At 67.1% G+C, this 44,263-nt stretch carries 43 protein-coding genes; 33 read left to right on the forward strand and 10 right to left on the reverse strand.

All coding sequences use genetic code 11. From position 1 onward, the window contains the following. Positions 1–31: 31 nt before the first annotated feature. Positions 32–796 carry a hypothetical protein gene (locus ABZW74_RS02280; RefSeq protein ID WP_355273472.1) on the reverse strand — a complete coding sequence of 255 codons (765 nt, stop codon included), beginning with the start codon at positions 794–796 and terminating at the stop codon, positions 32–34. 306 nt (positions 797–1,102) lie between these two features. On the opposite strand from ABZW74_RS02280, the gene ABZW74_RS02285 reads away from it, so the two are divergent. From ABZW74_RS02285 to rlmB, 5 genes are read left to right on the forward strand one after another with little or no spacing between them, the layout of a single operon-like run. Next, entirely contained in the window at positions 1,103–1,591 is a 489-nt protein-coding gene (locus ABZW74_RS02285; protein WP_240862766.1) for a CarD family transcriptional regulator, read from the forward strand. Between the two features lie 4 nt (positions 1,592–1,595). Beyond that, positions 1,596–2,285 carry a 2-C-methyl-D-erythritol 4-phosphate cytidylyltransferase gene (gene ispD, locus ABZW74_RS02290; protein ID WP_240862767.1) on the forward strand — a complete coding sequence of 230 codons (690 nt, stop codon included), beginning with the start codon at positions 1,596–1,598 and terminating at the stop codon, positions 2,283–2,285. After that, positions 2,282–2,740, forward strand: a complete 459-nt coding sequence (gene ispF / locus ABZW74_RS02295) for a 2-C-methyl-D-erythritol 2,4-cyclodiphosphate synthase (protein WP_240862769.1) — start codon at positions 2,282–2,284, stop codon at positions 2,738–2,740. The genes ispD and ispF overlap by 4 nt, the downstream gene beginning before the upstream one ends. A 22-nt stretch (positions 2,741–2,762) precedes the next feature. Beyond that, entirely contained in the window at positions 2,763–4,154 is a 1,392-nt protein-coding gene (cysS, locus tag ABZW74_RS02300) for a cysteine--tRNA ligase (RefSeq protein WP_240862771.1), read from the forward strand. Then, the gene (gene rlmB, locus ABZW74_RS02305; RefSeq protein WP_240862773.1) at positions 4,154–5,113 is read left to right on the forward strand and encodes a 23S rRNA (guanosine(2251)-2'-O)-methyltransferase RlmB; all 960 of its coding nucleotides are present in this window, start codon (positions 4,154–4,156) and stop codon (positions 5,111–5,113) included. The genes cysS and rlmB overlap by 1 nt, the downstream gene beginning before the upstream one ends. A 6-nt stretch (positions 5,114–5,119) precedes the next feature. Here rlmB and ABZW74_RS02310 read toward each other — a convergent pair whose 3' ends face one another. Then, a complete protein-coding gene (locus ABZW74_RS02310; RefSeq protein ID WP_355273477.1) occupies positions 5,120–5,881 on the reverse strand; it encodes a 5-oxoprolinase subunit PxpA in 762 nt (253 codons plus the stop codon). A gap of 130 nt (positions 5,882–6,011) precedes the next feature. Here ABZW74_RS02310 and ABZW74_RS02315 point away from each other — a divergent pair, with 130 nt between their 5' ends. Beyond that, the gene (locus tag ABZW74_RS02315; RefSeq protein WP_355273480.1) at positions 6,012–7,589 is read left to right on the forward strand and encodes a carboxylesterase/lipase family protein; all 1,578 of its coding nucleotides are present in this window, start codon (positions 6,012–6,014) and stop codon (positions 7,587–7,589) included. Between the two features lie 6 nt (positions 7,590–7,595). Here ABZW74_RS02315 and ABZW74_RS02320 read toward each other — a convergent pair whose 3' ends face one another. After that, entirely contained in the window at positions 7,596–8,396 is an 801-nt protein-coding gene (locus ABZW74_RS02320) for an alpha/beta hydrolase (protein WP_355273483.1), read from the reverse strand. Positions 8,397–8,689: 293 nt separating this feature from the next. Here ABZW74_RS02320 and ABZW74_RS02325 point away from each other — a divergent pair, with 293 nt between their 5' ends. Genes ABZW74_RS02325 through ABZW74_RS02340 form a run of 4 tightly spaced genes read left to right on the forward strand, consistent with a single transcriptional unit; the run spans position 8,690 to position 15,300 of the window. Next, positions 8,690–10,582: a hypothetical protein gene (locus ABZW74_RS02325; RefSeq protein WP_355273553.1), complete on the forward strand. Its 1,893-nt coding sequence runs from the start codon at positions 8,690–8,692 to the stop codon at positions 10,580–10,582. Positions 10,583–10,607: 25 nt separating this feature from the next. Further along, positions 10,608–12,128, forward strand: a complete 1,521-nt coding sequence (locus ABZW74_RS02330) for a hypothetical protein (protein WP_355273486.1) — start codon at positions 10,608–10,610, stop codon at positions 12,126–12,128. After that, complete coding sequence (locus ABZW74_RS02335) at positions 12,125–13,627, forward strand: glycosyltransferase (RefSeq protein ID WP_355273488.1); 1,503 nt, start codon at positions 12,125–12,127, stop codon at positions 13,625–13,627. Before ABZW74_RS02330 ends, ABZW74_RS02335 begins: the two co-directional genes overlap by 4 nt. Next, complete coding sequence (locus ABZW74_RS02340; protein WP_355273491.1) at positions 13,624–15,300, forward strand: glycosyltransferase family 39 protein; 1,677 nt, start codon at positions 13,624–13,626, stop codon at positions 15,298–15,300. Before ABZW74_RS02335 ends, ABZW74_RS02340 begins: the two co-directional genes overlap by 4 nt. A 19-nt stretch (positions 15,301–15,319) precedes the next feature. Here ABZW74_RS02340 and ABZW74_RS02345 read toward each other — a convergent pair whose 3' ends face one another. Continuing rightward, positions 15,320–16,453 carry a beta-mannosidase gene (locus ABZW74_RS02345; protein ID WP_355273493.1) on the reverse strand — a complete coding sequence of 378 codons (1,134 nt, stop codon included), beginning with the start codon at positions 16,451–16,453 and terminating at the stop codon, positions 15,320–15,322. Positions 16,454–16,486: 33 nt separating this feature from the next. On the opposite strand from ABZW74_RS02345, the gene ABZW74_RS02350 reads away from it, so the two are divergent. After that, positions 16,487–16,981 carry a DUF2599 domain-containing protein gene (locus tag ABZW74_RS02350; RefSeq protein WP_355273496.1) on the forward strand — a complete coding sequence of 165 codons (495 nt, stop codon included), beginning with the start codon at positions 16,487–16,489 and terminating at the stop codon, positions 16,979–16,981. A 56-nt stretch (positions 16,982–17,037) separates the two neighbouring features. Here the strand turns inward: ABZW74_RS02350 and ABZW74_RS02355 are convergent, their stop codons facing one another. Continuing rightward, a complete protein-coding gene (locus ABZW74_RS02355) occupies positions 17,038–17,592 on the reverse strand; it encodes a TetR/AcrR family transcriptional regulator (protein WP_355273499.1) in 555 nt (184 codons plus the stop codon). Next, entirely contained in the window at positions 17,589–18,821 is a 1,233-nt protein-coding gene (locus tag ABZW74_RS02360) for a cytochrome P450 (protein ID WP_355273502.1), read from the reverse strand. The genes ABZW74_RS02355 and ABZW74_RS02360 overlap by 4 nt, the downstream gene beginning before the upstream one ends. A gap of 52 nt (positions 18,822–18,873) precedes the next feature. Between ABZW74_RS02360 and mshA the strand changes: the two genes are divergently transcribed. The 4 genes from mshA (at position 18,874) to ABZW74_RS02380 (ending at position 23,363) form a co-directional block, all read left to right on the forward strand. Further along, positions 18,874–20,223, forward strand: a complete 1,350-nt coding sequence (mshA, locus tag ABZW74_RS02365) for a D-inositol-3-phosphate glycosyltransferase (protein WP_240859504.1) — start codon at positions 18,874–18,876, stop codon at positions 20,221–20,223. Between the two features lie 4 nt (positions 20,224–20,227). Beyond that, positions 20,228–20,818: a YbjN domain-containing protein gene (locus ABZW74_RS02370; protein ID WP_240859506.1), complete on the forward strand. Its 591-nt coding sequence runs from the start codon at positions 20,228–20,230 to the stop codon at positions 20,816–20,818. Between the two features lie 118 nt (positions 20,819–20,936). Beyond that, positions 20,937–22,544 (forward strand): 4-coumarate--CoA ligase family protein, encoded by a 1,608-nt coding sequence (locus tag ABZW74_RS02375; protein WP_355273506.1) that lies wholly within the window; start codon positions 20,937–20,939, stop codon positions 22,542–22,544. Positions 22,545–22,850: 306 nt separating this feature from the next. Beyond that, entirely contained in the window at positions 22,851–23,363 is a 513-nt protein-coding gene (locus tag ABZW74_RS02380; RefSeq protein WP_355273508.1) for a hypothetical protein, read from the forward strand. A gap of 6 nt (positions 23,364–23,369) precedes the next feature. On the opposite strand, the gene ABZW74_RS02385 is transcribed toward ABZW74_RS02380, so the two are convergent. After that, positions 23,370–24,791, reverse strand: coding sequence for an APC family permease (locus ABZW74_RS02385; protein ID WP_355273510.1), 1,422 nt, complete (start codon positions 24,789–24,791; stop codon positions 23,370–23,372). Between the two features lie 71 nt (positions 24,792–24,862). Between ABZW74_RS02385 and ABZW74_RS02390 the strand changes: the two genes are divergently transcribed. The 5 genes from ABZW74_RS02390 to ABZW74_RS02410 all read left to right on the forward strand — a co-directional run bounded on the left by ABZW74_RS02390 (position 24,863) and on the right by ABZW74_RS02410 (position 28,971). Then, the gene (locus tag ABZW74_RS02390) at positions 24,863–25,507 is read left to right on the forward strand and encodes a DUF1361 domain-containing protein (RefSeq protein ID WP_240859511.1); all 645 of its coding nucleotides are present in this window, start codon (positions 24,863–24,865) and stop codon (positions 25,505–25,507) included. Positions 25,508–25,575: 68 nt separating this feature from the next. Then, a complete protein-coding gene (locus ABZW74_RS02395) occupies positions 25,576–26,325 on the forward strand; it encodes a phosphoglyceromutase (RefSeq protein ID WP_355273513.1) in 750 nt (249 codons plus the stop codon). Positions 26,326–26,410: 85 nt separating this feature from the next. Then, complete coding sequence (locus ABZW74_RS02400; RefSeq protein WP_240859513.1) at positions 26,411–26,740, forward strand: GNAT family N-acetyltransferase; 330 nt, start codon at positions 26,411–26,413, stop codon at positions 26,738–26,740. 107 nt (positions 26,741–26,847) lie between these two features. Next, a complete protein-coding gene (locus ABZW74_RS02405) occupies positions 26,848–28,284 on the forward strand; it encodes an ATP-binding protein (protein ID WP_355273517.1) in 1,437 nt (478 codons plus the stop codon). Then, on the forward strand, positions 28,285–28,971 hold the full coding sequence (locus tag ABZW74_RS02410; RefSeq protein ID WP_240859515.1) for a response regulator transcription factor: 687 nt from the start codon (positions 28,285–28,287) through the stop codon (positions 28,969–28,971). It abuts the gene before it with no gap. Positions 28,972–29,006: 35 nt separating this feature from the next. Here ABZW74_RS02410 and ABZW74_RS02415 read toward each other — a convergent pair whose 3' ends face one another. Together ABZW74_RS02415 and ABZW74_RS02420 are read right to left on the reverse strand one after the other, a co-directional pair. Further along, entirely contained in the window at positions 29,007–30,086 is a 1,080-nt protein-coding gene (locus ABZW74_RS02415; RefSeq protein ID WP_355273519.1) for a hypothetical protein, read from the reverse strand. Next, positions 30,083–30,922, reverse strand: a complete 840-nt coding sequence (locus tag ABZW74_RS02420) for a hypothetical protein (RefSeq protein ID WP_355273556.1) — start codon at positions 30,920–30,922, stop codon at positions 30,083–30,085. The genes ABZW74_RS02415 and ABZW74_RS02420 overlap by 4 nt, the downstream gene beginning before the upstream one ends. 154 nt (positions 30,923–31,076) lie before the next feature. On the opposite strand from ABZW74_RS02420, the gene ABZW74_RS02425 reads away from it, so the two are divergent. The 10 genes from ABZW74_RS02425 to ABZW74_RS02470 all read left to right on the forward strand — a co-directional run bounded on the left by ABZW74_RS02425 (position 31,077) and on the right by ABZW74_RS02470 (position 41,324). Further along, positions 31,077–32,033, forward strand: a complete 957-nt coding sequence (locus ABZW74_RS02425; RefSeq protein ID WP_355273522.1) for a Ppx/GppA phosphatase family protein — start codon at positions 31,077–31,079, stop codon at positions 32,031–32,033. 62 nt (positions 32,034–32,095) lie between these two features. Further along, the gene (locus tag ABZW74_RS02430) at positions 32,096–33,874 is read left to right on the forward strand and encodes a hypothetical protein (protein ID WP_355273524.1); all 1,779 of its coding nucleotides are present in this window, start codon (positions 32,096–32,098) and stop codon (positions 33,872–33,874) included. A gap of 88 nt (positions 33,875–33,962) precedes the next feature. Next, the gene (locus ABZW74_RS02435) at positions 33,963–34,850 is read left to right on the forward strand and encodes a sugar phosphate isomerase/epimerase (RefSeq protein WP_355273527.1); all 888 of its coding nucleotides are present in this window, start codon (positions 33,963–33,965) and stop codon (positions 34,848–34,850) included. Between the two features lie 63 nt (positions 34,851–34,913). Continuing rightward, a complete protein-coding gene (locus tag ABZW74_RS02440) occupies positions 34,914–35,768 on the forward strand; it encodes a thioesterase family protein (protein ID WP_355273529.1) in 855 nt (284 codons plus the stop codon). A 32-nt stretch (positions 35,769–35,800) separates the two neighbouring features. Further along, positions 35,801–36,649, forward strand: a complete 849-nt coding sequence (proC, locus tag ABZW74_RS02445) for a pyrroline-5-carboxylate reductase (protein ID WP_355273531.1) — start codon at positions 35,801–35,803, stop codon at positions 36,647–36,649. Positions 36,650–36,859: 210 nt separating this feature from the next. Next, complete coding sequence (locus ABZW74_RS02450; RefSeq protein WP_240859530.1) at positions 36,860–37,108, forward strand: helix-turn-helix domain-containing protein; 249 nt, start codon at positions 36,860–36,862, stop codon at positions 37,106–37,108. A gap of 191 nt (positions 37,109–37,299) precedes the next feature. After that, positions 37,300–37,401 (forward strand): AURKAIP1/COX24 domain-containing protein, encoded by a 102-nt coding sequence (locus ABZW74_RS02455; protein WP_003402602.1) that lies wholly within the window; start codon positions 37,300–37,302, stop codon positions 37,399–37,401. A 192-nt stretch (positions 37,402–37,593) separates the two neighbouring features. Next, positions 37,594–38,646 (forward strand): NAD-dependent epimerase/dehydratase family protein, encoded by a 1,053-nt coding sequence (locus tag ABZW74_RS02460; RefSeq protein WP_240859532.1) that lies wholly within the window; start codon positions 37,594–37,596, stop codon positions 38,644–38,646. A 264-nt stretch (positions 38,647–38,910) separates the two neighbouring features. Beyond that, positions 38,911–40,083, forward strand: a complete 1,173-nt coding sequence (locus ABZW74_RS02465) for a lysophospholipid acyltransferase family protein (protein ID WP_355273539.1) — start codon at positions 38,911–38,913, stop codon at positions 40,081–40,083. Between the two features lie 77 nt (positions 40,084–40,160). Further along, positions 40,161–41,324 carry a zinc-binding dehydrogenase gene (locus ABZW74_RS02470; RefSeq protein WP_240859536.1) on the forward strand — a complete coding sequence of 388 codons (1,164 nt, stop codon included), beginning with the start codon at positions 40,161–40,163 and terminating at the stop codon, positions 41,322–41,324. Here ABZW74_RS02470 and ABZW74_RS02475 read toward each other — a convergent pair whose 3' ends face one another. Continuing rightward, positions 41,325–42,383 (reverse strand): HAD-IB family hydrolase, encoded by a 1,059-nt coding sequence (locus tag ABZW74_RS02475; protein WP_240859703.1) that lies wholly within the window; start codon positions 42,381–42,383, stop codon positions 41,325–41,327. A 209-nt stretch (positions 42,384–42,592) separates the two neighbouring features. On the opposite strand from ABZW74_RS02475, the gene ABZW74_RS02480 reads away from it, so the two are divergent. The 3 genes from ABZW74_RS02480 to hemA form a co-directional block, all read left to right on the forward strand. After that, positions 42,593–42,856, forward strand: a complete 264-nt coding sequence (locus ABZW74_RS02480; protein WP_240859538.1) for a glutaredoxin family protein — start codon at positions 42,593–42,595, stop codon at positions 42,854–42,856. Positions 42,857–42,943: 87 nt separating this feature from the next. Continuing rightward, positions 42,944–43,675: a redox-sensing transcriptional repressor Rex gene (locus ABZW74_RS02485; protein WP_355273543.1), complete on the forward strand. Its 732-nt coding sequence runs from the start codon at positions 42,944–42,946 to the stop codon at positions 43,673–43,675. Continuing rightward, on the forward strand, positions 43,672–44,263 hold a 592-nt coding region (gene hemA, locus ABZW74_RS02490; RefSeq protein ID WP_355273546.1), incomplete at its 3' end, for a glutamyl-tRNA reductase. The genes ABZW74_RS02485 and hemA, both read left to right, overlap by 4 nt.

The following is a 44,263-nucleotide window of genomic DNA, read 5'->3' on the forward strand; positions in this document are numbered from 1 at the left end:
CGACAGTCGGCCGACGCCACGGCCGGGAAGGTCAGTGACCGCCCTCGGGGTGAGCGCCCTCGGTGCTGCTGGGGGAACCGGTCTCATGGCCGCCCTCGTGGTGCTCACCCTCGGCGGCATGCTCGTCGCCGTGGACGTTGTGTTCTTCGGCAGGGACCTCGGCGGAGTACGCCGCACCCTTACGCGCGTACCCGGGGTCGGTGTCGACCGGTGTGAGGACTTCCTTGCTGCCGGCATCAACCCAGGCGCCGTCGGCGTTCTTGATCTCGAAGACGAAAGTGAGATTGGTGGTCAGGCCGGCCGCGACCGACTTACCGGCGCCATTGAGCGTCGCCTTGATCCGGCTCTCCTTGGTCGCACGTTCGGCGACGTCCTCGGTCAGTCCCACGGGACTGCCGGCGCGCAGAGCGATCTCGGGCGTGATCTCGAGCTGCGGCCCGGCGGCGGGCGACAGCGTGACGGTGCCGCCCTGCGGAGCCTTGATCTCCTTGAGCCGGTAGTACTCGGTCGGATTGTTGCTGCTGATGACGAAGGACAGCTCGAACGGCCCACCCGCGGCGAAGACCTCGTCGGCCTTGTCGTTGGGGTAGATGATCTGGACGTTGCGCAGCGTCAGCGACAGGTGATTCGCATTGGCGCCGTTGACGGCCGGAAGTTGATTGGCGGTCTGCGAGGTCTGGCCCGCGCCACACCCGGTGACACCGAGGGCGACGGCGGCGCCGAGCGCTGCGATCGCTGCCGCGAGGCGAGTCCGCGTACGTACCGACCGACGTGCGGATTGTGGAAGCACTGACACCCGTTCCTCCCAGGTCAACGAAGCCAACTGCGCGGGTTGCGAACCCTGCACTACGCAGCGTAGTGGGCGCGGGTCGGAAAAGTCCGCCGGGGTGCCGTTTTGGTCCCGGGAAAGCACTCCGCAAAGCTGTCGTCCACACCGCGAAATGGTGGGTGTTGCGTTGTGGGTCACGGCCTGCTAAGGACAGGCTCACTACCTCGCAAAACGCCGTGGACACCATGCGTTCAGGGCGTTGACCTGCACCGTTGTCTACTGCCCCTCGAACGCCCGTGCTAGACTGGCGATACTCGAAAGGGGCAAGGAACATTGAATTTCAAAGTTGGCGACACCGTCGTTTACCCCCATCACGGTGCTGCCCGGGTCGAAGACATCGTGACCCGGACCATCAAGGGTGAGCAGATCGAATACCTTGTTCTCAAGGTTGCCGACGGTGACATGACCGTTCAGATTCCCTCCACCAAGCTCGAATACGTCGGTGTTCGCGACGTCGTCGGCGCAGAGGGTCTCGACGAGGTTTTCCAGGTGCTCCGCGCTCCGCACACCGAAGAACCCACCAACTGGGCACGCCGATTCAAGGCGAACCAGGAGAAGCTGATCTCGGGCGACATCATCAAGGTCGCCGAGATCGTTCGCGACCTGTGGCGTCGCGAGCAGGACCGCGGCCTGTCCGCGGGTGAGAAGCGCATGCTGACGCGCGCCCGCCGGGTGCTCGTCGACGAGTTGTCGCTGGCACAGAACACCGACGACGAGAAGGCGACCAGCATTCTCGACGAGGTTCTCGCCGCCGCATCCTGACGCGTTGCCGATCAACGTTGGTGTGATCGTCCCGGCGGCCGGATCGGGGACGCGGCTCGGTGAGCCGGTCCCCAAGGCGTTCGTCGACCTCGGCGGTGCGTCGATCTTGGAGACGTGTGTGTCTGGGGTCGTGGCTGCCGATGTGGCCGAGCGGATCGTCGTGGTGGTCCCGTCGGAGTTGGTCGACGAGGCGCGCGATCTGGTGCCCGAGGCGATCGTCGTCGCGGGTGGCGCGCACCGGTCGGACTCGGTCCGGGCGGGACTCGCCGCCGTCGACTCCGACATCGTCCTGGTGCACGACGCGGCTCGTCCGCTCACCCCACCCGCGGTGTTCAACCGTGTCGTGGCGGCGGTGCTCGCCGGTCATCCCGCCGTCGTGCCCGGGCTTCCGGTGGCCGACACGCTCAAGCAGATCGACGTCTCGCCGCCAACCGAGCCGGGCGTCGAACGCGTCGCCCACACCGTCGACCGTGAGCTTCTGCGTGCGATCCAGACACCACAGGGGTTCACCCGTGACGCGCTGGTGCGTGCGCATGCCGACGACTCCGGCCTGGCCACCGACGACGCCGGACTGGCCGAGCGGTGCGGGATCGACGTGCACGTGGTCCCCGGGGACCCGCTCGCCATGAAGATCACCACTGGCTGGGATCTGCGCATCGCGCGGGACATCATCGCCGAGGGAGGACGCTTGTGAGGGTCGGGATCGGGTCGGACGCACACCGCGTCGACGAAGACGCCGACTGCTGGATGGTCGGTCTGCACTTCCCCGACACGCCCGGCTGCGAGGGGCATTCCGACGGTGACGTCGGCGCGCACGCGCTGTGCGACGCTGTGCTCTCGGCGGCCGGTCTCGGCGACGTGGGTTCGGTATTCGGTACCGGTCGCCCGGAATGGGCGGGGGTGTCGGGTGTCGCCATGCTCCAACACGTGCGTCACCTGGTCACCGAGGCCGGGTTGCGCGTCGTCAATGGCGCGGTGCAGGTGATCGGCAATCGGCCCAAGATCGGGCCGCGTCGAGACGAAGCCCAGCGGGTGCTGTCGGAGGCGCTGGGGGCGCCGGTATCGGTGTCGGCGACCACCACAGACGGTCTGGGCATGACCGGTCGGGGTGAGGGTGTGGCCGCGGTGGCAACGGCGCTGGTCGAGTGAACGACCTGTAAGATCGCACGTCGTGACCCTGCGCCTGTTTGACACCGCCACGCGAGAGGTGCGCGACTTCGTGCCGCTGCACCCCGGCCAGGCGTCGGTGTACCTGTGTGGCGCGACGGTGCAGGGCGTTCCCCACATCGGGCATGTGCGCAGCGGTATCGCTTTCGACGTGCTCCGACGGTGGCTCGAGTATTCCGGGCTCGACGTGCTCTTCGTCCGGAACGTCACCGACATCGAGGACAAGATCCTGCGCAAGGCCGCCGACGCGGGCCGGCCTTGGTGGGAATGGGCGACGACGCACGAGCGTGCGTTCACGCAGGCCTACGACGCACTTGGCGTACTGCCGCCCTCGGGTGAACCGCGGGCCACCGGGTTCGTGACACAGATGGTCGAGTACATGGAACGGCTCATCGAACGCGGGCATGCGTACGCGGCCGACGGCAACGTCTACTTCGACGTACTGAGCCTGCCCGATTACGGTTCGCTGTCCGGGCACAAGCTCGACGACGTGCATCAGGGCGAGAGCGCGGGCACCGGCAAGCGGGACCCCCGCGACTTCACGCTGTGGAAGGCCGAGAAGCCCGGCGAGCCGTCGTGGCCGACGCCATGGGGCCGCGGCCGGCCGGGCTGGCACCTGGAATGCTCCGCGATGGCCACCGGACTTCTCGGACCCGAGTTCGACATCCATTGCGGCGGAATGGATCTCATCTTCCCGCACCACGAGAACGAGCTCGCGCAGGCGCATGGCGCGGGTGATCCGTTCGCGCGGTTCTGGATGCACAACGGTTGGGTCACCATGGGCGGCGAGAAGATGAGCAAGTCGCTGGGCAACGTTGTGTCGATCCCGGCCATGCTCGAACGGGTGCGGGCTGTCGAACTGCGCTACTACCTCGGCAGCGCCCACTACCGGTCGATGCTGGAGTACTCCGACGGCGCGCTCACCGAGGCGGCTGCCGGTTACCGTCGTATCGAGTCGTTCGTGGAGCGGGTGGCCGCCCGGGTCGGCGAGGTGACGATCGGCGAGATCGAACCCGAGTTCGCGGCGGCCCTCGACGACGATCTCGGTGTGCCGGCCGCACTTGCCGTGGTGCACAACGCGGTTCGGCAAGGTAACACCGCACTCGAATCCGGGGATGGCGCAACCGCATTGGCGGCCGCGTCGTCGGTGCGGGCGATGACGGGAATCCTCGGGGTGGACCCGCTCGATCCGCTGTGGGCGTCGGATGGCGACGATTCGGCCGCCACCGCGGCGCTCGACGTCCTCGTCCGTGCCGAACTCCAGCGCCGTGCCGATGCGCGGGCCGCCAAGGACTGGTCGACGGCGGACGCCGTTCGCGACCGCCTCGCCGAGGCGGGTGTCGAGGTGACCGACACCCCGGACGGGGCGCAATGGGCTCTCAAGGGTGAAGGCTGATGGCGGGTAATTCCAAACGTAAAGGCGCAGTTCGCAAGTCGGGCTCGAAGAAGGGCCAGACGGTGGGCTCGGGTGGGCAGCGTCGTCGCGGACTCGAGGGTCGGGGTGCCACCCCGAAAGCCGTCGACCGTCCGTACCATCCGGCGCACAAACGCGCCAAGGCCGCCACGAAGACGCCCGCCGGGCGCGGTGGGGGGGCGCGGCGCAAGGACGAGGGCGGCCCCGAGTACGTGCTAGGCCGAAACCCCGTGCTGGAGTGTCTGCGTGCCGGGGTGCCCGCGACAGCGCTCTATGTGGCAACAAATTCCGAGCCCGATGATCGGGTCGCGGAGTCGGTCAAGATGGCCGCCGACGCGGGCATATCGATCCTGGAGGTCGGCAAGCCGGAACTGGATCGGTTGTCGGCCAACGGATTACACCAGGGCGTCGCTCTGCAGGTGCCCGAGTATCAATATGCCCATCCCGACGATCTGATGGCGCAGGCGCAATCGAGCGGTGCCCCGGCGCTGTTGGTTGCGCTCGACAACATCACCGACCCGCGCAATCTCGGTGCGGTGATCCGGTCGGTCGCCGCCTTCGGTGGTCAGGGGGTGCTCATCCCGGCCCGTCGAAGTGCCAGCGTCACCGCGGTGGCCTGGCGCACCAGCGCCGGTGCGGCAGCACGACTTCCCGTCGCCCAGGCGACGAATCTGACTCGCACGCTTAAGGATTGGGCCGCTTCGGGCGCGCAGCTGGTGGGGCTCGACGCCGACGGCGACGTCACCCTGGACGACTACGACGGCACCGGTCCGACGGTCATCGTGGTGGGTTCCGAAGGCAAGGGGCTGTCGCGGCTGGTCCGCGAGAGTTGCGATTCGATCCTGTCGATCCCGATGGCCGGCGACGTCGAAAGCCTCAACGCGTCCGTCGCCGCCGGCGTCGTGCTCGCCGAGTTCGCACGCCAACGACGTCAGGCCTGACGCCGGTCAGGAAGCGCTGATCGCGATGTCCGCGTCGGCCAGCGCGGCCCGCACGGCGCGAGCGTGCACGACGGACCCGGGGGTGTCGCCGTGTAAGCAGATTGATTGCGCTGCAACGGATATCGAACTCCCGTCGATCGCGGTGAGCCGACCGTCGAGCGTCAACTCGACCACTCGTTTGGCAATCTCGGCGCTGTCGGAGAGCACTGCGCCCGGCTCGGAACGCGGAACGAGGGTCCCGTCGGGGCGGTAGGCGCGGTCGGCGAAGGCCTCCAGGATGACCGGCAACCCGGCCCGTTCGGCACGGCCGATCACTTCCGCACCTGGCAAACCCATCACCGCGAGTCCGGGACCGGCGGCGGCGATCGCGGTGACCACGGCCTGCGCCTGCTGCTCGTGGTGGACGATCGTGTTGTACAGCGCGCCGTGCGGCTTCACGTATGACACCTTCGCACCCACGGAACGCGCGATCGCCTCGAGGGCTCCGATCTGATAGATGAGGTCGGCGATGAGGTCGCCGGCGTCGATGTCGAGGAAGCGTCGTCCGAATCCGGCGCGGTCGGGGTAGGACACCTGGGCGCCGATCCGAACACCCGCCGCTGCCGCCGCACGACAGGTCGCGAGGATGTCGCTGGGATTGCCGGCATGGAATCCGCATGCGACGTTGGCGCTGGTGACGATCTCGACCATCGCCGCGTCGTCGCCGACACCTTCGCCGAGGTCGGCGTTGAGGTCGATGCTCGAGACGGATCCCGGTCGGCGACTCATGGGAACAGTCTAGTTTGCGCCCGGTCAACGGTTTGGGACGCCCAGTCAACGATTTGGGACGCACGGTCAACGAGGGAGGGGGCACACGGGGTGGACCACGCAATGGGACGTTTGGTCTACCGTGTGTCTTATGACATTGCTCGATAGCAAGGTGACAACGACCAACGGCATCGTTGCCGGTGCGCGGGGCAAGCGCACACGGCGCGGAACCATCAGCTGGCGAGGGATTCCGTTTGCCGCGCCGCCGGTCGGCGCGAAGCGGTTCCGCGCACCGGAGCCGGCACCGGCGTGGCCGGGGGTGCGGGATTGCACGCAACTCGGCAAGGCCGCGATCCAGGAGAAGCGGTTCACCGCGGTCGCTCCCGGCAAGTTCGCGCCGATGGGTGAGGACTGCCTGTCGCTCAACGTGTTCTCGCCGGAGGAGTCGTCGTCGACGCCGCGACCGGTGATGGTGTTCATCCATGGCGGCGCCTTCATCCTCGGAACCGCGGCCACCCCGCTCTACGACGGTTCGTTCCTGGCCCGGTCGCGCGACGTGATCGTCGTGACCGTCCAGTACCGATTCGGTCCGTTCGGCCTGCTCGACTTCGGGGCCTACGCCACCGACGACCGGCCGTTCGACGTCAACTGCGGGCTCCGCGATCAGGTGGCCGCCCTGGAGTGGGTGCGCGACAACATCGCGGCCTTCGGTGGCGACCCGGCCCAGGTCACCGTCTTCGGTGAGAGCGCAGGCGGGTCGTCGGTGCTCTCGCTTCTGTCCACGCCGGCAGCCGCCGGGCTGTTCTCGCATGCGATCGCCCAGAGCCCCGCCGCCGAGCTGGCCGTGGAACAGAACGAGGCGCGGATCTACGCCGACGAGTACCTGCGCCTCCTGCGCGACCCGCAGCACCGGAGCGCCGGAGTCGAGCGCACCGAAGCGCCCATCGACCCCGAGGAAGCGCAGCGGCTGCTGTCGCGGGCCAACCCGGCCGAACTCCTGCGCGCGGGCGACCGACTGATGAAGTTCACCGTGCAGACCGGTGCGCCCGACCCCATCCCGTTCTGTCCTGTCGTCGACGGTGAGTATTTTCCGCGTTCACCGCTGGCCGCAGCACGCGCGGGCACGACTCTCCCGGTCCCGCTCATCATCGGTACCAATCGTGAAGAGGGCCAGCTCTTCGCCAAGCTGTGGAACGTCATGCCGGATTCCGAGAAGGCACTGATGCGGATCACCGACGACGAAACCCGTCGCGACCTCGCAGCGCTCTACCAGGGTGGCGACCGTGATCTGCTCCGGCTGGCCGGCGACGCCATCTTCTGGGCTCCGATGACCGCGTTCGCCGACGGTCACAGTGCCGTCGCCCCGACCTACGTGTACCGCTACGACTTCGAGCCGGCCGTGCTGCGGACGACGGGCTTCGGCGCGACTCATGCCACCGAACTGTTCGCCGTGTTCGGCGCCTACCGAGCGCCCATGGGCGCAGGACTCGCGGTGGGCTCCTGGAAGTCGACCGGCCGGGTGATCGACGACGTGCAGTCGCGATGGGTCAGCTTCGCCCGGACCGGCGATCCCGGCGTGGGCTGGCCGGCCTACCGCACCGACGATCGCAAGGTGCTCGTGATCAACGATCCCGACCGCGTGGTCACCGACCCCGACGCCCAGCGTCGGGACGCGTGGTCGAAGGCGCACAACCCGGCCGTGCCCGACCAGAGTGAGCGAGTGAGCTGATTCGGGTCAGGGCCGCCACACGGCAGGCGGGTCGGCGGTCAGGAACGACGACACGAGCGGGTTGAACAGCTCAGGTGCCTCGACGGGCAGGATGTGTGTGCCCGGCAGAATCGCGAGCCGACCGTTCGGTAGCGTCCGGGCGAGTTTCAGGCTGTGTTCGAGGCTCACGACGCCGCGGTCGGCGGCAATCACCAGCGTGGGAGCGGTGACCTCGGAGAAGCGTTCGACATCGAAGTCGGGTTCGTCGCCGAGCCACTGCACCAGTTTGTCGAACACGACCGGGAAGTGCGACGGGCCGTCGGGCGACATGGTGTCGTAGTCGGTCCGCAAGAACTCGACGATGTCGGGTCGTCGGCTGCGCACCCGTTCGAGGAACTCGTCGTCGTCGCGTCCCCGGCCGTCGACATAGTTTCCGAAGAGGACCATGCGGTTGACGAGGTCGGGTCGTTCGCGGGCGACGAGCAGAGCCACGACCGCACCGTCGGCCCAGCCGACGAGATGCGCCGGCGCCCCGACCACCCCGTCGAGATACTCGATGGTCTGATCGACCAGAGCCGCAAAGGAATACAGGCCGGCAGTGTCTGGGCTGTGGCCGTGACCGCTGCGTTCGGGCACGTAGACCTGCATGCCGTCGGCGAGTAGCCCCGCGATCTGTGCGCCCCAGGTCGACGCCGCTGCGAAGGCCCCGTGCAGCAGGACGGTCGGGGCCCCGTTACGGTCGCCGTCGTGGAAATGCCAGATCACCTGGCCGCCGACCGAGACGTACTCGCCGCCGTCGATTCGATCCCCGACATGCACCTGGGACATCTGTGTTCTCGTCCTACCTTGTCTTGCTTCTGGGGCCGTAAACGATCGATCGCGCAAGCGCCATCGTGTCAGACATTGTCTCGGCAAGGGGAAACAGTTGTGACTCGAATCCGCAACGGCGTCTCGGAAGCGGAATCGCCGACCCAATAGCCGCGTGCGGGGCCGTTTGCTCCACTAACTTTGGAGGTCGGGGATATGAATGCGCACTACCGGGGGCCTATCCGAAGGGTGGTCTGATGCAGCGGTGGCCGACAGCGCACCTTGCCCGTGTGTTCGTGATCCTGCTGGTCGGCATGCTTATCGGTTCGCCGTTGATTGCGCCGCAACTGTCTCCTCGAGCAGGTGCGGCACCCGGTGATCCGCCACCGCCGATGAGTCTGCGCGACGTCGGGTCGTCGTCGACCATCACGTTCGTGGGGCAGCAGGGGGCGGTCAGTCTGTCGCTGCCGGTGCCGGAGAACTTGACGCCCAGCGAGATCCGCGGCACCGCGCAGCTGCCCGCCTTCGTCACCGGTGGCAGCGTCGACGTGATGCAGGGCGACCGGCTGCTCTCCCGCAATCCGATCCCGTCGACCCCGAATGCGCCGATCACCCTGTCGTTGCGGGGTGTCCGGGTCGACCGCCATGCCGCCGACATCGTGTTGCGCTCCTATCTGCGGGCCGACGGTTTCTGCCAGTTCGACCCCGCCAACGCCTTCCGCATCGTCAACTCGACGCTGACCTACACCGGTCGGGAACGACGCCCGACCGAGGTTGCCGACTTCCTGCCGCCCGTCTTGCGCAAGCTGACGATCTATGTGCCCGATGACGTGCAGCAGGCGGAAGGTGCTGCCGCGGTGAACCTTGCGACCGCGGTGGTCGCCAATTACGGCTCGGCACCGGTGGCCGTCGAGACGCGCTCGTTGCCGCGGAACAACCTGGTCCCGGCCACCCCCGTCGGACCACTCGAACGTCAAGTGGTGATCAGCACGTCGGCCCCGGCCGGGCTCAGCCTGCGCGACGGGCCCGGCTGGCCGTTGCAGATCGGCGGGCCGGCGCAGAATCTCCTCGCGCAAGTGCAGTTCCTCGGCTCCGACCTCTCGTCGATCGCGATGAGCTCGTCCGCGGTGGCCGGGCCGCTGCGCAATGCGCCGCAGTTGGCGCCGCAGGTGCAGACCCTGGCCGACCTCGGTGTCGGTGATCAGTTGGTGACGTCGAGCGCATGGCCGACCGTCTCCTTCGGGATCGACCAGACCCGGCTCGGCCGACCGTCGCACAACGTGCGGGTCCAACTGGTCGGCTCCTACAGTTACGGCGGCGACTCTGCCGGTCAGCTCTCGGTTCGGGTCGGCAACCGCGTGATCGACTCCTGGGCCGCCGACTCGTCGGGCGCCTACAACCGCTGGGTCGACATCCCCGACGACGTGCTCAGCCGCTTCACCCAGGTCGTCGTCGCCTACACGCGGTCCGGGGTGCCCGAGGCGTGCGGAAACGGCACTCGTGGTTCGCTGAGCCTCGACTCGTCGGGCGAGGTGACCTCCGACGCCGCGGATCCGCCGGTCCCGGCCGGATTCCAGTCGCTCCCACAGTCGTTGATGCCGCGAACCCAGCTCGCCTGGACCAAGGGCGACGTCGGCGACGTGGCACGCGCGGTGGCGATCATGACCGGGATGCAGCGCATGTCGGCGATCCCGCTCGGCGTCGACGTGGTGTCGATCTCCGACGCCACGGGTGCGCAGTCACCGGCGATCCTGATCGCCGCCGACGGGCAGGGCCTGCCGGATCTGGACCTCCCGGTCACCTCCGACGGCAGCACCATCACCGTGACCAACACGGCGGGGCAGACGTCGCAGGTCACGCTGACGCCGGCCACCCGGTACGGAACATTGCAGGTGGCGCGCGACGACGACCGCACCGTCCTCGTCGCAACCTCCACCGACGACACGGCCGACCTCGACGCGATCCTGGCGTGGCTCGGCGACGATCCGGACCGCTGGGCGGCGATGTCCGGCGACGCGGTGTTGCAGGTCGCCGACCGTGAGCCGGTGTTCGTCACCGTCGACGACGCCGTGCCGCCGTCGGAGTCGTCGGATTCCGGGCTGTCGAAGACGGCGGCCGCGGCGGTGGCCGTGGGTGCCCTGTGCGCTGCGGGAGCGGTCGCGGCGATCATCGTCGTGGGTCGGAGACGGCGAGGGAGACAGGGGTGACGGGAGCAGGGGCGACGGGGTCGCGATGACCGTCACCGAACAGTCCCTTGCGTCGCATCGCCGCCCGACGATTGCGGAGTGGACGAGTGCACATCCGGGCTGGACCGTCGTGATCCGGTGGTCAGTGTTGCTGGCGCTGACCGGGATTGCGTTCTGGAACACGATCGTGGCGATCGTCGAGGAGATGTACGCGCAGACACTCATCGGCTATGTGCCGATTCTCCTTCTCCTGTGCGCCATAGCTGCCATCGGTGTGTCCTGGCGGCGTCATCTCGAGCCGCCGATCTACGACCGCCAGACCGACGTGATTGTCGGGCTCATCGTGCTGTCGCAGGCGATCGTCATCAAATACCTTGTGACTCCGCGTTATTCGCAGGCCTACCTCACTGCCCACATGGATCTGCTGGCCCTGTGGGTCTTTGTGCTCGGGGCGGCGATCATGATGTTCGGTCTGCGTCCGGTCGCACGGTATCGGTGGGTGTGGTTGATCTTTCTGGCCATCTGGCCGATCCCGACCCGGGTCATCGTTCTGACGCTGGGTGGCTCGTCGTTTGCCGAGGGCGCCGTCACGGTCCTCTACGCCGCCGGTGCGACAGCGATCGCGGTGGGCCGTACGTGGCGGCGTGCTGCGGCCGGGGCCGCGATGACGATGGCCGTCGGCCTCGTGACGCTCGTCGGCGCGGCCGCGGTCGGCGGCTCGCGCATCTCGATGGTCACCATCCCGGCGTTGGCGGCCGCACTGGCCACGTCGACCGTCATGTACATCGACTACCGCCATCGCGGCGGGCATCCGTGGTCGCCGCTCGGGCGGGATGTGTTGCCGCCGACGCTCAAGCAGGTGGGCCGGCCCGGCGTGGTCGTGGTGCTGGCGGCGGCGTGTCTGGCGTTCATCCCGGTTCCGCCGGTAGGGACGTGGCCGTCCGCGTACATCGCGGGTATGCCGATCGGGCAGCCGCAGGTGATGCCGCCCGGTTGGCGTCAAGAGTCCATCGCACGATATGACTGGGTCACACGACTTTACGGACCCGAGTCGGTTCTGATAAGGCAGGCCGTGGTGCAGTCGCGCGGCGACGTCGCCTACGACAAACAGGGCCGGCCGCGGCGGGTGATGGTCGACAGCGTGGACACCGAACGTCCACTGGCACTCGAGGTGTACCCCTACATCTTTCGCTACGACCTCGTCGGTGACCGCTTCAGTCCGGCGGTGGAGGTGAAGCTCCCCGAGGGTGTGCGGTCGTGGATCTGGACCGTCGTCGACGACGTCCGCTACCTGACCTACACCGTGCTGTCCTGGTGGTGGAACAACGGCGACCGCACCCAGCAGATGATGCTGTGGTCGGTGGACAATCACGAGCCCGACGCCCGATTCCCGGCGCCGGAGATGACCGTTGCGGCCAACCTCAACACGATGTTCACGGTGATGTTCCGCGGCAACGCCGTGATCCAGGCGGTCGACCAGCCCACCAAGGACCGTGATCTGCTGGTGTCGCTCGCTACCGCTCTGGTGACCGCGCAGGCCGATGCCGCCGCACGGAGTGCGACATGACCCCACGTGGCGACCTGGCCCGCGTCACTCGACCCCAGCGGGATGTGGCGGAGCTGCTCGCCGACCCCGACTATCGTGCGGCGGCCTTGGAAGACGCGGTCGGCCGGCTCCGCGAGGCCGACGTCGATCGGTCGGCGTCGGTGCCGTTCAACCGAATACAGAAGGTGATCGGCGCTGTTCTGGCCACGGTGTCCGTGGTGGCGCTGGTGTTCTTCACGGTCCCCGCGCTCGCGACCTTCGTGTCGATTGCGACCATCGTGTACGTCGTCACCATCCTCGATCGGTTGGTGATCTTTCGTCGTGGTCTGGTCAACGGCGCGATCGGCGTGACCGACGAGCAGGCCCGGTCGCTGGCCGACGACGACCTACCGCCCTATACCGTTCTCGTGCCCGCCTACGGTGAGCCCGAGGTGGTCGGCGATCTGATCGCGGCGGTCGAGTCCATCGAGTATCCGCGCGACAAGCTGCAGGTGTTGTTGCTCCTGGAGGAAGATGACCAACCGACGATCGACGCGGCGCGGGCGGTCGAGGCGGGTGGCCTGGTCACCGTTGTGCTCACACCGCCGGCGCAGCCACGCACCAAGCCCAAGGCGTGCAACTACGGACTGCACTTCGCGACCGGCGACATCGTCACCATCTTCGACGCGGAGGACAAGCCCGACCCGCTCCAATTACGCAGGGCCGTATACGTTTTCACCACCATCGGCGACGACTCCGTGGTGTGTGTGCAGGGCAAGCTCAGCTTCCACAACTCGCGCGACAACATCCTCACCGAATGGTTCACCGCCGACTACGGCATCTGGTTCGGCTTCCTGCTGCCCGGGATGATGGTGAGCCGGGCGCCGATCCCGTTGGGCGGCACGTCGAATCACTTCAAGCGTGACGTGCTCGACCAGATCGGCGCGTGGGACCCGTTCAACGTCACCGAGGATGCCGACCTCGGCGTCCGGATCGCCGACTCGGGCTACCGCACCGCCGTGCTGGATTCGGTGACGCTGGAGGAAGCCAACGTCGATGCGATCAACTGGGTCAGGCAGCGCTCGCGGTGGTACAAGGGGTATCTGCAGACTTGGCTGGTGCACATGCGCCATCCGGTTCGGCTGTGGCGAATACTCGGCGCGATGGCGTGGTTGCGGTTCACGCTGCTGATTGCGGGAACTCCGCTGATCGCGTGCGTCAACATGCTGTTCTGGCTGATCATGCTGTTGTGGATCGCGGGGCAGCCACCGGTGGTCGCCGAGTTGTTCCCGGGCCCGATCTACTACTTGTCGTTGCTGTCGCTGATCTTCGGCAACGGCGCGGTGATCTACATGAATCTCATCGCGATCCGCGAGAACGGTCGCAGTGATCTGGTGGTGTCGGCCCTGCTGGTCCCGGCGTATTGGGTCCTGATGAGTGTGGCCGCGATCAAGGGCGTGTGGCAGATCCTGGTCAATCCGTCGTACTGGGAAAAGACATTTCACGGTTTGTCAGAGTCCAATAAAGGCACGTCCAAATGAGGCGCGCCTCGCGTGGTCCGGGACTGGCCATCTTCGCTGCGACATTCGTGTTGTATCTCGCTGTCGGGGTGTATCTGGCCTCGGGCCTGCATGTGTACGTGGGTGATTCGCTGTCACGGGTGCAGTCTGCACAGAGTGTGCTGTTCAGCCGAGACCCACACCTGGCCGCGATCGGTTTCATCTTCACCCCGCTGACCGCGATCGTGCAGTTGCCGTTGACCGCGCTCACGCCATGGTGGCCGGAGCTCACCACGGAGGCGATCTCGGCGGCGGTGATGTCGGCCGCGTTCATGGCGGGATCGGTGGTCCAGATCTCCGGTGTGGCCCGCGACCGCGGATTGCCCGGGTGGATGGGCGGTCTCATCACCGTCTGCTACGCCATCAACCCGATGATCGTCTTCTACGGCGCCAACGGGATGAGCGAGGCTCCCTATCTGTTCTTCCTCGCGTGGGCATCGCGACGCCTGGTCCGCTGGGTCGACACCGACGACGTGCACGAACTCGTTGTCGCCGCAATGGCATTGGGATTCGGGTATCTGACCAGATACGACGGTGGCGCCGCCACGATGGCCGCCGCGCTGCTGGTCGGGTTGGTGTCGTTCCGGCGGGCCGAGAAGGTCGGGACACCGCCCTCGACGCGGTGGTACCGCACCATTCTCGATGTCGGGTTGGTGGTGCTGCCCAGTGCGGTGGCCTTCGTCGGCTGGGCACTGACGAGTTGGCTCATCACCGGAAACGCCTTCGCACAGTTCAGCTCCGAGTACGGCAACGCGAGCATCATCGAGCAGTCCGGGGGAAGCGGCTCGGACACCGCCGAAGCGGCCCTGCGGTTCTCGATGACGGAGCTGGCGATCCTGGCGCCGCTGTTCCCGCTGTTGCTCGTCGCGGTTGTCGTCACCCGGGCGACGCGGCGCCGTCTCTACCCCTTGCTCCCGACGGTGTTGCTGATCGGTGCGGTGCTCGCCTTCCAGATCCTCAGTTACAGTCGCGGTTCCACCTTCGGTTTCCTGCGGTTCTACATCACGGTGATCGCGCTCGCGGCGATCGTGGCCCTGCTCGCGGTGCCGGCCCGTCGGACGGCTCCGGTCCGCCGGCCCGGTGTGTACGCGGCGATGCCGGTGGTCGAGTCCCGGCGACGGCCGGTGACCATCATGGGAATCGCGGCCGTGGTGACCATGCTGGTGGCCATCCCGGTCACCGCGTGGGGAATGACCTCGCCCAAGTATGCGCCGCAGGAGTTCGCCCTGACCGCGGTGGTGGCGCCGCGGCCCGACTCCACCGAGCGCAAACACCTTGACGCCCAACGGGTCCTGCGCTCCTTCTCCACCGAACGGGCGCTGGCGCAGTACCTGGACAGCCTCGACCTCCCAGAGGGCAGCGTGCTGTGCGACACCGTGTACGGATTCGCGGTGGTGGTGGCGTCCACCCGGCCCAAACAGTTTGTGATCCCGTCGGATCAGGATTTCACCACCATCCTCAACGACCCGGCCGCGCATGGTGTCCAGTATCTCCTGTCGGTGCCCAACGAGGGCCGGGGAAGCGCCGACGCCCTCAACATCCGGTACCCGACCCTGTACGACAACGGTTCTCAGATATCGGTGCTCGTTCTCGAAGCCCGCAACGATGGCGCGAATCTCCCTGACTGGCGGATCTATCGAGTGATCCCGCGATGAGCTCGCCTTCTGCGACGCATCACTTCACCGTGTCGGCGACCACTTGCCAAGCCGGGTCGATCGGCCCGATGTCGTAGGTGCACTCCGACGTTCGGGGGTCGGGCACGAATGCCCAGAGCAGGGCGGCCGCTGTCCCGTCGGACCGTTGGCTCGTGATGAGTTGCCGGAACCGTGCCGCCCGCGCGTCGAGCTTCAGGCAGGATCCGGCCTTGATGCCGATTTCGTTGACCACCAGGGGTTTACCGATCTCTCGCGATTGCCGGATGCGGGCGGGCAGGTTGCTGCCGTGCGGGCCCGACTCGTCGACCGCGGACAGGTAGTCGTGGAAGTCGAGGACGTCGACGCCGGGGGAGCGGCCGACGGTCACGTAGTCGCGGCCGGCGGTACCGCACTGGTCGCCGCCGACGAGGCCGGAGAAGATCGGACGATTCGGATCCAGCGTCCGCAACTGCGCGCCCGCGTCGTCGAAGAACTGGCGCAGCACGCGGGCCGCGTTGGCGGGGCATCTGCGCTGCTGCCAGTCGCACGATGCGCCGCACACGCTGGGTTCCGGTTCGCCGACGAGTTCCCAACCGGCGATGGTCTTTTCGCCATGCCACCGGTTGACGGCAGTTTCAAGCCACTTCGAGTACGTCAAATTGCCTGCGCTGGGCGTGGTGCGCCAGCCGGAGACGTACCACGCATGCTCCTTGAAAACCTCGTCCTCACAGGCGCCTTCGCCACTCGTCAGAACCGGAAGCACCATCTGGCCGTGCCGCGCGGCCGCTGTGAACACCGCGTCGAGCGGCGCGAAGTTGAGCAGGCCGGTACGTTTGTCGACCGCGAACGAGGCGTAAAGGTTGAACCGGGTGAGCGACCGCTGCGGGAGTCGGCCGAAATAACTGTCGAGGTCGACTGCCGCACCGCAGCCGCGATTGACCGCCCAGTCGGTGCCGAGTTGGTAGGCGTTGAAACCGGTCGGCCACCACGCTTTTCCGTCGAGCAGAAGGCCCGTGGGGGTGGTCTCGACCCGCGAGGGCCGCTGACCCGTGCTGGTGCTCTCCGGGGCAGTGCGCTTCGAGGTCGACGAGCATGCCGTCATGAGCACGGCGCTGAGCACCGCAACGCCGATCAACACCGATGCCCGGAGCAGGGGGCCGCGACGCGTCGTCACAGCGCAAGACTACGCGCCACTACTGTGCACGGTATGGCGATTTCCTTCGCGCGGTTCGGGTGCGGGGCCGCAGTGGCCGCGGTCCTGCTTGTCGGTGCCATCGGCTGCGGATCGGATGATGGTGACAGGGCGCCGTCGTCGACGGCCCTCCAAAGCACGTCGTCGACGCCGCTGAGCACCTCGATCCCGCCGGCACCGACGAGTACCGTCACCTATCGTCCGCCCTACATCGACCACGTCGAATGGGTACAGACCGATGTCGGTCCGAGTCTGCAGGTGCACCCGACCACGTCCGGCAGGTACACGACCGACGAATCCGCCATGGGTGATGCGTGGTCGGAGGTGGTGCGCCTCGACGCGTCGGCGAACAGCCCCGGTATGCAGGCGCAATTCGACTGCCACTGGCGCTTCGCGCGCATCGTCGACCCGGAGAAGGCGAGCTGGAATCTCGAGCCGCGCCGGCCCGTCGTCGACGAGCAGACCATGATCGACACGCGATGCAATCCCGGCTTCGCCGAAGAGAACTGACGTTTCCACAAGTGGTTGCCATCGCGCTCGGAAAGCGAGCGTGATGGCAACCGGAATCAGGTGAGGACGACAGGCAGCACGAAACGTCGCAGCAGTGCTTCCTCGTTGTCGGGGTCCGGGTCGGTGAGCAGCGACACGATGACACGCACGAGCCACTGCGCGCGCAGGGCGCGCTCCGCATCGGTAACGCCCAGGTCCTGCAGGAACGACCCGGCGATCGATTCGATGGCCGGTGACAGCAGGGCAAGTCTGGTCGACGTGCCGGCGGCGTCGGGGGTGAACCAGGCCAGGAGTGCGGGGTCGGCGCGGACCCCGGTCAGCGCCGTGGTGATGGCGGCGGTGAGACGGTCGGCCGGACCGCCGATCTCCCGAATCTGCTCGGTGATCGACTCGGCCACGCGCGTTGCTGCGCGGTCGACGTAGGCGGCGTGCAGTTCCTGTTTGCCGGGGAAGTAGCGGTACAGCGTCGCTCGGGAGCACCCCACCGCCGAGGCGAGGTGGCGCATGGTGACCGACGAGACGCCACGCGCGAGGAACAACTCCTCGGCGACGTCGAGGATGCGCCCGGCAGCGAGTTCGGCGCGCTCGTCGGTGAGCCAGCCGGTACTCATCGACCCGCCGGGTAGAACGGCACAAAGGTGGGTCGGCGAACGTAGTTCCCTGCTGCCCAACGTATTCCGTCGGAGTCCACAGCGAAACTCGGATACCGCCGGAGCAACTCGGTGAGCGCTATCCGTGCCTGCATGCGGGCAGCAGCGGCGCCGAGGCAGTGGTGATTGCCATGGCTGAAGGTCAGGATGTTCCGGGGTCGACGGTCGATGTCGAGGTCCTCGGCGTCGGGGCCGTAGGCGGCGGGATCGCGATTGGCCGCGGCGTAGCAGAGCAGGACCTTGCGCCCGGCCGGGAGGGTGACGGTTCGCCCGACATCCGCGTCGGGCAAGGTCACCTCGCGGGTCGTCGTGCGCGCGAGGTTCTGGACCGGTGAGGTGAGACGCAGCAACTCGTTCACCGCGTCGGGGATCAGTGTCTCGTCGTCGATCAGCCGGGCGCGCTGATCGGGGTTGCGATGCAGAAGGTCGACGCTGCCGCCGAGCATGCCGGTGGTGGTGTCGTTGCCACCGGCGACCATCGTGAAGGTGAAGGCCAGGATCGACAGGAGACCGGGCGGGTCGTCGGCAAGGCCGGCGGCCGCCAGGTGCGAGACGGTGTCGTCGGCCGGATGCTTGCGGCGGTACTCGATGAGCCCGGCGAAGTAGCCGAGCATGTCCATGGTCGCGGCGCCTGCCTGGTCCTCGGTGTCCTTGTTGCCGGTCGCGGCGCCGACTATGGCGTCGGTCCAGCCGTCGAACTGCGATCGATCCGACTCCGGTACGCCCAGGTAGTGCGCGACCACCATGCTGGGCAGCGGTTTGAAGAGTTCGCCGACGATGTCGGCAGGCGCCGACCCCGAGCCGTCGATCCGGTCGAGTCGTTCGCGGACGAAGTCGCGGACCTGCGGTTCGAGCGTCGTGACCTGGCGCGGGGTGAATCCGCGCGACACCAGCCGACGGAACTGTGTGTGCACCGGCGGGTCGGTCATCACCATCGGTGGGTTGTCGGCCATCCCGATCGCCTCGAGTTCGCCATAGGCCACCGTGAGGCCGTCCGACGACGAGAACGTCGCCGGATCCGACGCGGCCGCGATGACGTCGGCGTGGCGCGTGAGCACCCAGTAATCACCATCGTCGACGTGATGCACCGGCGATTCCGACCGGAGCTGTGCGTACAGCTCGAAGGGGTCGGCCCAGGTCGTGCCCGACCGCAGCACAAACACGGGCCGATGAGACGTCTGAGTCCTCATGTAGCCAATATGAGACACTTGTCGAAAAGTGTCAATCTTCTATGGTGGAGGGATGACCTCCAGTCCGTTCCCGCGGCGTGTCGCGCTGATCTCGGTGCACACGTCACCGCTGGCGCAACCGGGCACCGGAGATGCCGGCGGGATGAACGTCTACGTCTGGCAGACGGCTCAGCGCCTCGCCCGACGCGGGGTCGAGGTGGAGATCTTCACGCGCGCCACGTCGTCGAGCGACGCGCCTTCGGTCGCGGCGGCTCCCGGGGTGACGGTCCGAAACGTCGTGGCCGGCCCGTTCGAGGGTCTCGACAAACGTGATCTGCCGGCCCAGCTCTGCGCCTTCACCGCCGGCGTCCTGCGTGCCGAGGCCGCGCAGGAGCCCGGCTACTACGATCTGATCCACTCGCACTACTGGCTGTCGGGGCAGGTGGGCTGGTTGGCCCGCGACCGGTGGGGTGTCCCGCTGGTGCACACCGCGCACACGCTGGCGGCGGTCAAGAATGCCTTCCTGGCCGCCGGTGACACCGCCGAGCCGCAGTTGCGGGTGATCGGCGAACAACAGGTGGTCGACGAGGCCGACCGTCTGGTGGCCAACACCGAAACCGAAGCGAGCGAACTGGTTTCGATGTACCGGGCCGACGCCGACCGGATCGACGTGGTGACGCCGGGTGCCGATCTGGACTGCTATATCCCGGGTGACAAACGTGCGGCGCGGTCCGCGCTGGGTCTCGACCACGACGAGGCGATCGTGACGTTCGTCGGCCGGATCCAACCGCTCAAGGCGCCCGACCTGCTGATCGAGGCGGCCGCCCCGCTGATCCGCGGGGCACGCGAGTCGGGCCGACGGTTGCGCGTCCTCATCGTCGGCGGACCGTCGGGCTCGGGACTCGACCGCCCCGGCGCGCTGATCGACCTGGCCGACGCCGTCGGTATCTCCGACGCCGTCACGTTCTTGCCGCCGCAGCGTTCGGCTGCGCTCGCCGATGTGTATAGGGCGTCGGATCTTGTTGCAGTGCCCAGCTATTCGGAGAGCTTCGGTCTGGTGGCCATCGAGGCCCAGGCGTGTGGCACGCCGGTGATCGCTGCCGACGTCGGGGGTCTGTCGGTGGCGGTGTCGGGCGGGGTCACCGGTGTGCTCGTCGACGGACATGCGGTCGGGGACTGGACGAATGCGCTGGAAAAGGCTCTGGCGCAACCGGATCAGCTTGCCGAGATGGGTCGTAGCGCACGTCTGCACGCCGAACAGTTCTCCTGGGATCACACCGTCGACCAGTTGCTGTCGAGCTACTCGGGTGCGATGCAGTCGTTCGCGGCGCGGTCGCCGGCCGCAGCGGCGCCGGTGTCGCGGCAGCGCAGGCCGTGGCGGCGTCGTCGGACCAGGTTGGCACCCACAATCGGACGGAGTTGAATCGGTGTCCCACACGGACGTGGTGGAACTGCTTGAACGAACCCTCGCGGAACGCGATATCCCGTTCAGCCGCAAGAGTTCCGGCGGTTCGGAGTCCGAGCACGTCGTCCTCGAACTCCCCGGTGAACGCAAGCTCAAGACGACCGTTCTGCTGACCGCGAGTCGCCACGGTGTGCGCGTCGAGGCGTTTGTGTGTCGTCGGCCGGACGAGGATCACGAGGCCGTCTACCGGTACCTGCTCAAACGCAACCGCCGGCTCTACGGCGTCGCGTACACCATCGACAACACCGGCGACATCTACCTCGTCGGCCGCATCTCGACCGACGCCCTGGATTCTGATGAGATCGACCGCGTGCTCGGTCAGGTGCTCGAGGCCGCCGACGGCGACTTCAACACCCTGCTCGAGATCGGTTTTCACACGTCGATCCGTCGGGAATGGGCGTGGCGGGTGTCGCGCGGGGAATCGTTGCGCAATCTGCTCGCGTTCGAGCACCTCATCGACAAGGACTCCTTGCCCGAACCCGGTGAGCCCCTTCCCGATCGCTATGTACCCGGTGTGACCGGGCCGGACGAGCCGGGTGCTTCTGCCGACTGAGGCCCCTTCTGCCCACTTCGCGCCTGTGGTAAACCCGACGATACGGACAGAGGTCCACGTCACATAGTGTCAATGACTGTTGATACGATTGCGCGCGAAACCCACCACTGGAGGTGCCATGAGCTTCACGAGTCCCTTTCCCGACGTCGAGATCCCCGAGGTCAGCGTCTACGACTTCCTGTTCGGCTCCATCGACGACGCGGACATGGACCGCGTCGCGCTCGTCGACCCGAAGTCGGGTGACGAGACCACCTACGCGCGGCTGATCGGCCAGATCCACGCGGCCGCGGGTGCGCTTGCGGCGCGGGGGATCGGCGTCGGCGACGTGGTGGGCATCCTCTCGCCCAACATCCCCGCCTTCGCGACCGTGTTCCACGGCATCCTGCGTGCCGGCGGAACCGCGACGACCATCAACGCGCTCTTCACCGCGCCCGAGATCGCCAAGCAGCTCACCGACTCCAAGGCGAAGATGCTGGTCACCGTCTCGCCGATGTTCGAGCAGGCCGCGGCCGCGGCCAAAGAGGTCGGTATCTCCGACGAGAACCTCATCGTGCTCGACGGTGAGGGGCAGAAGGCGACCGGTCACCCGAACGCCGTCGATCTGCTCGCGCCCAATCTGCCGGCACCCGAGGTGAGCTTCGACCCGGCGACGCATGTGGCCGCGCTGCCGTACAGCTCCGGCACCACGGGTAACCCCAAGGGCGTGGCGTTGAGTCACCGGAATCTGGTTGCCAACGTCGCACAGATCACGCCGCTGCAGGGCGCGAGTCCCGACGACGTCGTCATCGCAGTGCTCCCGTTCTTCCACATCTACGGGATGACCGTGCTGCTGAATGCGGCCCTGCACAACAGGTCTCGTTTGGTGATCATGCCGCGGTTCGACCTCGTCGAGTTCCTGGAGAACATGCAGAACCACAAGGTCACCCACGCTTACATCGCGCCGCCGGTCGCGGTGGCACTCGCCAAGCACCCGATCATCGACAACTACGACCTGAGCTCGCTCAAGACGATGCTGTCGGGCGCTGCGCCGCTCGACGACGAACTCGGGCAGGCCGTCGCCAAGCGACTGAACGTGCACATGCTGCAGGGTTACGGCATGAGTGAACTCTCGCCGGTGAGTCACATGATCCCCGACGACACCAAAGGCATGCTGGGACAGGATGATCCGCCGCTGTCGTCGACCGGCTGGGCAGCGCCCAACACCGAGAACAAGATCGTCGACCCGGCCACCGGCGAGGAGATCGAACTCCCGGCGGAGGGGTTATCGGAGCCGGGCGAGCTGTGGGTGAAGGGGCCCAACGTGATGCTTGGTTACCTCAACAACCCGCAGGCCACCGCAGACACCATCGACGCCGACGGGTACCTGCACACCGGCGACCTCGCGCGCGTCGACCCCACCGGCTGCATCTACATCGTCGACCGGCTCAAGGAACTCATCAAGTACAAGGGCTATCAGGTTCCGCCCGCCGAACTCGAGGCGCTGCTGCTGACACACCCGAAGATCGCCGACACCGCGGTCATCGGCGTCATCGAAGAGGAGAGCGGCGAGGAGATCCCGAAGGCGTTCGTCGTCAAGCAGGCCGACGCCGACCTCAGTGAGGACGAGGTCATCGAGTTCGTCGCCGCCAAGGTCGCGCCGCACAAGAAGGTGCGCGCGGTCGAGTTCATCGACGCGATCCCGAAGTCCGCAGCGGGCAAGATCTTGCGAAAGGACTTGCGCCGGTAGCTGGTTCTGGATGCGGCAAGGGTGTCCTCCCGCCGGCTGAGGTGCGAGCCTGCGAGCCTCGAAGCCCCTGGTGAGACGACATTTTCGTCTCACCAGCGCCCTTCGAGGCTCGCTTCGCTCGCACCTCAGGGAGCGGTGGGAGTCGCTTCGCTCGCACCTCAGGGAGCGGTGGGAGTCGCTTCGCTCGCACCTCAGGGAGCGGTGGGAGGCTCTCGGCCTGAGCGACTCAAGTTGGCTCCAAGTCCACCTCAAGGACGCTGGGCGATGGTGAACACCGACCGATCCACGCCAGACAGGAGCCCGAGAATGGGAATGTTCGACCGCTTCACCGGAACCAAACGGCCGTCGGCCGATACGCCGCCGCGCAGTGCTACGGAAGTACGCGCTGCGATCCTCGGGATCAACCGCGACACCGCGCCGTTCGTGATCCGCGACGGCGCTGCCGATGGGGTCGATCTCGTCGCCGAGTGGCGCATCGTCGACGCCCGCTGGTACGAGATCTTCGCGAAAGCGGGACTGTCCAAGGCTTTCCAGATCCTCATGCGGCTCGACGAGAACGAACACGAAGTGCGTGCCGTCGACAAGGAATGGGAGGTCGCGTGGCGGGCCGGAGTGCCCGAATTGAGCCTTGCCGCATCGGGATTCCGCGGGCAGAAGACGTCGATCGAGTTCGGGACGGCCTACGCGTTCACCGAGCATCTCGAATACGGGCAGGTGTACAACTATCGCTTCGCGACCAAGGAACTCAAAGAGCCCATCCAACAGGCTGTTCTCGCGAGCGGCTGGACCTATCGCGGAGTCGCCTTCGGCAAGCTCTGAGACGTCTCAGTTCACGTCCTCGAGATGTCCCTCGGCGACATGGTGACGTTTGTGGTGCCAGTAGGTGAGTGCCCACAGGATGACACCGACGAGCAGTAGCCAGCCCGCGATGACGTACTGCTCGGGGTCACGTCCGGTGATCGGCAGGGTGAGGTAGCCGCAGGTGATCGCACCCAATACCGCGACAACCGTGTTGGTGCGGAAGTGTGGGTGGTCGACGTGATCGCGGCGCAATACCAGCACCGAGATGTTGACGACCGTGAACACCGCGAGCAAGAGCAATGCCGTCGTGCCGCCGAGGAGGCCGACCACCGAACTGTCGGGGTCGGCGCTGACGTACACCAGCAGGCAGAGCGCGATGACCGTGGTGAAGATGATGGCCGCGAACGGAGTTCGACGCCCCGGGTGCACGTACGCGAGGAACGCCGGCAGCACACCCTGTTTGGCCATGCCGTAGAGGAGACGGCTGGCCATCATCATGTTGATGAGTGCGGTGTTGGCGACGGCGAACATCGAGATCCACGGCAGCAGATCGGTGATCGGGAAGTCGGGGGCGGCCGCCTGCACGACGTCGACGAGCGGCGTCTCGCTCTCGGCGAGGACACCGACCGGGACGATCGCCACCGCGCAGATCGAGATCAGCACGTAGACAGTCGCGGTGAGCCCGAGGCCGGTGAGCATGACCTTGGGGAAGATCTTGGTGGGTTCCTTGCACTCCTCGGCCATGTTGACCGAGTCCTCGAACCCGACGAGTGCGAAGAACGCCAACGAGGTCGCCGCGGTCACCGCGATGAAGACGTTCTTGTCGCCCTGGGCCTCGAAGGCCACCACCGCATCCCAGTGCTCGGCATTGCCGCCGACGATGAACCAGTAGCCGATGAAGATCACCATCAGCAGACCCGACAACTCGACAAGGGTCAGAACGACATTGGTGCCGACGCCCTCGGCGACGCCGCGGAAGTTGATGAACATGACCAGCAGCAGGAAACCGATCGCGAAGAACAGCAGCGCGGGATTGGTCGCGTCGGGCTTGTCGCCACCACTGAATGCGGTCAGCATGTTCACCGCGAATGCACGCGACGCCGTGGTCGCCGAGGTGATTCCCGAACACATCACCGTGAACAGCACGATGAAGGTGATGAAGTGGATGCCGAAAGCCTTGTGTACGTACAGCGCCGCGCCGGCCGCCTGCGGGTACTTGGTGACGAGTTCCAGGTAGGAGAACGCGGTCAGCGTCGCGACCGCGAACGCGATGAGGAACGGCAGCCATGCCGCGCCGCCGACCTCGCCGGCCACCTGCCCGGTCAGGGCGTACACGCCGGTGCCGAGGATGTCGCCGACGATGAACAGCAGCAACAGCTTCCATCCGAGAACGCGCTTGAGTTCGGGTTGATCGGTGCGCGTCGCACCGGATTCAGTGCTGGTCATTCTCCGACGCTAGTCCCGACCTGTCTGGTTTGCCGGGTTTGTGGCCGGATTGAGTCCGGCAGAATGGTCAGATGACCAACATGCACCGCGTGGTGCTTGCTGCCTCCTTGCTCGCGACAACGGCGCTCACGATCCTGCTCGGCGTCACCGATCCCGCGACACCGCTCTACTATCCGACGCGGTTCCTGATCTGGAATCTCTTCCTCGCCTGGATTCCGGTGGTGTTCGCCGCCGGATTCGCGGTTGTGCGGCAACGATTCTGGCTCATCCCACTGGGGATCGGGTGGCTCGCCTTCCTCCCCAATGCGCCCTACCTCGTCACCGACCTCGTGCACCTCGGCGAGGGCTACGAACTGTGGCGGCATGTGCTGCAGTACGGGTTCGCGGCCTGGACCGGCATCATCCTGGGCGTCGTGTCGATGCTGTTGGTGCACCGTCGCATCGACCGCGAGTTCGGTCGGGTCGCGGGCTGGGCGACGGTCGTCGTGGCCGCCGGTCTCTGTGCGATCGGCATCGTCATCGGACGGTTCCAGCGCTGGAACTCCTGGGACCTCGTCACCCGGCCCGACGCCGTCGCCGCGACCACCCTGCAGTGGGTGCGATCGCCGCTGGCCCACGTGGAGTCGACGGGGGTCGCGCTGGCCGTCGGCGGGTTCTTCGCGCTGGCCTATCTGACCATCTGGGCACTCGCCGCCGCCGCGCCGGTTCGGCGCTAGGGCGTGTCTCCGTAGAACATTCCCCGCTCGCCGGGAGCGTCGTACCGGCATGTGCCAGACTTGCTGCCATGAGCAACGGCACCCTGATCCTGATGCGTCATGGCGAGAGCGAATGGAATGCGTCCAACCAGTTCACCGGGTGGGTGGACGTGGCGCTCACCGAGAAGGGGCAGGCCGAAGCCGTGCGCGCCGGCGAGCTCCTCGTCGAACATGATCTGCTGCCCGACATCCTTTACACCTCGCTGCTGCGTCGGGCCATCCAGACCGCGCAGATCGCGCTCGACAAGGCCGACCGCCATTGGATTCCGGTGAAGCGCGACTGGCGCCTCAACGAGCGTCATTACGGCGCGCTGCAGGGACTCAACAAGGCCGACACCCTCGAGAAGTACGGCAACGAGCAGTTCATGCTGTGGCGTCGCAGCTACGACACCCCGCCGCCGCCCATCGAACCCGACGCCGAATACAGCCAGTCGAGCGATCCGCGCTACGCCGACCTCGACGAGGTGCCGCTGACCGAGTGCCTCAAGGACGTCGTCGCGCGGATGATCCCGTACTTCACCGAGTCCATCGCCACCGACATCCAGGCCGGCAAGACCGTCCTGGTCGCCGCTCACGGCAACTCGCTGCGCGCCTTGGTCAAGTACCTCGACGACATCTCCGACGCCGACATCGCGGGCCTCAACATCCCCACCGGCAATCCGCTGCGCTACGACCTCGACGAGAACCTGAAGCCGCTCAATCCGGGTGGCACGTACCTCGATCCGGAAGCCGCGGCCGTCGGTGCCGCCGCAGTGGCCGCGCAGGGGCAGAAGAAGTAGTCACGCGCTGTTACGGGACGCGTGTGGCGTCCCGTAACACAATCGTCATGGTGCGCTAGGTGTGACGCGCGCTACATTGGATTCCATGGCGGATCTGGGGACCCTGCGAATTGTTCACTCTCCTGCTCAGGAGCGGTACGAGGCCGTACTGACTGCGGATCCGTCCGATCCGATGGCAGGTGATGCGGTCGTCGGCTACGTCGACTACGTCTCCGAGCCGTATCAGGTGGTCCTGACGCACACGGTGATCCGCGAGCAATACAGCGGTCACGGCTACGCGGCCGAGCTGGTGCAGACGGTCCTCGAAGACATCCGGGCCAGTGGCAAGCAGGTCGTGCCGGTCTGCTCGTACGTGCAGCGTTTCATCGAACGACATCCGGAATATGCCGACATGGCGGTATCCGTCCCACAGTGACCCTCTGACAGCTGTTGCGCCGCGCTACCGGCGAACTCCAGATGAACAGCTGCCGAACTTGCCCGGAGGATGTGCGCTCGACGTTTGTCGGGCCGTAAGCTGCGCTTGTGTTCGTTGCATTCGTTGCCGCAGCGGTCGCGATCGTGATCGTGGTCGGCATCGTGGTGGGTCGCGCCCTGGTCCTGCGGAGCGCATCGCGCGATGGCGCCGACCCTGCACACATCGGTGGCCAGACGCCGCGGCAGGGTGGTGCGCTCGCGGTTCCGCCGGCAGGTGCGGTGCACTCCGACACATCCACTCACGACCGCGCGAGCGCGCCGCGCGCCGTTCCGGAATCCGCCGAGCTGCGGGTCAACGACGTGCCCGCGACCACCCGCGACGGACGCATGACCAAAGCGGGACTGCTCAGTCTCATCGTGCGCAACTCCGAGACCGCGGTCGCGGTGGTCGACGAATTCCGCGACGTGGTGCTCTACAACCGCCAGGCCGTCGAACTCGGTCTGGTGCGCGAACGGCTGCTCGCCGACCCGGTGTGGGATGCCGCCAAGGAAGTGCTCGACACCGAGGTCGAATGCCGCTTCGATTTCAGTCCGCCCGCGTCGTCACTGGGCTTCGTCTCCACCGGGCGGTCACGCAAGCCGACGGTCGAATCGGTGCGCTGCCTCGCGCGGCTCGTCGCCGACGACAACGAGCGCTATGCCGTGGTCTACGGCCAGGACGACACCGAGCACATGCGGGTCGAGGCGACGCGGCGTGACTTCGTCGCCAACGTCTCCCATGAACTCAAGACGCCGGTCGGGGCCATCGGATTGCTCGCCGAGGCGATGCTGGAATCGGCCGACGACGCGGAGTCGGTCGAGCACTTCGGCCGACGCGTGGTCGCCGAGACCGCACGCATGGGCAACCTGGTGTCCGAACTCATCGCGTTGTCGCGGTTGCAGGGCGGCGAGACGTCCGAGTTCACCTCCGTCGACGTCGACGCCCTGATCGCCGACGCCATCGACGCCGGCACGATCGCCGCCGAAGCCGCGGCCATCGAACTGCGCACCGACGACCCGATCCACGTCACGATCCGCGGTGACCGTCCGCTGCTGCTGACCGCGCTCAACAACCTCATCGCCAACGCGATCTCGTACTCGGCCGCCGACACCACCGTGTCGATCAGCCGGCGCGTCACCCGCATCGACGGCCGTCCGATGGTGGCCATCGCGGTCACCGACCGCGGCATCGGCATCGCGCCCGACGATCAGCAGCGCGTGTTCGAGCGATTCTTCCGCGTCGATCAGGCGCGGTCGCGGATGACCGGCGGCACCGGCCTCGGACTGGCGATCGTCAAACATGTCGCCGCCAACCACGACGGCGTCATCGATGTGTGGAGCAAGCCCGGCACCGGCTCTACCTTCACCCTGTGCATCCCCGAGGATCTCTCCGACTCGGCCTGGATCGCCGAAGTTCATGACGCTGAGATCCATGACGCCGAGATCCACGATGCTGCAACAACTTCCCCGGATTTCGAGAACCAACCGAAGAAGGAAATCGATTAGGTGACCCACGTTCTGATAGTCGAGGACGAGGAATCGCTGGCGGATCCGCTGGCCTTCCTGCTGCGCAAAGAGGGTTTCGAGGCGAGTGTCATCAACGACGGCGCACAAGCGCTGGCGACATTCGACCGCGTCAGCCCCGACATCGTCCTGCTCGACCTCATGCTCCCCGGCATGTCCGGCACCGAAGTCTGTAAGGCGTTGCGCTCCAAGTCAAGCGTGCCGGTCATCATGGTGACCGCCCGCGACAGCGAGATCGACAAAGTGGTCGGCCTCGAACTCGGCGCCGACGACTATGTGACCAAACCGTATTCGGCCCGCGAACTCATCGCCCGCATCCGCGCGGTGCTGCGTCGGGGCGGAGACTTTGCCGACGAGGACCTCGACATCGGGATACTCGAGGCCGGGCCGGTCCGGATGGACGTCGAACGGCACATCGTCGCGGTGAACGGCGAGCAGATCACGTTGCCGCTCAAGGAGTTCGATCTCCTCGAGTACCTCCTGCGCAACGCGGGACGGGTGCTCACGCGAGGGCAGCTCATCGATCGGGTGTGGGGTGCCGACTACGTCGGCGACACCAAGACGCTCGACGTCCACGTCAAGCGGCTGCGCTCCAAGATCGAGCCCGACCCCGCAAATCCCAAGCACCTCATCACGGTTCGCGGACTGGGTTACAAGCTCGAAGCCTGAGCCCTTCGAGGCTCTCGGCTAGCGCCTCGAGCACCTCAGGCAGCGGTGGAGGGCTCAGGAGGTGGGGAGTCGGCGGGCACCCAATCGCCCTGACCGTCACCCTCGTCATGCCAACGGGTGTCTGCACGGATGCGTAGTCCGTCACGGTTGAACCAGAATGTGTCGTCGGGTGCGAAGCCGGCCATCACCGAAGACCCGGCCTGCACCGGTACCGCACGCCCGGCCGTGGCCAAGTATCCGTCGACGGTGAGGTGTAGCGCGTCGTACTCCACCGCGACCCGACGGTAATCCGGAACGAACCAGCGTGAGTCGACGCCGGTCACCCGAAACCAATCGTGTCGGTAGGACGCGGTCAGCTCGAGTGGGTACTCGTCGACCAGCGCCGCCCAGTCCTCGGGTGACGAGATCTCGTAAACCCTTTGTGGCGTGGTGATCTCGATGTTCCACAGTCGTGCCTCGGGCCAGCCGCCACGGTCTTCGATGTAGTGGAGTCCGGCGCAGCCAAGGCCCGGCAGCGCACGTGAGGTGATCCATCTCGGATGGGGCGACGACCACCACCGGCCGCTCATATTCGAGTGGAGGTCAGAATGGTGCTTGTCGGCCGCCCGGCGCCCTTCGGTGGCGATCTCGTCGTTGCGCCAGCGCTCCCACACGTCGATCGACAACTCGACGTCTGCCGGCTCCGGGTTGTACTTGGATTCGACGTGTCTGTTATGCCACTGCACGTACATCTGGTGACCCGACTGCAGCCCGGTGGACCACCAGTCGGTGGCCGGATTGTCCAGTGCGGCAGACAGAATCGGCAGGAATGGCTCGGGTCCGAGTGCAGCGCACAGCTGGTCGATCTCGTCGGGCGGTTGCCAGTACATGGCCGCGTCGACGGACGCACGCAGTGCCTCATGGACGTGCATGGGGTCAAGTTCACGGATCGCGTCGAGGCTCACCGAGCCGAGTTCGGTTGCGCGGTCGGCCAATCGGTGACCGTACTCGGGTGTGAAGTGCCACATCCAGAGCGATTGGCGACCGGTGGGATCGGCTGCCAGCGACGCCCAGTCGTACGCGAGCCGCCGTCCCCGCGGGCCCTGCGCCAGCAGTGCCTCGCGCCCGCTGGTCACGTGGCCTGATCGCCTTCGATCAACTCGTACTTGATGTCGGTCTCCCGGCGAGTGGTCGCGGCTGCGGTGGCCGGGTGAACGGCGATGAGCCCCAACCCGTTACGGCGTCGGCATGCGGCGGCCAGCGCGTCGTAGGCGGGTTTGCCGATCAGCTCTGTGAGTTCGGGGCCGTAGGACTGCCAGACCTGCGTCGCTCCGATGTGGGCGTCGGGCGAGCCGGAGCAGTACCACTGCAGATCGTGGCCGCCCTCGCCCCAGCCACGACGATCGAATTCGGTGATGGTGGTCTTGAGAACCTGGGTGCCGTCGGGCCGCTCGACCCAGTCCTGTTCGCGTCGTACCGGCAACTGCCAGCAGACGTCGGGTTTCACGGTCAGCGGCTCGAGCCCCTTGCGCAGCGCCATCGAATGCAGCGCGCAGCCCGCCCCACCCTCGAAGCCGGGCCGGTTGAGGAAGATGCAGGCGCCCTTGTGTCGTCGGGTCTTGAGCGCCGGCTCGTCGTCGAGGTCGCCCTCCTCGAGGTAGCCGCGGTTGCCCAGCGGGTCCTTGCCCGACCCCTTCTTGTAGAACTGCCAATCCTTCTCGGTGAGCATCGAGACGCCGTGCGCGAGGCGTTTGCGGTCGTCCTTGTCGGACAGGTACGCGCCATGACTGCAGCAGCCGTCGGTCTCGCGGCCCTCGATGATGCCCTGACAGGCAGGCGTGCCGAAGACGCACGTCCAATACGACAGCAGCCACGTGAGGTCCGCGTTGATGACGTGTTCGGAGTTCGCCGGATCGGTGAATTCGTACCATTCGCGCGGAAAGTCGAGGTCGACCTCGGGCGCGGGCTTCATGCGCCGCTGCGTCGGAGCGGGCGTGGTGACAGACACCTTTCCACGGTAACCGCCGAAGCGGTCAACGCGCCCGACGGGAAGCCGGGTTGGGCGCGAGTCGGCCGATATCGCAACCGCCTGCCGATGCGGATTGCGCAAGCACTATTTTGTAATCGTGCGACTTGGTGTTCTCGACGTGGGCAGCAACACTGTTCACCTGCTCGTGGTCGATGCTCATCGCGGCGGCCATCCGACCCCGATGAGTTCGACCAAGGCGGTGCTGCGCCTGGCCGAACAGATCGATTCCGACGGGCGGCTGTCCGATCGCGCCGCGAACAAACTCGTCGAATCGGTGGACGAATTCACCCACATCGCGACGAGCTCCGGATGTCAGCAGATCATGGCGTTCGCGACGTCGGCCGTCCGTGACGCCACCAACTGCGACGACGTGCTCGCCGAGGTCGCCGCCAAGACCGACGTCCGTGTGCAGGTGCTGTCCGGCCGCGACGAAGCGCGACTCACCTCGCTGGCCGTCCGACGCTGGTACGGCTGGAGCGCCGGGCGGGTGCTGGCCCTCGACATCGGCGGCGGGTCGCTGGAGATGTCCAACGGCGTCGACGAGGAGCCCGACGTGGCGCTGTCGCTGCCCCTCGGCGCCGGCCGACTCACCCGCGAGTGGCTGCCCGACGACCCGCCGGACCGTCGTCGGATCGGGGTCCTGCGCGATTGGCTCGACGCCGAACTGCGCGTCCCCGCCAAACAACTCCTCGGGCCCGGACAGCCCGACCTCGCCGTCGCCACATCCAAGACCTTCCGCAGCCTGGCCCGGCTGACCGGCGCCGCGCCGTCGAGCGCGGGGCCGCGTGTGAAGCGTCAGCTCACCGCCAACGGGCTGCGGCAGCTCATCGCCTTCATCTCACGCATGACCCGCGACGACCGGGCCGAGCTGGAAGGCGTGAGCGCTGATCGTGCTGGTCAGCTGGTTGCCGGCGCTCTCGTGGCGGAGGCGGCCATGCGCGCTCTGCAAGTCGATACACTGGAAATCTGTCCGTGGGCGCTGCGGGAGGGAGTCATCCTGCGCCGACTCGACACCGAACCGGCCGACACCGCCGAAGCCGCGGACGCCGGGTGAACATCTCGGCCCGGGACACGTGAACAACGACCGGGTCATCACAGGGAGGACGGAGAGCCAGCATGGCGAACGAAGCGGGGGCCAACGAAGCGGGACCCGATCCCCGGCCCATCTCGGTAGCCGAACTGCTGGCCCGCTCGCAGGGAACCGACGGTGGCGAGACGACCAGCCGTCGGTCGCGGGACCGCGGACGGCGCCGAGTCGGCCGCGAGGGCACCGTGTCGGTGTCCGAACTCACGGGTGAAATTCCGAAGATCACCGACGCCACGCCTGCCCCGGCCCCGCGCACCGCGCGGACCGCCCCGCAGACCCAGCCGACGCAGACCCAGCAGACACCGGCCCAGCAGCCTGCCGCCCAGCAGACACCGTCTCAGCCGACCCCACCGGCACCGGCACCGACACCGTCGGCCCAGTTCACGCCTCCGCAGACTCCGTCCGGTCGGACGGCCCCTCGGACCGGTCCGTTCCCGACGCCCGATGCCGGCGGCACCGCACCGGTCAGTGGGCCGTTCCCGAGGTCGGCCAATCCGGTCGCACGCCGCGGAGCGCCGGATCGTCCCGTGGCCGATCAGGGTTGGGCGCCGAACACTAGCCCGGCCGGCGGGCGGTCGGCCAGCGGCATGCCCGGCTATCGCGGCACCACGCCGCTCTCGACCCGCGACTTCAGCTCCGACGCGGTTGCCCGGAGACTCGCCGAATCCTCGGCCACCACGGACGCCACCGCATCGAATCAGCCGGCATCGAATCAGAATGACGACGCGGTCGACGAGGTCTCGGCGAATGCGGTGACCGGCATCATCCCGGTCGTCGGCGATGAGGACTCCGATCTCACAGTGGTCGACTCCGACGACGTCGTAGCCTACGACCTGTCGACCACCTCGGGATCGGCCGACGCCGATGCTCGGGTGCGTGACGACAGCAAGTTCGGCGAGGTGATGGACGACTTCGAGGCGTACCGCTCGTTCGCCGACGTCGAGGACGAACCTGTCGAGCCGAAACGCAAGCGCGGCTGGTTCGGGCGGAAGCGGAAATCGGACAAGACACCCGATGTCACCGATGGCCGGTCGTCGAGGCGTGCAGCTGCCGGGGCCGCAGGGGTCGCCGCGGCTGCCGCGGGCGCGACCGCCGCCGTGCCCGCGCTCCACGACCGGGAAGACGTCAACACCGAACCCGACAGCGCTACACCCGACACCGACATCGATTCGCCCGCCGCTATCGACACCGCCACGACCGACAGCCCGGCGAGCTTTGTCGACACCGCACCCGTTCCGGAGGAACGCGAGGTCGAACCGGCACCCGAGCCGACCGTCGAACAGCCCCCGACGACCGACACGGGCGCGTGGGCGCAGCCCGCGGTCGACCTGTCGAAGAGCGACGCCGAACCGAGCGACGAATTCGACAAGGGCGAGTTCGACGGGGATGAGTTCGACAGGGACGAGTTCGAGGAGGTCACGCCGGATCGCGCGCCCTATGTCGCGCCTGAGGCCGTCGACACCGCCGCCGAACCGATCGCGGAGACCGAAACGCTCGACGACGATCTGGACCGCGACGAAACCGACCTGGATGAGGACACCGAACCGTCGCCGATGAAGGCATGGCTGATGGTGATCGCCCAGGTCGTCGCCGGCCTGGCGATCGGCGTCGGCCTGTTCTGGGGATTCACCGAGCTCTGGAAGTGGAGCGTGATCTTCGCGCTCGTCCTCGCGGTGCTGGTGATCTTCGGGATCGTGACCTTCGCGCATCTGCTCCGACGCAACCGGGACCTCCCGACGACGCTGCTCGCGCTCGGTGTGGGGCTTCTGGTGACGATCGGCCCGCTGGTGCTCCTGGCGAGTCGCTGATGTATTCGATGTCGCTGATGTATTCGATGTCGCTGATGAAATCGAGGTTGCTGACGGGCCGGGCGTGGACGGCAAATGCGAGCCGGGCGTGATCGAACGGTTGCCTCGGCCGGAGATCCCGATCGGCTTGTCGACGGCGTCGGTCTATCCGCAGAACACCGAAGCGGCCTTCGCCTACGCCTCCGAACTCGGCTACGACGGTGTCGAGCTGATGGTGTGGGGTGAGGCGGTCAGCCAGGACGTCAAACACGTCGAATACCTGTCCGAGCGCTATCAGATGCCGGTCCTGTCGATCCATGCGCCGTGTCTGCTCATCTCGCAGCGCGTGTGGGGACGCGACCCCCTGATAAAGCTGGCGCGTTCGGTGCGTGCAGCCGAGGATCTCGGCGCGCCGACGGTGGTCGTGCATCCGCCGTTCCGCTGGCAGCGGGCCTACACCGCTGCTTTCGACGACACCGTCGCCGAGCTCGAGGCCGACTCCGGGGTGGCCGTCGCGGTGGAGAACATGTTCCCCATGCGCGCCGACCGGCTGTTCGGCGCGGGCGATCGTTCGGTGAACCGCATGACCCGACGCGGCGGCACACCGGGGGTGTCGATGTCGGCCTTCGGCAAGTCGATCGATCCCACCGACGACGGCTACGCGAACTACACCCTCGACTTGTCGCACACGGCGACCGCCGGTGCCGATGCGCTGGCAATGTTCGAGCGGATGGGGTCTGCGCTCAATCACCTGCATCTCGCCGACGGCCTGGGCGCGGCCACCGATGAACACCTGATCCCCGGCGACGGTTCGCAACCGTGCGCCGAGATCTGCCGGCGTCTGGCCGCGAGTGACTTCACCGGTGCGGTGATCCTCGAGGTGCACACCGGATCAGCGCGGACCAAACCCGAACGCAGCGCCCTGCTGGCACGTTCGCTAGATTTTGCGCGGCGACATCTCAAACGCGAGCTGCACACGGGTCGGGCCACATCCTGAACCGCGCGGCCACGTCGATCGCCGATTGAGTAGTGGGGGACAGACGTGGAGACAAGAGAGAACATGACCGACAAGTTGGCAACAGTGCTGACGCTGGACGAGATCAAGCGCGCCGAGCCCGACCGCATCACCTATCGCGCGGTCATCGACCCGGTGTTCACCATCGGACCCAAGGTGCACGGTGGCAGCCTCCAGATGGTGGTCGCCCATGCTGCCCGGGAGGCGCTCACCGCGCTGACCGCGCCTGACGATCCGAAGGCGGAGGCTGCGGCGGAACAGATCCCGGTCGCCATCTCCAGCGACTTCCTGAACGCGCCGGACGCCGCCGAGATCGACCTCGAGGTGACGCTGCGCAAACGCGGCAAGACGGTGACCGTGATCTCGGTGGATGCAGTCCAAACCGACCGCGTCATGGTGTCGTCGTCGATCACCATGGCCCGACCCGACACCGGGCGCTCGCACCACACCGGTGCGTCGGTGCTCGACGGCGTCCCGGTCGAACCCCCGCCGAGTGCACTGGCGCTCGACGGCTCGCCGCTGGCAAGCGTCAATCACCTTGGACCCGTCCTCGACCTGCGCATCGATCCCGCGACGATGCCCTTCGTCGACGGCAAGCAGGGAGAACCGCTGGTGCGTGGCTGGATACAGCCCAAGGGCGTCGCGCCCGACACCGATTTCGCTGTGCTGGTCTGCGACATCTCGATTCCGGTCGTCGCGAATCTCGGCCTGCATGGCTGGGCGCCGACGGTGCAGCTCACCACCTATGTCCGTCGTCATCCGGCGCCGGGCTGGCTGCGGTTTGCCGCGACCACGGTGGAGGTGGGACCCGGGATGTTCGAGGAGGATCACCTCGTGGTGGACTCGACTGGAACGGTCGTCGCGCAGTCGAGGCAGCTCGCGCTCCTCCCGCGGCGCTGAAAACCCGTACCTACAGGAAGGCGGCAATCCCAGTGACCGAACGCATCGCCATCGTCGGCGGCGGAAAGATCGGGGAGGCACTGCTCGCCGGTCTCATCGCATCGGGCACACCGACCAAGAACCTGGTCGTGGCCGAGAAGGCGCCCGACCGCGCCGCCGAGATCGCCGAGGAGTACGGCGTACTGGTGACCGACGTGCGTGCGGCCGCCGAGAGCGCCCAGTACGTGTTCCTCGCCATCAAGCCCGACGACGTCGACGACGCACTGCGCGCACTCGCCGGCGCCGAGGACTCCGGTGAGAATGAGCGCGTGACCGTGACGTTGGTCGCCGGTCTGCCGCTGATCCGCTACGAGAACGCGCTGCAGGCCGGTTCGCCGGTCATCCGCGTCATGCCCAACACCCCCATGCTGGTCAACGAGGCGATGTCGGCGGTGTCGGCCGGACGCTACGTCAGCACCGAGCAGCTGTCGGCAGTGGTCGGGCTACTCGAGACCGTCGGCAAGGTGACGGTGGTCCCGGAGAAGCAGATGGACGCGGTGACGGCGGTCTCGGGGTCGGGGCCCGCCTACGTCTTCCTGCTCGCCGAGGCCATGATCGACGCCGGGGTGGCGCTGGGCCTCACCCGCTCGCAGGCGTCGGAGATGGCCGTGCAGACCATCCGCGGTGCCGGGATCCTGCTCAGCGACGCCGGGGTGTCGCCGGTGGACCTGCGGGCCGCGGTGACCTCGCCGGGCGGAACCACCGCCGAGGCGATCCGGGAATTCGAGGCCGGTGGCCTCCGGCACACCGTCTATCAGGCCACTCGGGCCGCTGCGGCGGCCAGCGCGCGGGGTGCACGTCGAGTCGATGTCGAGGGTTCTGGGGCGTCGAACAGCGCCTGACGCGTGTCCCGACACTCCGAGAATTGTGGTCGACGAGCGGTTAAACCCCAGGATGTTGTGTCGATATGAGATTGACGCAGGATTTCCTGGCAACTCACGTCGCTTTTTTCACATCTGCCACGCTAAGCTCCTCTAAGCACGTGCGTGTCTGATGTCCGCCGGAGGGGAAGCCGGCGGCCGCGACGCGTGCACCGGAGGTATGAGTGATTCATGGCACCTGCAGACACTCCTGGTGACAGGACAGTAGGAAACAGCGGCAGCTCCGTTGGCAACGCGGCGTCGGGGTCGCAGTTCCTCACGGTCGCCGAGGTCGCATCGCTGATGCGGGTCTCCAAAATGACCGTCTACCGGCTCGTGCACAACGGAGAGCTCCCCGCGGTACGCGTGGGTCGCTCCTTCCGTGTGCATGCGAAGGCCGTGCACGACTATCTGGAGACGTCGTACTTCGACGCCGGATAGTGGTGTGGCTCGGTCCTGACCCGGATTTTTCGATAGCGGGACTCGCCCGGTAGGCTTGACGTTTGGTACCTGGTCGAAGACCACTGGATCAGGTGGTCGAAGACCACCGATCGGCCGTTGACGCTTCGGTGAGTCGGCTGCTGACCAGGATCGAGCACACACAACAGCATCAATCGTGAGGAAGCACCCCGATGGGTTCAGTGATCAAGAAGCGCCGCAAGCGCATGTCGAAGAAGAAGCACCGCAAGCTGCTGCGCAGGACCCGGGTGCAGCGCCGCAAACTCGGTAAGTAGGCGCACTCGTCCAAAGGACCCGCTACGGCGGGTCCTTTGTCGTATCGGTGCCGCGTCGGCCTGCGGAAATCTGTACCTGGGAGACCGGCCAGGTGCACAGTGCGTTTCGTCGGGCTGGGGGGTACAGATAACCGACGGGGTGCGACGTCGACTCGCACGGCGCCCACCAGGCCACGCCCGCTAGCCTGAGGTATGCCCGAGCACACCCCGCAACCCCCGCGGACCGTCCTGGTCACCGGTGCGTCGACCTTTCTGGGCGGCTACCTGGTGGCTCGCCTGGCGGCCAATCCGGAGATCGAGCGTGTACTGGCCGTCGATTCCCGGGTGCCGCGCAAGGATCTCCTGCGTCGCATGGGACGCGCCGAATTCCTGCGCCTCGACATCCGGCGGCCGGCCATCGCCAAGGCGCTCGCCAGCTACGACGTCGACACCGTGGTCCATGCCGCGACGTCGATCATGGACAACGCTCCACATTCGGCGGCGATCAAGGAGTTCAACGTCGTCGGCGCCATGCAGGTGTGTGCGGCGTGTCAGCGCACACCGTCGGTGAAGCGGCTCGTGCTGCGCTCGACGGCGATGGTGTACGGCGCGAGCGGGCGAGATCCGTCACACTTCGCCGAGGAGACACCGGCACGCCGGGAGCCCACTCGCGGCTACGGTCGTGACCTACTTGACGTTGAGGGTTATGTTCGCGGACTCGGCCGACGCCGACCCGACATCGACATCACCATCGTGCGCCCGCAGGCGATGCTGGGGCCGCGCATCAACACGCGGATGGGGTCGTATCTGTCGCTGCCGGTGGTGCCGACGGTCATCGGTTATCAGCCGCGTCTGCAGTTCCTCCACGAGGAGGATGCCCTCGCGGCGATGGAGCATGTGACGTTGGCGGGCAAGGTCGGGACGTTCAACGTCTCCGGCGACGGAGTCGTCACGCTGACCCAGGCGATCCGACGCGTCGGGCACATCGAATTGCCTGTTCCGAGCGGTCTTCTGGCACCGATCACCGGTGTTTTCCAAGACCTGCGATCGGCCCGGCTGCGCAGCTCGCAAACCGAGTTCCTGACCTACGGCCGGGTGCTCGACACCACGCGGATGCGCACCGAACTCGGCTTCGTGCCGCGGTACACCACGCTGGACACCCTCGACGATTTCATCGACCGCGGGGGAGTGACACCGGTGATCTCGACCGACGCCTGGCGCGGTCTGGAGCGTCGCGTCATCAACTTCGCACATCAACTTCAGTGAAGTGTGAGTTGTCGTTGCTCGCACATCTCGGCGGGGACGTGCGCAACGTCACTGCAACCTCTAAGCTTGGACGTCAGACTCACACTGCTCGTGGTTACGATGGGTCAATCGTCTCATTGAAATCGCCGACTACGGCGATGGTGAGACTTGTATCGGTCGGGTTCCGGGCACATGCCGCCTCATCGTTGTGGTGTCGGGGTCGATGGATCGAAGGCATGAGCGGCATGGTCACGAACGACACGGTTACGACGAGACAGGGACGGGGTGAGCATCTTGGGTAGTGGTGGCGCGACCGACGCCCGCACGGCCAAGGTCATCCAGCTCTATGCCACACCCGGGGGTGCAGACGCGGCCGGGCGCCGCGGCTCCCGCGACCAGGGACGCCGCCGACATCCGAGTCAACAGTCGGGCACCAAATCCTCAGGAGCGCAACGAGGTTCGTCGGAGGGTCACCCCAACACCGACGGCTTCCGCCAACCACCGGCACAGGTGATGCCCATCAACGACGAGATCTCGCTGCCCGACGAGGCGCTCGGCGTCGAACATCGCGGTCCGTCGAAGTCGTCGCCGCTGTTCAGCCTTGGTGGCATCCGGGGTGCGGTGGCCGACTCGCTGACCGCCACCGCGGGCTTCATCCGCGAGCGGATGGCCGGCGAGTACGAGGTCGACGAGTTCGGGTTCGACCCGCACTTCACCGAGGCCGTCTGGTTCCCGGCGGTGCGCCAGGTGTACGACAAGTGGTTCCGCGTCGAGGTGACCGGCATCGAGAACCTGCCGGTCGAAGGCGGTGCGCTGCTGGTCGCCAACCATGCCGGCACGTTGCCGATCGACGCGATGATGACGTCGCTCGCGGTCCGCGACAACCATCCCACCGGTCGCTACCTGCGGTTGCTGGCCGCCGACATGGCGTTCGAGGCACCGGCGATCAGCGAGGTCGCGCGCAAGGTCGGCGCCACCGTGGCCTGCAACAACGACGCCGACCGACTGCTGCGCGCAGGCGAGCTCACCGCCGTCTGGCCGGAGGGCTACAAGGGCATCGGCAAGCTGTACAAGGACCGCTACAAGCTGCAGCGGTTCGGTCGGGGCGGGTTCGTGACGACGGCGCTGCGCAACGCCGCACCGATCATCCCGGTGTCGATCGTCGGCTCGGAGGAGATCTATCCGATGCTCGCCGACCTCAAGCCGCTCGCCAAGATCCTCGGGCTCCCGTACTTTCCGATCACGCCGATTTTTCCGCTGCTCGGCCCGCTGGGCATGGTGCCGCTGCCGTCGAAGTGGCACATCCACTTCGGCCGGCCGATCGAGACCGGCAGCTATGACGAATCCTCCGCGGACGATCCGATGGTGGTCTTCGACCTCACCGACCACGTCCGCGAAGAGATCCAGCAGACCCTGTTCCGGATGCTCAGTCGCCGCGGGAGTGTCTACCTCGGCTGACCCGAGCTTGCGTTGACCGTGCGTCGTAAATCGTTGACTGGGTACTGCGGCGGTGCGCGGATGGCAGGATTCACAGCATGCGAGCTGTGGTGTGTCGTGCGGGGGAACTGACGGTCGACGAACTGCCCACGCCGGTGCCCGGTCGGGGTGAGGTGCTGCTGCGGGTCACGCGGGCGGGGATCTGCGGTTCCGACCTCCATGCCCGCCATCACTGCGACGCCACTGCCGACGTCACGGCCGAGGTCGGCTACGACGCCTTCATGCGATCGGATCAGGCTGTCGTGATGGGCCACGAGTTCGCCGGGGAGGTCGTCTCCTACGGCGAGGGCTGCCGCAAACGCTGGAAGCCGGGCACCGCCGTGGTGTCGGTGCCGATGATCAAGCACGGCGACGCTCCGCACCTCACCGGATTGTCGGCGTCCGCGCAGGGCGCCTACGCCGACTTCGTCCTGGCCTCAGAGGACATGACGATGCCGGTGCCCGACGGCGTATCCGCCGAGCGGGCCGCGCTGACCGAACCGATGGCCGTCGCCTACCACGCCGTTCGACGCAGCGAGATCGGCAAGCGCGACGTCGCGGTGGTGGTGGGCTGCGGACCGATCGGACTCGCCGTCATCGCGATGCTGAAAGCGGCGGACGTGCGCACCGTGGTCGCCAGCGATCCGTCCGACGGTCGTCGGGCGCTGGCCCGACGCGTCGGCGCCGACATCGTCGTCGACCCCGCCGTCGACTCCCCATGGGACAAGGCCGCCGAACAGGGCGGCTACATCACCACCGCCGGCGATCTCCTCGGTGCGGCGTTCGCGGGCATGCGGACGCTGCGTCGTATCCCGGTGGTGCCGTGGGCGTCGATGTTCCGGATGGCCGATCGCCTCGGCGCCACACCCAAGGGGCCGGTCGTGTTCGAGTGCGTCGGCACCCCCGGGATCATCGAGCACGTGGTGTCCTCGGCGCCGTTCCGGTCGCGCATCGTGGTGGTCGGGGTGTGCATGGAACCCGACACCTTCCGTCCGGCGATGGCGATCAACAAGGAACTCGAGATGCGGTTCGTCTTCGCCTACGACCCCGCCGAGTTCCACCACACGCTGAGCATGATCGCCGACGGGACCCTCGACGTGGGACCGCTGATCACCGCGACCGTCGGCCTCGACGGTGTGTCCGCCGCGTTCGACGCCCTCGGGTCGGCCGAACATCACGCCAAGGTGCTCATCGACCCGACCAGTGAGGTGTCGGCGCTGTGACTAACGCTGCCGGATGACGCGCACGGCCGCCGCCGCCCCGGCGCTCGCTGCTCCGATCGCGAGTGCCGAACCGACCCCGTATTTCGCGGCCTTGCGGGCGGTGCGGAAGTCGTACATCTCCCAGCCGCGAACCTTCGCTACGTCGCGCAGGTCGGCGTCGGGGTTGATCGCGACCGCCGTCCCGACGAGCGACAGCATCGGCACGTCGTTGTGCGAATCGGAGTAGGCGGTGCATCGCTTGAGGTTGAGTCCCTCTCGGATTGCCAACGCGCGCACAGCATGTGCCTTGCCGGGGCCGTGCAGGATGTCGCCGACGAGGCGGCCGGTGAACGTTCCGTCGACACTCTCGGCCACGGTACCGAGTGCGCCGGTGAGGCCGAGGTGGTCGGCGATGGTCTGCGCGAGTTCCACCGGGGTGGCGGTCACCAGCCAAACCTGTTGTCCCGCATCGAGATGTCGCTGCGCGAGGGCGCGGGTGCCCGGCCAGATCTTGTCGGCGATGTACTCGTCGTAGATCTCCTCGCCGAGCGCGGCGAGCTCTGCCGTCGGGCGTCCGGCGATGAACGACAACGCCTTCTCGCGGCCCTCGGCGACGTCGTTCGCGTTCTCCTTGCCGGTGATGCGGAATTTGGCCTGGGTCCAGGCGAAGTCGAGAATGTCGCTGTAGGAGAAGTACTTTCGGGCCGCGAGCCCGCGGGCGAAGTGCACGATCGAGGCACCCTGGACCAGCGTGTTGTCGACGTCGAAGAATGCGGCCGCGGTGAGGTCGCGGGGCGCCTGCGTGGGGTCGGGGCCGGCCGGCGGGCGGTCGCGGAGCGAGTCGACTGCCGCCTGCGCACTCGCCTCACCGGCGAGGGCTTGACGCAGTTCTTGCGCGGTCTGGCGGAAGCGGCCGGTCGCCGCCGATGCCCGTTCGGAGATCCACGCGGTGACCCGACCGGACTCGTCGTCGTCGATCAGGGTGTGCAGTTCGGCATCCTCGGAGAACTCGTCGTCGGCGCCACTGCTCGCAGCCCAGCCCTCCCAGTCCTCCGGCGACGACGATTCCGGAGTGGGCAATTCGGTCTTCTCGGGCTCGGACGGCGGTGGCGGTGTTCGGCCGTTCTCGACACCGGGTTCCACGCCGCCGGGATCGTCGCGCACAACCGACCTCCTTGCCTGACACTGCCTGACGCTGGTGTGGCTCCCACAGTAGTGTGCCCCGCGTCGAGCAGCCGTCAGCGTGCCCAGATCCCGGTCGGTGGGCCGCGAGTGCGACGATGAGATTCATGACGCTCGAACTGCTCACCCGCGCCGGTTGCTCGGCCTGCGTGACCGCGCGCGCCGACCTCGAGCGGGTCTGCGCCGACCTCGGACTCTCCTACACCGAGGTCGACGTCGACACCGCGGCCGAGCAGGGCAATCGCGAGCTGCGCGCGGAGTACGGCGACCGGCTCCCCGTGGTCCTGCTCGACGGCGTCGAACACAGTTACTGGGAGGTCGACGAACAGCGTCTGCGCGCCGATCTCGCAACCGGTAGGGGCAGAATGTGAACCTCTTCACAAGAGGTATAGGCTGACCCTCACCGAGTGGCCGCCACGACCGACCGGCCCGAGATCTTCGAAGCGAGGTGGGTGAGCGTGAGGCGGAGTGACGCATCCGACGACGCGCACCCACCCCCGGCCATCGACACCACCGACATTCCCGCGCCCGCAGTGGCCCGTCTGGCCGCATATCTGCATGTTCTGCGGTCCTTCAGTGAGCGGGGCGTTCTCGTCGCCTCCAGCGGCGAACTGGCGCGTGCGGCGGGGGTCAATTCGTCCATCCTGCGTAAGGACCTGTCGCACGTCGGCGCGAACGGGGTACGTGGCGTCGGTTACGACGTCGGTCGGCTGACCGCCCGCATCTCCATGGCGCTGCACACCGACAGCGTGCACACCGTCGCGCTCGCCGGTGCCGGGCGCCTCGGACACGCACTGCTCGCGCACACCGGCTTCGGTCGTGGGTTCCGCGTCGCGGCACTCTTCGACGACGACCCGCGCCTGCTCGGCACCGCGCTGGTTGCCGGCGGCCCGCGCATCGCGCCGCTCGCCGACATCGAGAGCGTCTGCGGCGCGTCCGACAGCCCTCCGATCGAGGTCGCCGTGGTCGCGACCGCCGACGCCGACGCCCAGCGCACCTTCGACGCCTTCGCGGCGGTCGGCGTCCGGCAGATCCTCAACGTGACCCCGGTGAGCCTGTCGTTGACCGAGTCCGGGGACTCAGATGTCGTCATCCGACAGGTTGATCTAGCCTTGGAACTACAGGTGCTGGCTTTTCAGGCGGGGCGGCGCCAGGCAAGTGTGATGGGTGAAGAGACGGTGACAGCGTGAGTGTTCTGTTGTTCGGGGTGTCGCATCGCAGTGCGCCGGTAGAGGTGCTCGAGCGGCTGGCAGTCTCCGATCACGACCGACCCAAGCTGGTCGACGACCTGTTGTCCTCCCGTGCGATTTCCGAGGCGATGCTGGTCTCGACGTGCAACCGGGTGGAGATCTACGCCGTCGTCGACGCCTTCCACCCCGCGCTCGAAGCGGTCGGTGCCGTACTCGGCGACCACTCCGGCATGACGATCAACGAGATGACCCGGCACGCGTACGTGCGTTACTCGGAAGCCGCCGTCGAACACCTCTTCACCGTTGCCGCCGGGCTCGATTCGATGGTCGTCGGCGAGCAGCAGATCCTCGGCCAGATCCGCAACGCGTACCTGAACGCCGACGCCAACAAGTCGGCCGGCCGTGTCCTGCACGAGCTCGCGCAGCAGGCGCTGCGGGTCGGCAAGCGCGTGCACACCGAGACCGGTATCGACCGTGCCGGTGCGTCGGTGGTGTCGGAGACTGCCAGCCGCTCGAGCACCTCTACCGGCGCACTGCGATGCGACACCCCGAACAACAGAACACTCACGCTGTCACCGTCTCTTCACC

It is taken from the genome of Gordonia sp. NPDC003585, from assembly GCF_040610755.1.
Lineage (GTDB): Bacteria > Actinomycetota > Actinomycetes > Mycobacteriales > Mycobacteriaceae > Gordonia.

Bases quoted from the DNA above. Each gene is read 5' to 3' on its own strand.
- rlmB (WP_240862773.1), top strand. From the start codon at position 4,154: ATGGCGGGTAATTCCAAACGTAAAGGCGCAGTTCGCAAGTCGGGCTCG.
- ABZW74_RS02310 (WP_355273477.1), bottom strand. From the start codon at position 5,881: ATGAGTCGCCGACCGGGATCCGTCTCGAGCATCGACCTCAACGCCGAC.
- ABZW74_RS02315 (WP_355273480.1), top strand. From the start codon at position 6,012: ATGACATTGCTCGATAGCAAGGTGACAACGACCAACGGCATCGTTGCC.
- ABZW74_RS02320 (WP_355273483.1), bottom strand. From the start codon at position 8,396: ATGTCCCAGGTGCATGTCGGGGATCGAATCGACGGCGGCGAGTACGTC.
- ABZW74_RS02325 (WP_355273553.1), top strand. From the start codon at position 8,690: ATGCTTATCGGTTCGCCGTTGATTGCGCCGCAACTGTCTCCTCGAGCA.
- ABZW74_RS02330 (WP_355273486.1), top strand. From the start codon at position 10,608: ATGACCGTCACCGAACAGTCCCTTGCGTCGCATCGCCGCCCGACGATT.
- ABZW74_RS02335 (WP_355273488.1), top strand. From the start codon at position 12,125: ATGACCCCACGTGGCGACCTGGCCCGCGTCACTCGACCCCAGCGGGAT.
- ABZW74_RS02340 (WP_355273491.1), top strand. From the start codon at position 13,624: ATGAGGCGCGCCTCGCGTGGTCCGGGACTGGCCATCTTCGCTGCGACA.
- ABZW74_RS02350 (WP_355273496.1), top strand. From the start codon at position 16,487: ATGGCGATTTCCTTCGCGCGGTTCGGGTGCGGGGCCGCAGTGGCCGCG.
- ABZW74_RS02355 (WP_355273499.1), bottom strand. From the start codon at position 17,592: ATGAGTACCGGCTGGCTCACCGACGAGCGCGCCGAACTCGCTGCCGGG.
- ABZW74_RS02360 (WP_355273502.1), bottom strand. From the start codon at position 18,821: ATGAGGACTCAGACGTCTCATCGGCCCGTGTTTGTGCTGCGGTCGGGC.
- mshA (WP_240859504.1), top strand. From the start codon at position 18,874: ATGACCTCCAGTCCGTTCCCGCGGCGTGTCGCGCTGATCTCGGTGCAC.
- ABZW74_RS02375 (WP_355273506.1), top strand. From the start codon at position 20,937: ATGAGCTTCACGAGTCCCTTTCCCGACGTCGAGATCCCCGAGGTCAGC.
- ABZW74_RS02380 (WP_355273508.1), top strand. From the start codon at position 22,851: ATGGGAATGTTCGACCGCTTCACCGGAACCAAACGGCCGTCGGCCGAT.
- ABZW74_RS02385 (WP_355273510.1), bottom strand. From the start codon at position 24,791: ATGACCAGCACTGAATCCGGTGCGACGCGCACCGATCAACCCGAACTC.
- ABZW74_RS02390 (WP_240859511.1), top strand. From the start codon at position 24,863: ATGACCAACATGCACCGCGTGGTGCTTGCTGCCTCCTTGCTCGCGACA.
- ABZW74_RS02395 (WP_355273513.1), top strand. From the start codon at position 25,576: ATGAGCAACGGCACCCTGATCCTGATGCGTCATGGCGAGAGCGAATGG.
- ABZW74_RS02400 (WP_240859513.1), top strand. From the start codon at position 26,411: ATGGCGGATCTGGGGACCCTGCGAATTGTTCACTCTCCTGCTCAGGAG.
- ABZW74_RS02420 (WP_355273556.1), bottom strand. From the start codon at position 30,922: ATGAAGCCCGCGCCCGAGGTCGACCTCGACTTTCCGCGCGAATGGTAC.
- ABZW74_RS02430 (WP_355273524.1), top strand. From the start codon at position 32,096: ATGGCGAACGAAGCGGGGGCCAACGAAGCGGGACCCGATCCCCGGCCC.
- ABZW74_RS02440 (WP_355273529.1), top strand. From the start codon at position 34,914: ATGACCGACAAGTTGGCAACAGTGCTGACGCTGGACGAGATCAAGCGC.
- ABZW74_RS02450 (WP_240859530.1), top strand. From the start codon at position 36,860: ATGGCACCTGCAGACACTCCTGGTGACAGGACAGTAGGAAACAGCGGC.
- ABZW74_RS02455 (WP_003402602.1), top strand. From the start codon at position 37,300: ATGGGTTCAGTGATCAAGAAGCGCCGCAAGCGCATGTCGAAGAAGAAG.
- ABZW74_RS02460 (WP_240859532.1), top strand. From the start codon at position 37,594: ATGCCCGAGCACACCCCGCAACCCCCGCGGACCGTCCTGGTCACCGGT.
- ABZW74_RS02470 (WP_240859536.1), top strand. From the start codon at position 40,161: ATGCGAGCTGTGGTGTGTCGTGCGGGGGAACTGACGGTCGACGAACTG.
- ABZW74_RS02480 (WP_240859538.1), top strand. From the start codon at position 42,593: ATGACGCTCGAACTGCTCACCCGCGCCGGTTGCTCGGCCTGCGTGACC.